General features: G+C 59.3%; 44 protein-coding genes and 5 pseudogenes. 31 read left to right on the top strand and 18 right to left on the bottom strand.

Annotated elements, in window-relative coordinates; all coding sequences use genetic code 11:
- The 6 genes and pseudogenes from EOA28_RS01725 to terL all read left to right on the top strand — a co-directional run.
- Nucleotides 1-935 (top strand): ATP-binding cassette domain-containing protein (locus EOA28_RS01725; RefSeq protein ID WP_128314470.1); only part of this gene is annotated, 935 nt, incomplete at its 5' end.
- Complete coding sequence (locus EOA28_RS01720) at nt 922-2,346, top strand: HlyD family type I secretion periplasmic adaptor subunit (RefSeq protein ID WP_126079495.1); 1,425 nt, start codon at nt 922-924, stop codon at nt 2,344-2,346. The genes EOA28_RS01725 and EOA28_RS01720, both read left to right, overlap by 14 nt.
- Nucleotides 2,347-2,663: 317 nt before the next feature.
- Nucleotides 2,664-2,924 (top strand): annotated as a pseudogene (locus EOA28_RS39905) (phosphomannomutase/phosphoglucomutase); the annotation flags it as partial.
- Nucleotides 2,925-2,982: 58 nt separating this feature from the next.
- Nucleotides 2,983-5,282, top strand: a pseudogene (locus EOA28_RS01710) (mannose-1-phosphate guanylyltransferase/mannose-6-phosphate isomerase).
- An 806-nt stretch (nt 5,283-6,088) separates the two neighbouring features.
- On the top strand, nt 6,089-6,703 hold the full coding sequence (locus tag EOA28_RS01705) for a hypothetical protein (protein WP_189341888.1): 615 nt from the start codon (nt 6,089-6,091) through the stop codon (nt 6,701-6,703).
- A gap of 336 nt (nt 6,704-7,039) precedes the next feature.
- Nucleotides 7,040-7,705, top strand: a complete 666-nt coding sequence (terL, locus tag EOA28_RS01700; protein WP_189341887.1) for a phage terminase large subunit — start codon at nt 7,040-7,042, stop codon at nt 7,703-7,705.
- A gap of 269 nt (nt 7,706-7,974) precedes the next feature.
- Here the strand turns inward: terL and EOA28_RS01695 are convergent, their stop codons facing one another.
- Entirely contained in the window at nt 7,975-8,427 is a 453-nt protein-coding gene (locus EOA28_RS01695) for a YidB family protein (RefSeq protein ID WP_126079498.1), read from the bottom strand.
- Nucleotides 8,428-8,695: 268 nt separating this feature from the next.
- Between EOA28_RS01695 and EOA28_RS01690 the strand changes: the two genes are divergently transcribed.
- The 3 genes from EOA28_RS01690 to EOA28_RS01680 all read left to right on the top strand — a co-directional run bounded on the left by EOA28_RS01690 (nt 8,696) and on the right by EOA28_RS01680 (nt 9,881).
- Nucleotides 8,696-8,899, top strand: a complete 204-nt coding sequence (locus EOA28_RS01690) for a hypothetical protein (RefSeq protein WP_126079499.1) — start codon at nt 8,696-8,698, stop codon at nt 8,897-8,899.
- A gap of 259 nt (nt 8,900-9,158) precedes the next feature.
- Nucleotides 9,159-9,395: a hypothetical protein gene (locus EOA28_RS01685; RefSeq protein ID WP_127249884.1), complete on the top strand. Its 237-nt coding sequence runs from the start codon at nt 9,159-9,161 to the stop codon at nt 9,393-9,395.
- 264 nt (nt 9,396-9,659) lie between these two features.
- Nucleotides 9,660-9,881, top strand: coding sequence for a hypothetical protein (locus EOA28_RS01680; protein ID WP_127249885.1), 222 nt, complete (start codon nt 9,660-9,662; stop codon nt 9,879-9,881).
- A 509-nt stretch (nt 9,882-10,390) separates the two neighbouring features.
- Here the strand turns inward: EOA28_RS01680 and EOA28_RS01675 are convergent.
- The 3 genes from EOA28_RS01675 to EOA28_RS01665 form a co-directional block, all read right to left on the bottom strand.
- The gene (locus EOA28_RS01675; RefSeq protein WP_127249886.1) at nt 10,391-10,522 is read right to left on the bottom strand and encodes a DUF768 domain-containing protein; all 132 of its coding nucleotides are present in this window, start codon (nt 10,520-10,522) and stop codon (nt 10,391-10,393) included.
- Between the two features lie 224 nt (nt 10,523-10,746).
- A complete protein-coding gene (locus tag EOA28_RS41075; protein ID WP_189341886.1) occupies nt 10,747-11,037 on the bottom strand; it encodes a hypothetical protein in 291 nt (96 codons plus the stop codon).
- A 395-nt stretch (nt 11,038-11,432) separates the two neighbouring features.
- Nucleotides 11,433-11,741 carry a hypothetical protein gene (locus EOA28_RS01665; protein ID WP_126079503.1) on the bottom strand — a complete coding sequence of 103 codons (309 nt, stop codon included), beginning with the start codon at nt 11,739-11,741 and terminating at the stop codon, nt 11,433-11,435.
- A gap of 322 nt (nt 11,742-12,063) precedes the next feature.
- Here EOA28_RS01665 and EOA28_RS01660 point away from each other — a divergent pair, with 322 nt between their 5' ends.
- The 6 genes from EOA28_RS01660 to EOA28_RS01630 all read left to right on the top strand — a co-directional run bounded on the left by EOA28_RS01660 (nt 12,064) and on the right by EOA28_RS01630 (nt 14,557).
- Nucleotides 12,064-12,366, top strand: a complete 303-nt coding sequence (locus tag EOA28_RS01660; protein ID WP_127249887.1) for a hypothetical protein — start codon at nt 12,064-12,066, stop codon at nt 12,364-12,366.
- 114 nt (nt 12,367-12,480) lie between these two features.
- Nucleotides 12,481-12,675 carry a hypothetical protein gene (locus EOA28_RS01655; RefSeq protein ID WP_127249888.1) on the top strand — a complete coding sequence of 65 codons (195 nt, stop codon included), beginning with the start codon at nt 12,481-12,483 and terminating at the stop codon, nt 12,673-12,675.
- A 51-nt stretch (nt 12,676-12,726) separates the two neighbouring features.
- Nucleotides 12,727-12,969 (top strand): hypothetical protein, encoded by a 243-nt coding sequence (locus EOA28_RS01650; protein WP_126079506.1) that lies wholly within the window; start codon nt 12,727-12,729, stop codon nt 12,967-12,969.
- Between the two features lie 148 nt (nt 12,970-13,117).
- Nucleotides 13,118-13,405: a hypothetical protein gene (locus EOA28_RS01645; protein ID WP_126079507.1), complete on the top strand. Its 288-nt coding sequence runs from the start codon at nt 13,118-13,120 to the stop codon at nt 13,403-13,405.
- 757 nt (nt 13,406-14,162) lie between these two features.
- Nucleotides 14,163-14,378: a hypothetical protein gene (locus EOA28_RS01635; RefSeq protein ID WP_127386116.1), complete on the top strand. Its 216-nt coding sequence runs from the start codon at nt 14,163-14,165 to the stop codon at nt 14,376-14,378.
- Nucleotides 14,375-14,557, top strand: coding sequence for a hypothetical protein (locus EOA28_RS01630; RefSeq protein ID WP_127386115.1), 183 nt, complete (start codon nt 14,375-14,377; stop codon nt 14,555-14,557). Before EOA28_RS01635 ends, EOA28_RS01630 begins: the two co-directional genes overlap by 4 nt.
- Nucleotides 14,558-14,626: 69 nt before the next feature.
- Here the strand turns inward: EOA28_RS01630 and EOA28_RS38595 are convergent, their stop codons facing one another.
- On the bottom strand, nt 14,627-14,779 hold the full coding sequence (locus tag EOA28_RS38595; protein ID WP_189341885.1) for a hypothetical protein: 153 nt from the start codon (nt 14,777-14,779) through the stop codon (nt 14,627-14,629).
- Nucleotides 14,780-14,905: 126 nt separating this feature from the next.
- Here EOA28_RS38595 and EOA28_RS01625 point away from each other — a divergent pair, with 126 nt between their 5' ends.
- The 4 genes from EOA28_RS01625 (at nt 14,906) to EOA28_RS01590 (ending at nt 20,030) form a co-directional block, all read left to right on the top strand.
- On the top strand, nt 14,906-15,247 hold the full coding sequence (locus EOA28_RS01625; RefSeq protein ID WP_245463173.1) for a hypothetical protein: 342 nt from the start codon (nt 14,906-14,908) through the stop codon (nt 15,245-15,247).
- Nucleotides 15,248-16,574: 1,327 nt separating this feature from the next.
- Nucleotides 16,575-17,675, top strand: coding sequence for an NAD(P)/FAD-dependent oxidoreductase (locus EOA28_RS01605; protein WP_245501450.1), 1,101 nt, complete (start codon nt 16,575-16,577; stop codon nt 17,673-17,675).
- A gap of 304 nt (nt 17,676-17,979) precedes the next feature.
- A complete protein-coding gene (gene xth, locus EOA28_RS01595; protein WP_127249891.1) occupies nt 17,980-18,822 on the top strand; it encodes an exodeoxyribonuclease III in 843 nt (280 codons plus the stop codon).
- Nucleotides 18,823-19,067: 245 nt separating this feature from the next.
- Nucleotides 19,068-20,030 (top strand): manganese catalase family protein, encoded by a 963-nt coding sequence (locus EOA28_RS01590; protein ID WP_126079512.1) that lies wholly within the window; start codon nt 19,068-19,070, stop codon nt 20,028-20,030.
- A gap of 145 nt (nt 20,031-20,175) precedes the next feature.
- On the opposite strand, the gene EOA28_RS01585 is transcribed toward EOA28_RS01590, so the two are convergent.
- From EOA28_RS01585 to EOA28_RS01565, 4 genes and pseudogenes are all read right to left on the bottom strand, one after another.
- Nucleotides 20,176-20,652, bottom strand: coding sequence for a DUF2269 family protein (locus tag EOA28_RS01585; RefSeq protein WP_126079513.1), 477 nt, complete (start codon nt 20,650-20,652; stop codon nt 20,176-20,178).
- Nucleotides 20,652-21,938, bottom strand: a complete 1,287-nt coding sequence (locus EOA28_RS01580) for an SDR family oxidoreductase (protein ID WP_126079514.1) — start codon at nt 21,936-21,938, stop codon at nt 20,652-20,654. Before EOA28_RS01580 ends, EOA28_RS01585 begins: the two co-directional genes overlap by 1 nt.
- 245 nt (nt 21,939-22,183) lie before the next feature.
- Entirely contained in the window at nt 22,184-23,047 is an 864-nt protein-coding gene (locus EOA28_RS01575) for an SIR2 family protein (RefSeq protein WP_127249892.1), read from the bottom strand.
- Nucleotides 23,048-24,109: 1,062 nt separating this feature from the next.
- Nucleotides 24,110-24,654 (bottom strand): annotated as a pseudogene (locus EOA28_RS01565) (NADH-quinone oxidoreductase subunit D); the annotation flags it as partial.
- Between EOA28_RS01565 and EOA28_RS01560 the strand changes: the two are divergent.
- Nucleotides 24,594-25,406 (top strand): MBL fold metallo-hydrolase, encoded by an 813-nt coding sequence (locus EOA28_RS01560; RefSeq protein ID WP_245463171.1) that lies wholly within the window; start codon nt 24,594-24,596, stop codon nt 25,404-25,406. The pseudogene EOA28_RS01565 and the gene EOA28_RS01560 sit on opposite strands and share 61 nt — an antisense overlap.
- Nucleotides 25,407-25,751: 345 nt before the next feature.
- On the opposite strand, the gene EOA28_RS01555 is transcribed toward EOA28_RS01560, so the two are convergent.
- Nucleotides 25,752-26,618: a DUF2243 domain-containing protein gene (locus tag EOA28_RS01555; protein WP_245463170.1), complete on the bottom strand. Its 867-nt coding sequence runs from the start codon at nt 26,616-26,618 to the stop codon at nt 25,752-25,754.
- Between the two features lie 247 nt (nt 26,619-26,865).
- Between EOA28_RS01555 and ctaD the strand changes: the two genes are divergently transcribed.
- Nucleotides 26,866-28,524 carry a cytochrome c oxidase subunit I gene (gene ctaD, locus EOA28_RS01550; RefSeq protein ID WP_127249894.1) on the top strand — a complete coding sequence of 553 codons (1,659 nt, stop codon included), beginning with the start codon at nt 26,866-26,868 and terminating at the stop codon, nt 28,522-28,524.
- A 759-nt stretch (nt 28,525-29,283) separates the two neighbouring features.
- Here the strand turns inward: ctaD and ligD are convergent.
- The gene (gene ligD, locus EOA28_RS01545) at nt 29,284-31,053 is read right to left on the bottom strand and encodes a DNA ligase D (protein WP_127249895.1); all 1,770 of its coding nucleotides are present in this window, start codon (nt 31,051-31,053) and stop codon (nt 29,284-29,286) included.
- A 128-nt stretch (nt 31,054-31,181) separates the two neighbouring features.
- On the opposite strand from ligD, the gene EOA28_RS01540 reads away from it, so the two are divergent.
- Together EOA28_RS01540 and EOA28_RS01535 are read left to right on the top strand one after the other, a co-directional pair.
- Nucleotides 31,182-31,370 carry a DUF3606 domain-containing protein gene (locus EOA28_RS01540; protein WP_126079520.1) on the top strand — a complete coding sequence of 63 codons (189 nt, stop codon included), beginning with the start codon at nt 31,182-31,184 and terminating at the stop codon, nt 31,368-31,370.
- Entirely contained in the window at nt 31,370-31,585 is a 216-nt protein-coding gene (locus EOA28_RS01535) for a hypothetical protein (protein ID WP_127249896.1), read from the top strand. Before EOA28_RS01540 ends, EOA28_RS01535 begins: the two co-directional genes overlap by 1 nt.
- Before the next feature lie 678 nt (nt 31,586-32,263).
- Here the strand turns inward: EOA28_RS01535 and EOA28_RS01530 are convergent.
- The 6 genes from EOA28_RS01530 to EOA28_RS01505 form a co-directional block, all read right to left on the bottom strand.
- Nucleotides 32,264-33,838, bottom strand: a complete 1,575-nt coding sequence (locus EOA28_RS01530) for a response regulator (RefSeq protein ID WP_127249897.1) — start codon at nt 33,836-33,838, stop codon at nt 32,264-32,266.
- A complete protein-coding gene (locus EOA28_RS01525; RefSeq protein ID WP_126079523.1) occupies nt 33,822-34,211 on the bottom strand; it encodes an Hpt domain-containing protein in 390 nt (129 codons plus the stop codon). The genes EOA28_RS01530 and EOA28_RS01525 overlap by 17 nt, the downstream gene beginning before the upstream one ends.
- Before the next feature lie 96 nt (nt 34,212-34,307).
- On the bottom strand, nt 34,308-35,168 hold the full coding sequence (locus tag EOA28_RS01520) for a transporter substrate-binding domain-containing protein (protein WP_189341884.1): 861 nt from the start codon (nt 35,166-35,168) through the stop codon (nt 34,308-34,310).
- Nucleotides 35,169-35,209: 41 nt separating this feature from the next.
- Nucleotides 35,210-36,049, bottom strand: a complete 840-nt coding sequence (locus EOA28_RS01515; protein WP_189341883.1) for a transporter substrate-binding domain-containing protein — start codon at nt 36,047-36,049, stop codon at nt 35,210-35,212.
- Between the two features lie 260 nt (nt 36,050-36,309).
- Nucleotides 36,310-37,134 (bottom strand): transporter substrate-binding domain-containing protein, encoded by an 825-nt coding sequence (locus EOA28_RS01510; RefSeq protein WP_245463481.1) that lies wholly within the window; start codon nt 37,132-37,134, stop codon nt 36,310-36,312.
- A 40-nt stretch (nt 37,135-37,174) separates the two neighbouring features.
- Nucleotides 37,175-41,479, bottom strand: coding sequence for a GAF domain-containing protein (locus EOA28_RS01505; RefSeq protein ID WP_128314468.1), 4,305 nt, complete (start codon nt 41,477-41,479; stop codon nt 37,175-37,177).
- Nucleotides 41,480-41,782: 303 nt separating this feature from the next.
- Here EOA28_RS01505 and EOA28_RS01500 point away from each other — a divergent pair, with 303 nt between their 5' ends.
- From EOA28_RS01500 to EOA28_RS39890, 6 genes and pseudogenes are all read left to right on the top strand, one after another.
- Nucleotides 41,783-41,905 carry a hypothetical protein gene (locus tag EOA28_RS01500; RefSeq protein ID WP_127249902.1) on the top strand — a complete coding sequence of 41 codons (123 nt, stop codon included), beginning with the start codon at nt 41,783-41,785 and terminating at the stop codon, nt 41,903-41,905.
- Nucleotides 41,905-42,240: pseudogene (locus EOA28_RS01495) on the top strand (DUF2924 domain-containing protein); the annotation flags it as partial. The gene EOA28_RS01500 and the pseudogene EOA28_RS01495, both read left to right, overlap by 1 nt.
- A gap of 80 nt (nt 42,241-42,320) precedes the next feature.
- A complete protein-coding gene (locus EOA28_RS41070) occupies nt 42,321-42,377 on the top strand; it encodes a hypothetical protein (protein WP_348628714.1) in 57 nt (18 codons plus the stop codon).
- A pseudogene (locus tag EOA28_RS41065) lies at nt 42,374-42,805 on the top strand (recombinase family protein); the annotation flags it as partial. The gene EOA28_RS41070 and the pseudogene EOA28_RS41065, both read left to right, overlap by 4 nt.
- A gap of 259 nt (nt 42,806-43,064) precedes the next feature.
- Entirely contained in the window at nt 43,065-43,520 is a 456-nt protein-coding gene (locus tag EOA28_RS41060) for a hypothetical protein (protein WP_348527540.1), read from the top strand.
- Nucleotides 43,517-44,068, top strand: coding sequence for a hypothetical protein (locus EOA28_RS39890; RefSeq protein ID WP_245463168.1), 552 nt, complete (start codon nt 43,517-43,519; stop codon nt 44,066-44,068). Before EOA28_RS41060 ends, EOA28_RS39890 begins: the two co-directional genes overlap by 4 nt.
- Before the next feature lie 1,041 nt (nt 44,069-45,109).
- Here EOA28_RS39890 and EOA28_RS01485 read toward each other — a convergent pair.
- Entirely contained in the window at nt 45,110-46,027 is a 918-nt protein-coding gene (locus tag EOA28_RS01485; RefSeq protein ID WP_245463167.1) for an MBL fold metallo-hydrolase, read from the bottom strand.
- Nucleotides 46,028-46,447: 420 nt separating this feature from the next.
- Here EOA28_RS01485 and EOA28_RS01480 point away from each other — a divergent pair, with 420 nt between their 5' ends.
- Nucleotides 46,448-50,248: a PAS domain-containing protein gene (locus EOA28_RS01480; RefSeq protein WP_128314466.1), complete on the top strand. Its 3,801-nt coding sequence runs from the start codon at nt 46,448-46,450 to the stop codon at nt 50,246-50,248.
- A complete protein-coding gene (locus tag EOA28_RS01475; protein WP_128314465.1) occupies nt 50,245-50,886 on the top strand; it encodes a response regulator in 642 nt (213 codons plus the stop codon). Before EOA28_RS01480 ends, EOA28_RS01475 begins: the two co-directional genes overlap by 4 nt.
- The last annotated feature ends 82 nt before the right edge of the window (nt 50,887-50,968 follow it).

Below are 50,968 nucleotides of genomic sequence, written 5' to 3'. Positions count from 1 at the left end.
GCGACCTGACCGTCGGCGAGCTCGTCGCATTCAATATGCTGGCCGGGCGCGTGAGCATGCCGGTGCTGCGGCTCGCGCAGATCTGGCAGGATTTCCATCAGGCCCGCCTGTCGATCGATCGCCTTGGCGATATCCTCAACACCATTCCCGAGCCAAGCTTCAATCCTGGCCGCGCCGCATTGCCGGCAATCCGCGGGCAGGTGACATTCGAGCATGCGACTTTCCGCTACCGGGTCGACGGCCCCGAGGTGCTGCACGATGTCTCGTTCAGCGTCGAGCCCGGTCAGGTTATCGGCATCGTGGGCTCCTCGGGGTCAGGCAAGAGCACCGTCGCCAAGCTGATACAGCGGCTCTATGTGCCGGAGAGCGGACGCGTGCTGGTCGATGGCGTCGATCTGGCGATGGTCGACCTAACCTGGCTTCGACGCCAGATAGGTGTCGTCTTGCAAGAGAACGTGCTCTTCAACCGATCCATTCGCGAGAACATCGCGCTCGCTGATCCGGCTATGCCGATGGACCGCGTCATTGCAGCGGCATCGCTGGCCGGCGCTCACGACTTCATCCTCGAGCTGCCGGAGGGATATGACACCATCGTGGGCGAACGCGGCAGCAGTCTTTCCGGCGGGCAGCGCCAGCGTGTCGCAATCGCTCGGGCACTCATTGCCGATCCGCGCATCCTTATCCTCGATGAGGCGACCAGCGCCCTGGACTACGAAAGCGAGCGCGCCATTCAGCAGAACATGAAACGAATCTCTGCAGGCCGAACCGTCTTCGTCATCGCTCATCGGCTCTCGACCGTGCGCCACGCGAACCGGATCATCACGATAGAGCATGGCCGTATCGTCGAGGATGGTACCCATGATGACCTGATCCGCTCGAACGGGCGTTACGCAAACCTCCACTATCTGCAGGCTGGCATCCATGAAGTCCGCTAGCCGAAACATCGTCCCATTTCCGAGAGCCCAAGTTCGCCGCCACGAGCACGAAGTAGCGTTCCTGCCGGCAGCGCTCGAAATCACCGAAACGCCACCGTCGCCGATCGGTCGCGCGATCGCGGCGAGTATCGTCGCAGTCTTCTGCGTCACGCTGATTTGGGCGTCGTTAGGCAGCATCGATATCGTCGCAACGGCGACGGGCAAGATCGTGCCAGACGGGCGCACCAAGCTGATTCAGCCGTTCGAGACGGGCATTGTCCGCGCCATCAATATACGCGATGGACAGAACGTGAAAGCCGGTGACGTGCTGATCGAGCTCGACCCGACCATGACGGAAGCCGACCAGCAGCGCCAGAGAAGTGATCTCCTTTCGGCCGAACTCGACGTCGCCCGGCTGCGCGCCGCGCTCGCCGAGGATCCACTTGCGGCCTTCCGGCCGCCGCAGGGCGCGAGCGCAGTGGACATCGAGATGCATCGTCAGTTTCTGATCAGTCAGGTCGCCGAACAGAACGCCAAGCTCGCGGAGATCGAGCGCCAGCAGAATCAGAGAGAAGCGGAACGATCAACGACCTTGGCGAGCGTCGCGAAGCTCCAGGCGACGACACCGGTGCTGCAGGAGCGAGTCGATATTCGCAAAAAGCTCGTCGACAACGCGCTTGCTTCGAAGGTCGACTATCTCTCCGAGTATCAGGAGTTGGTCGGCCTTCAGCAGGATCTCAACCTGCAGCAGAGCCGGCTGCGCGAAGCCGATGCAGCCATCGCGGTGCTAAGGGAAACGAGAGAAAAGACCGTCGCGGAGTATCGGCGCGCGACCTATGACGCACTCGCGAAAGCCGACCAAAGGGTTGAGAGTGCCGAGCAGGAGGAGACCAAGGCAGAGCAGCGCACGAAGTTCCAACGATTGACCGCGCCGGTCGACGGCGTCGTACAACAACTCGCCGTTCACACGATAGGAGGCGTGGTCACGCCTGCTCAGCCGCTGGCCGTGGTGGTTCCGAGCGAGAGCCATCTCGAAATCGAGGCCATGCTCTCCAACCGAGATATCGGATTCGTCCACCCGGGACAGAAGACGGAAATCAAGGTCGACACATTCAACTTCACCCGCTACGGGCTTCTTCATGGAGAAGTGCTCAGCGTGTCACCGGACGCCATACCTCGCGAGAGGCAGAGCGGTTCGAACGACCGCGCATCGGGCGCAGAGCAGAGCGACAGTGAGCCGAGGGGTCAGGAACTGGAATATGCCGCGCGCGTTTCGCTTGACCGTGCGTACATGCAGGTGGACGACAAGCTCGTCAAGCTCAGTCCGGGCATGGCGGTGACGATCGAGATCAAGACTGGCGCGCGCAGTATCATTGGCTACTTTCTCTCGCCGCTGGCGAAATACAAACACGAAGCGCTGCGAGACCGTTAAGAAAGCGCACGAGACATCCTTGCGGCCGTCGCAGGGGTGCTTCAATAGGATGGGGGCAGACCGGGGCATTCGGACTACCCCAATTCATGAAGAGAGCTTAGGCTACACAGCGTGCTAGGATCGTTCCGTGCGCAATTGCGGATGGAAACGTGACGCTCAACCTAGTCGGTCAAGCCAAGTCGAACATATTCGCCTTCGAAACCAGCGCTCTCGTCAAGGCCACTGGCTTCCGGGAATGCGACACGTGTTGGTGGTTGGGGCATCCAGGCTCCGAGAAAGAGCCCGAGTTCAATTTGATGGTGGTACAGGCGCTCGGCATGGGGCTCGGCTTCGATGACGACGGCGACCGCGATTGCGACGTCGATGGAGGCCGCGAGATTTTCGCAGACAAGTTTGGCGTCATGCTGGCGCGGAACATCTCCGCGCTGGATCCGAAATCTACGTTCGTCATGGACGTGACGCCGACGGGGCTGTTCATGACGGACCCGGCTCTCGCGCAAAATAATTCCATGAGCGACTACTGGAGGACCGGGCACTCCTGCATCAAAAGGCGTGCTGCCGAGCTCCATGCCATGGCCCTGCGCCGCAATCCAGAAGTCGGCGCCTACAGCCAAACATTCTGAGAGGAACTGGACCATGCCGGGCCGGATCGTGTGTTTTGTCATGAGCGGGGGCGTTGGTTCACGGCTATGGCCGCTCTCGCGCGAAGACAATCCCAAGCAATTCCACGACATTTCCGGCGACGGATCCATGCTTGCGAAGACCGTTCGGCGTCTCAAGGCCCGGTCCGAAGGTGAGACCCCAATCTACCTGATAGCGTCCGAGCGGCATGCCGATCGCGTCATCTCCGACATCAGTCCACTCGGATAGGACGGCGGCAGACCGATTTTCGAGCCAGTTGGCCGCAACACCGCCGCGGCAGTCGCCATAGCAACCCTGCAGACGATCTTCGAGCATGGCTCCGACGCGCTTGTGCTCGTGGTCCCCTCCGATCATGAGATATCAACCGAGGCGCAATTCTGGGAAACCGTCGAGATGGGCCGGCCTGTGGCCGAGTCAGGACGCCTTGTCAATTCGGCATCAAGCCGACACATCCGGAAACCGGGTACGGCTACATCGAGGTTGCGGCAAATGCTGACGGCGTGGCCGCCGTTGCGCGCTTTGTCGAGAAGCCCGATGCCGAGACAGCTCGCCAATATGCGTCTTCGGGGAGGTTCTATTGGAACGCCGGCCTGTTCCTGTTTCGAGCGGACACGATGCGGCAGGCATTTCTTGAGTTCCGGCCAGATATCTGGGACAGCGCCGAACGGGCCTATAAGACCGCACGGACCGACGTTTCAGGCATCTACCTACCACAGAGCTTCTACTCAGCTGTCCCGTCGAGTTCGATCGACTACGCCGTCATGGAGCGTGCCCACGACATCGCGATGGTTACGGCCTCCTTCCGCTGGAATGATCTTGGATCGTGGCAATCGCTGCTCGAAGCCAGCCCTGTCGACAGCGACGGCAACGTTGTGAGGGGAGATGTCGTCGCGATGGACTGCAGCAGGTCCTACCTTCGAAGCCAGGGCAGGCTGCTGACCGTCGTCGGAATGAAGGATGTGGCGGTGGTGGCAACACCGGACGCGGTATTTGTTGCCCCCGTCAGCCACAGCCAGAACGTCAAGAAGGTTGTCGAGCAGTTGGAGAAGAGCGGACGACTCGAAACCAAGTTCACGGCGTCGGAAGACCGGGTCATCGTCAGTGGGTCATGGCGCAAGCGCGTCGAGCACTGGCTTTTCGACGAAACACTGCCGGTATGGTCCACTGCAGGGGTCGACGATGTGTATGGCGGATTTCATGAGTCGCTCGGTTTTGATGCGAGGCCGCTACGCAAGCCCAAACGCATGCGGACAATGGCACGTCAGATCTACGCTTTCGCGGTGGCCAAGGAACGCGGTTGGCCTGGGCCCGCCGACAAACTTCTCAACCACGGGATCGACTTCATCGCGAAATGCGGTCGTACCGACCGTGGCGGCTGGGTACGCACCCTAAAATGCGACGGCGGCGTGGCTGATCCGGCGGAGGATGCCTACGACCAAGCCTGTGTGCTGCTGGCGCTTGCCCATGCTCATCGATGCGGCCACCAGGATGCCCTACGGCTTGCACAAGAGACATTTCATTTCATCGACACGCATCTCGAGGACGCCAGCCTGAACGGCTTCCTCGAGAGCCCCGTCTGGAGCGGGGTGCGGCTCTCGAACCCTCACATGCACATGCTGGAATCCTTCCTTGCCTGGCATGGCGTCACGGGCGACCGCGCATACCTGCGTCGCGCGGCACGCGTCATCGATCTCTTTCGATGCCATTTCTTCGACCAGGAGAGCTGGACACTTGGAGAACGCTTCGACGTCGATTGGCTGCCGTTGCCGGGAGACGAGGGACAGTGGACCGAACCAGGCCACCATTTCGAATGGGCCTCCCTCCTCGTCGATTTCGCGCGGGCGAGCGGCCAGAAGGACTTAGTTGCGTTTGCGAGAAAGCTCTATTCGTCGGCGGTTGCCAGCGGTTTGAACCGGGCCACGGGTCTGGCCTATGCAGCCGTCTCGCGCCACGGACTGCCCCTCGACCGTCTTTCGCGAAGCTGGCCGCAGTGCGAGGCGATCAAGGCGGCAGTTGCGCTTGATGGTATTGGCGGGCCTGACTTGAAACCCGAGATCGAAGCGCGCGTTGCCCGGCTCTTCAGATGGCATATCGATCCCGCACCACTTGGCTTATGGATCGACAGGATTGATGAGCGCGGAAGGTCAGTAGCGACGGAGGTCCCCGCGAGCATCTTCTACCATCTGGTCACAGCTTTGATGCAGTACCTGGACAAGACCGGGGGACAGGTCGAGGCTTTCCCGCTGCCAGTTTCGGAAACCGGTAAGTCCTCTCTTAGGCAGGTCTACGCCTGACTTGACGGTCCCTCGTCAGGCGGAATGCAGTGCAAGCTCGCTGGGCTGCCGAAGGGCTTCACGCTGCTCGGGCTGAAAAGGTCGTTTGGCGCCTATCTTCGTCGAAGTCGAGCCTTCGACCAGCGGCTCATGTATGTATTAGACAGATTGGCAGGCGTAGGCTTCTGCCTCCAGCGCTCAAGCTTTTCGTGCCGGGTCGCCCCTGCTGAGATCCTTCGGGCGCTCATTTTCCGGCGTCACCCCGACGCCATGCGTTGTAAACATTAGCAAATGCTGATACATGGCTGACGGAGCCGGCTGGCTCACAACGGCAGGCTCAAGGCCCGGCAGTCATACCCGCACACCCAAACGGCAAGATTGTCGGGCCGCTTACGGACAAGTCATCCAACGCTTGCGCTGCTCCGGCGTCATAGCGCGGTTTGTAAGCTGAAGATTCCGATCGTCACAGCCGGTCGGTCTGACATTCGCTGCAAAGGATGATCTTGAGCAAGTCCCATGAAGGCATGGCTGGTCTGGCCCGAACCGGCGCACTGGCTCGCCTGCGCGTTGGGTCAGACAGGAATGACGCTCCGATGCTGCAGCGAATTTCATCGCCGACCATTGGTACCCTCCTCTCCGCCCCTATCGAACTCGCCGGCGACTGGGGCCGCATGATCCCTCGTTCCGCCGATTAGATCCTTGAGCGCATGCGCCATGCATGTCTTGACGGTGTCCGCCTCGTCTCCGATCGTCAACCGACAAAGCTCCGCGTCGAGGAGCATACCGCCGGTCCGCCCTCCATATGGCTGCATCCTGATGGGAACAGCATGGCATGGATCATCGTCGACATCGGCGAGCGGGACTGGTCGAAGCTTGCCTACCAGTTCGGCCATGAACTCAGCCATGTGACATCCAACAACTGGCAGGCGGACGCCAAGCCGGCACCTCCTTGCCAGTGGCTCAAGGAGGCGATGGTGGAGGCCTTCTCGCCGCGTGGTCTGGGACTTTTTGCAAAAAGCTGGAAGACGGACCTGCCCTTTGCCGGCGACAACGCTTTCGGCGACGCCATTGCCGGATATCGCGAGGATATCATCATACGCTATAGCAGGCTCGCCGACAGCCAGGGGCTCGCCCGCGATTCTGCAGCATGGTTCTCCGACAACCGCAGCGCCGTTCGCCCAAGCCAGTCCCTGACCATTCTTGCCCAGTACCATCAGGCTCCGGACAGTGTCGAGGCGCTTGGCGCATTCAACTGCTGGCCAGAGCGCACAGCTGTTCCAGCCAGCCAATATCTCCAACGCTGGAAAGCGAGCTGTGCCGAGTTGCGCGCCTCGACGCAACGGCGGTCAGCTGACTGGCCGCGGCGGCGACATCATCATCATCGACGATCCCCTGAAGGCGGAGGATGCACATTCCGAAACGACGCGCAACAAGTGCGCTGAATGGGTCTGAACGACTTTGATGTCGCGCTTCGACAACCCGGCCACCGGCGCCGTTATCCATGTCATGCAGCGTCTCCATGTCGACGATCTGGCGGGTGTCCTTTTGGAGGCGGGCGGCTGGGATCACCTCAATCTCTCCGCAATTGCCGACGAGGACGCCCGAATTCCAATGAGCGCAAGTCGCTGGCAGGAGCGCAAGATCGGTGACCTGCTCCATCCCGCTCGGCTCGGAATGCCTGAGCTTGACAGGCTTAAGCGCGATCTCGGGTCGTTCACCTTTTCCGCCCAATACCAGCAGTCCCCTGCCCCGGCGGATGGCAACCTCGTCAAACGCGCTTGGTTTCGCTACTACGACCTGGCTCAGTTCGATCGTCGTTCAATGACGATCGTGCAGAGCTGGGATACCGCTCTGAAGGGCGACCGAGTTGCGACTATTCGGTCGGCTCGACCTGGGCGAAAGACGATACCAAGTACTACCTCCTTGACCTCGTCCGTATTCGAGCGTCTTACCCCGACCTCGTCAAGGTCGTCCGCCAATCCATCGATGAGCACAACCCGGACATCGTCCTGATCGAAGATGCAGGCTCAGGTTCGAGCCTGATCGCGGATCTGGATAGCCAAGCCATCGCCACCACCCCGGTAAAAGCTCGGATCGACAAAGAGTCCCGTTTGATCCGCGCAGCAGCGATGATTGAAAATGGCAGCGTCTACCTGCCGAAAGACGCGCACTGGAAGGACGACTTTATCCTTGAGGTGCTTGCCTTTCCGAACGGCAGGCACGACGACCAGGTCGACTCCATGTCCCAGGCCTTGATCTGGATGAAACGACAAGCCGACGGGTGGGTTCTACATCGGGAAGTGCTAGCCGGCCCGTCGAGCGATCGATGTCTGCAAAGGGGCCGAAAGCGGATGGTCAGCTTATGGCGTCGCCCGTCGAATGCAGACAAAAGTGGCCCTTTTTGTAATGAAAAGCCCACCACCGGAGCACAGTGGTGGGCCTGACATGGCACTAGGAATGGAGAGCCGATCTGAGGGACGTTGGATCGGCCGCCCGACACCGAACTACGAGATGCGCCTCGTGTTCCAGCCTAATCGCCCTCAGGCTGCTACGGCGCTGTCGATTTCCTTCTTGACACGTTGTTCTGGTTTGAATACCGGGCGACCCCTAGTACATGGCCATCGCCCTTCTGGTGAGCACTGCTTGGCGCCTGGCGGGCGGCTGTGCGCTGTGGCGGAGGCAGTTCGGACGACACACCTCGACTAATGGCCGACTAGGCCCCGGTACGTGGCGGCACCCGATCAAGAAGAGTAATGTCCTCCGAGCCTGCAGCGGGCATTTCGCCATTCGGAGTCAACTTGTTGATCGCCTCAGGCAAATCACGCGTTATCCTGGCGATCAGTTCATCCCGGGACAAGCCCGTCTGCATTGAAAGCGAAGTCAGCGTTTCATCGTCGATCGCCGTCTCGACCTCTTTCGGCTCGATGGGTTGGTTCGGGCCGGGGCTGACCCAGGAATCCACCTTAGACCCGGCTCCCGCATTCCTGAATCGCTCGACGATATCGCCAAGCGCTGTACCGGAAACGCCTTTGGATAGTTGGTCCAGTATGCCGCCCTGCGGATTGTTCGGATCGCGACTCCCGCGCAGCAATTCGCCGATTTTGTCGCGATTTTGGTAGGCGAGCACGCCTAATATGGCCACAGCCAATCTGCCCAGATTTGCCATTGATCATCCTCCCAGCAATCACAGGGAAGCAGTTGTGGGCGGAAAGGTTCCGTAGCGGACGAAAAGTAGCCGGCAGCGTGTTGGAGCAAGATCGGCGGCATATCAGCTTCATTGGCTACGCAGCCAATTGCCTATGATTGAGCCGCTGCCCCGGATATATCGTTCTACACAATCCTCAATTGGTGGACTCCCGCGATATATCGGCAGCTAGTGTGTTCCGCCGTCAGGCCAGAAGGAGGGCAATGCCTGCGGAATCCGGGAGGAAACGATGACTGCAAAAAAAGAAGACTACCGCACGAACAGAGCTGACTATCTGCTTGCCGCGAAGAAAGGTCGAGCGACCGCTGATGATGATCGCAATGAGTCACTGGCAAGGGAGATGTGCCAAAAGGACTGGCGCTTAGCCGCGTTGGCCGCAAATCCCTGTAACAGCCTGCCGGAACCGAGGAAGCCAAGCCGCCCGCTTCTGTAAGAGCGGAAAGTCGCCTATTTGGGTAAGGCGTCCAGCCCTTCCGCCGCTCCGGCGTCAGAGCATTTTTGTGAACTGCAAGTTCCGATCATCGCGGCCAGCGGCGCGGCATTCGCTGCAATAGATGATCTTGAGCAGTTCCCAATGAAGGCAGGGCTGGCCCGGCCCGAACCGCCTGGCCAATGAGGCGACGTCAGTACCGCCCCATGGAACAATTTCTGGGCGCTCGGCATTGTTTGTCGAATTCAACGGAGGCCAGCCAATGTCCATCATTGAAAGCATCACCGGCATCTTCTCATCGAAGGAAGAGCCGAAAAAGGGGCGTGCAAGAAAGGCCGCTGCGCCGAAGAATGCAGCTCCGAAGAAAGCCGCTGTTAAAGCGTCCGCTGCCAAGAAAGCCGGTGCCGCACCGGCGATGTCAGCCCACTCGAAAGACTCTGCCTCAAAGGGTAAGTCAGGGCAGCGCAAGGCGGCCGCCAAAAAGAAGGCAGTCCACTGACGAAAGAACCCCGCGAAAGCGGGGTTTCTTTTACAGAACCGCCACCGGTTAACTCCCCAGGATCTCGGCCCGGCGCCTGCTTTCAGGCAATTCACCCTACGAAGGCGCCGGCCGTTCTTAGCGGAGACGGCCAGAGGTCGGAAACGGCAGCTGCGTAGATAGCTCTAAGGCAGGACGTTGCGGATTATTTCATGAGCGAAAAAGCCCGTTGCCAATGCCAAGGAGACGGGACAAGCCACCGAGCTCCAACAAGGGAGGGACCACGTGTCCAAAAGCTTTTTCGTCGAAGAGATGGCCGGCGATTTGCCGACCACAAGCGGCGAGATTACTGCGGAGACGCCTGAAGAGGCCGTCGCCCGCGTGATCAGCGACGCTGTTGTAACGGAAAATTGGGAAGCCGGCGCCGACGAGAAATGGGTCAGAGTGACAGACAACGAGCGCGGTATAATCTATCGATTTCAAATCCCGCCTAAGACGGCTGACTAGCCGGCCTGTTCCTACAATCTGGGTTGCAGAGAGGCCGGGCTACTGGGGAACTTATCGCATCCCTGCAATCTCTTCAGGTATCCGTAAGCCGGAGGCCTCCCGACACAAAGTCGTTCGCGCCGCTTCTTTGGAGGCGCAGCGTCCGTCTCCTCCCCGAATGCAAGGACTTCGCTCCTGCCGTTGAACCTCCACGTCCCACGAACGTTGAGCGCGACTAAGACCTATCGCCAGGGAGTGCAAATGACCAAACCGATCGAGAGCTGGAACGATACGTACAAACCAGTTGAGCTTGCCCAGAAATACGGTCTAACAATCGGGCAGGCTAAGATCGTCATCAGCTCCAACGGCCCTTCGAGACATGGCTGCGAAGTGGGAGCGGAGGCTTTCCGGAATGCCTTGAAGATGCGGACCGGGCGGAAACCTTCACGTCATCGTTCCGCCGGTCCAAATCCCCAGGCAGGTTGACCCAAACTCCATCAATCTGTGCGGCCGCCTTGTTGGTGGATGCTTCAAGCACGGCCTGATACGCCGGTATCTTCCTCGATTTCGTTGCTGTTGATGCGGAGCGACCTTGCATCGGCGAACCGGTTTTGCACCATCTCGGCGACAGAGATGACGTCATGATGCGCTTGCTCGGGCATATACTGGCAATCCATGATGCAGGAAATCGGTGCCGCGCGTTCATTAAAACAGAATGGCCGAAAGAACGGCCAAGCCGATTGACACAGGCACCGCTACCAGCAAACTCACTTCAACAATCAGGGTTTCTTTGTCGCTAAACAATGCACTTTTACTGGGGTTTAGGTTCCGAGCTACGAAGAGCCCGCTGGAGCTTGGTCAGCGGGCAGGTGGCCCGCTCGCGAACTCAACGTCTCGCGAAGAGAGCTTCTTCATCATCCCGCTGACGGCCTCCAAGGGCGGCTGCCGCACTTGCGATGAACGCTCCAATCACCAGCGCCAATGCGCCAATCAATGCTGATGTTGCGCTCGCCTTGCGTGCCTCGTCGGCGGCGGCCTTGGCTTTGTTTTTCGCGTCCTCGATGTTCCCCAAGACCGCATCAACACGCTTCGTGGCGTCAGCCTGTGACAGCCCCGTCCGCGCGGCTACCAGGCGCGCGAGGTAGGCTTTGTCGTCGGCGGAGACTTGGCCACTCACCGCGCTCACAGTGAGTATACGTGTTGCTTGCCCTACCGCGGCACCATTATCCTCGCCATTGGGGTTTGCTACTGTGCCTGCATCCGTGGGGCGGAAAAGAGAGTCCACAAAATAACCAAGTGCGTTGCCGGCCTGAGGGCTTGAGTTCGCCGCGGCTGCGGTGGCCCCTGTGGCGGCACCAAATGCGACATTGGAGGCTGCTTGGACCCCTGCGCCGAGAACCGAGGAAGAGCAGAACTCAGGACGCCCGCGACAAGGGGCACACCAGCGGCGGGCTAACGGCGAATGAACATGTTGCGCTGCCCCGAGTCCGATTGGGCTTCGCTGGTTCGCGAAGCTAAGGTGCTATTGGGCGACCTGGATCCCAAGTCAGTGGAAGAGAAACCGGCCGGCGACTAGATCCGCGTCACCTTGTCGAGATGCAGTCGCAGCCTTTGGCCTTCAGCATAGTTCAGAGCATATTGCTCGCTCACAAAGGTGCGGGCGCTTTCTTTCCCGTCCTCCTGGACGAGGACGTGCCATTCCCCACAAACCTCGGTTATCGAGACGGAATTCACGGTGCAATGCTCTGCGCTATAGGGATTGAGCAACGGTCTCGTCTCAATCAGTAATTCGCGCGACCGCTCGATCGCTTCCTTCGAGCTTGCGATGAGTACGACGTCGAGCGCTGTTTGGTTTGGGCAAGTGGAGACTGGATCGGCCAACGAATTGCTCCCGGTCTGGGTTCAGACAAGAGCGCGGTCGGTGTGTCTCTCAGCCGCCGATGTCCACAAGGTCGTTACCGGCGATAGGTCACTTATGCGCCCGTGCCGCATCGCCACCAACCACATTTGATATGGCAGTAGTCGCACGTTCCATCACAAGAGCCCGTTCGCCTGGGGAGGGTCGAACGGGCTCCGGGGTCTGGGCCCCCGGCTGCGCTGGGACCTCGGCACGAGCTGCGCAGCGAAACACAACAAGGCGGCTGGCGGATTGTTCCATTAGCTGGCGCTTGCTAACTATCTGCCGCTCCGGCATTGTAATGGCATGGCCAAGGGCAGCATAAAGGTCGGCGACGAGGTCGCCATAACGGCAACCGTGCGCAAGCGCGTGACAGAGGACAGGATCAGCGTTTTGATCCCGTCGTACCATCAACCACATTCGATCGTGGACACCACGCCTCACATCAGCAGCGGGCAGCAGATCGAGATTGTGGGAGAGGTCACACGCGTCGACGAGGACACGGTGACGGTCGGCGGCAAGGATCTCGGGATAACGGTCAAGACGAACACTGTGCGGCTGGTGACGAGCCACGTTCCACCTATGAGGAAGGCACCCTCCGCTAACTAGGCAACTTAGTCGCCTGTGGAGCGCCGTTCGCCTAGGTCGGCTCGCGCGCTCGCACCTCTGAGCCGGAACAAGGCCTGGCGATCATCGTTGGAGCGGTGACCGAAACGGGGCGCTATGCATGAAACCTACCAAGTCGAGGAGATGGCCGGCGAGACGCCGGTTTCCCGTAACACAGTCACCGCCAAGTCGCCGTGGGAGGCTGCGACCCTCAGTAACAAGAAAGAGGTCCAGGCGCGCAGAGAAGAACGGCTATGGGTTCGCGTTACCGAAGAAAGCGGCCGCGCGGTATACAAATACGCGTTCAAATAGCTGCCCTCGCCGGACCGGCGGAACGAGCAAAGGACAGGTGCGTTCCTCTTCATGGTTCTCGCCGACGAGATCGAAATGGTGAAAGGCCATGTGAGGCTGGGTGAGCAGCATCTGCTTCGTCAACACGAACTCATTGCCCAACTGGAGCGGGACAACCTGCCGACACGTCTAGCCATCGAATTGCTCCACCAATTAGAGGACATGCAAGCTCTGCACCGCCTGCATTTATCGCGGCTGCTGCGCATGGCTGTGGATAGTAAGCCCTCGTTCACCATATCAGGGCATCCAAATTAAAGGCGCAAACAGCGCGCCTAATCTGGACCTGCGTCAATTGAGACGCGCCCCACCCAAACGGCGGCCCGACGCTTTCAATCCGGGACCCCAACCAAAGTATGCGTCGGCCGCCAGATTTTTAGGCCTGGGATTTCGCGGGGGCGAGATCATGCAATGGCTGGAGCGAATGAAGGCGGCCATGTCCGCCAGAGAATTTCTGGTAGTGCCGCCCCGGGAAGCCCGCTACGAAAGCGCAGCCTATCGGGCTCAGATGGCGGCTGCTCTATCGGCCGCGATGCCCGACTCTACGTTTACCGTGACGCTTGAGCATCCGCAGCAGCAGGACGAGGAAGATACCTTTGTCGAGCCGAACGGCGTAGTGCTCAATCTGGAGCCGTTTCTACAGCGCGTTGCCGAAGCCCTGGCACCCTTCGTTGCCGACAAGACGCTCAACTAGACTAGCTGGCACCCCAGACACACGATGCCCGGCCTGCGGGGAGTCGGGGGGACTTCGGGCGGACAGGCCGGGCCCTTACCCCGATGAAGTGCGGGGCAGACTCGCATTATGCGCCAGCGTTGATCCCTCGACATTAACAATTTTAGGTATCGCTCACGAAAAGCCCGTCGCAGCTAATAAGCGTGAGCGACGGGCTTTCTGAATTCGTGGCTAACACCCCCGAGGGACCGACCACTGCCTGTAGAACTCGGTGTGATCGCATGTTGTTCCATTTTGCTACGCCATGCGCCCTCGGCGTGCTCCATCGCCTCAAAGATCAGCTCGGCAACGCTATCGACTTCTTCGTTAAATTTCCCTGGGTGAAATGCCTCCGCGTTCGGCCCCCTTCATCAATCAAGCCAGATCGCTCAATGCCACCGGATCATCCGAAATCGGTAGGTGTTCAGCCATCCATCGATATATGAATCGAGCCCCTCGCGTGCTCATCCGGCTATAAGCGAAATAAGCCTATCAGGTTCCGCTTTAGCGATGAGCCCGCATCGAGGGGAACGATGCGGGCTCTATGTCGGGTGATGCAAGCCCGACCGCGACGCCAGCACAGCCTAACCAAAAGATGCGTCGCCGTTATCCGAACCGCCGCCTGGCTGGAATGTTCCAGCAACAAAAAGCCCGCTGGCTGGGAGCTAGCGGGCTGTGCAATCTCCGTGGGTGGGCTGTCAGTCGGACAAGGACCGGCGGCCCCGATGGTCCAGCAACAATGGCTGTGAGCTTCGCCTTGCAACGAGCACAGGCGATCGCTGCGAAACAAAGCGATGGAGCGAGCGTTGTTCTGCTGTTCAACAAGGCTAGCGGCATGCCCACTTTTCATTTTTCCACGTCGACAACGGCGAATTCAACCCCGATGATGAAGGCGTCGATCTTCCCGATCTGGATGCCGCGCGCCTGGAAGCAGTGCGCGCGGCCGGCGAGATGATCAACGACAGCAAGCAGTCTTTTTGGGAGCATATGACCCCCTGGATCATGAACGTAACGGATGACCAAAATCGGCTTCTGTTCACTCTCCAGTTCGCTGCAAAGGTGCCATCTGGACAGGCCCTTTACATTCCGCGAGAGGGCGAAGCAAAAAACCCGCTGGCCGAAGCCAGCGGGTGAGAGGTGGTTGGTCTCGGACCCACCAGGACCGAGCGACCAATCATGTGCACGGGCCGCGCCTACAAATTTTTAGGGAAGGGCTTGCTTCAGGCGCAGCTCGTCGATCTCCCGCTTCAGGTCCTGGATGACGTCACGACGCGCGCCGAAGTCCTGACAGTTCGTCAATGCGGCAATTTGAAGTCCGCCGGTCGCCCGATTCCGCCGCATCCACTCGTTGTGCATCACGCCGGTCGGAAAGTAGCGCCTTCCGCCCCGTCTGCCGGGTTTCCGTGGCGTGCCACGTTCCGTGCCGGACCTGGAACCAATCGCGCGCGCCCAAGTTAGGAAGAGCTTATCGGGGACTTCGCTATGCTCCTTGCCTTGGACGATGCGATCTCGTCGGCTGTTTTGGCCGGCCGAGGGGCAGATGTGGAAATCTTCGGCGTGGTCGACCTCACCAGCAAAATTGAAACGCGGATCAGCGCTTTAAGCGTGGGGCACGCCATCCAGTTCGTCGCCAACGCGTCGGTGCTCGGTTACGATGTTCGCGGTGCCATGGTCCATACGGGTTACCGGGCACGCCAAGCCTCAGGAAATGGGGCTGCGACCGCCTGTGGTCGCAATACGGTGGCGCCTTGCTCCAGCCTTGAATGCCGGACGCGGGCGCGCTGCAGTAAACTGGGATTGCCGATCCCACCGGCTAAACGCTAATCCTCGTACCTCCGTGCTGACGGCCGGCGCTCGTAGTCTACTGGGGCATTGCCAATATTCGAGCCTCTCCACGCCCGACCTCGCGTCCAAGCTTGAAAGCGGCATAGACTGCGCCGAGAGTTATCAGCAATCTGAGCATGATTGTTCTCCGTTCAGGGCAGAGGAGCCGGAGCAACTCCTGTTGGTTCCGGCAATCGTCCTCGAGTGGAACCCGCGCCCCTCGGCAAGGACGCGGGCCGGTGTCTCCACCAATCTGCGGTCGCTTGAGGGGACGATCGCAGACCTCTTTTCAACAAGCTGAATTACCGCTTGTTCCTTCATCAAAAGAAGAACCGCGACTGAAGCCCTCTCGTGAAGGTTCGAATTAGAGCGCCGGCTTCAGAGGGGTGAACAAGCTAGCGACCGGTGACGCCCTCGGCAGAGAGCGAAAACCAATCCCGCAGTCTTCGAGGTGTTTCGGTCCGGCTGCCGAGGAAGAGAACATACCTTTCCAAATCCAGAGCTTGGGTAGTTCCAGTCCGACGGACGCGCGTGCAATTCAAGAGACTCGTGGTGGCGTCGCGAGCGGCGTGCTTTCAGTGCCAGTGCGCTACATGCACACGCCGCCGGAAGTTCTTTGCCTCGACGACGTGCAAGCTACCGTCGATCTGGTTTGCGCCTACTGTCGACGATTGACGCCTGAGCTGGACTTCACGCCAGAATGAGGGGGTTCCCTTCCGGCATAGGCATGACCAGAAGGTCCCTTCACCTTTCAACAGTTCACTGGTCCCGATTGGCGCCGAGCTTGCTTCTGGAACAGATGACCGTTGACGGAGTTCGGTAGTGGGCAGCAGGCTCCAATCTGCCCAAGCGGCCCGCTGCTACTTCTCTTGGCTGAGGCATCACTAGCAGCGGCCACTCCGGCTAAACGCGACATGATTGATATGGGGAAGAAGGAAAAGCTTAGGGCCAAACATAGAGCTGAAAAGCCTTTAGAAAGCGCGCTCATCGCGGAAGCAGCCTACTACGCCCGCAGGTGCGGTATCACCATCCACGAAGCCGCTAAGATCATTCGACAAGCCACACACCGAACCAGATAGTTTCGCCGACCAGACGTCATGCTCAGACTAACCACCTCGAGTTACCGCCATCGTGCCACTGGCGACAACCATCCAGTTCACTTCGGCCTTCTTCATCTGCCCTCGAAGCTCCGGTTTCAGGCCCTTGTCGAGCATTGTGACAATCGAGCCTGGATCCTCGAGATGGCTGAGTCTCTTCGGTCGTTACGTCGAGCAACATGTTCTTGCGGCCGAGATCGTCTTCGCCCCGGCCTTGGGTGAAATAGCGCATGCAGCAAGCTCGCCAACCGCGCCGCCGAACTGCTCCATTTTTAACCTCCCGCCAGCAGCAACTTGACTGGATGCTGCACAAGCACGCTAGCGGAACAACAAGGGCCTGTGCTTGTTCGGCGGCGATGATCAATCCGGGCATCAATCGCTTTTGCGATGTCGCTGTTGTGGGGGGCGGTCCTGCCGGTCTTGCCGCGGCCGTCTATCTGTCTCGCTTCTTGCGATCCGTGCTGCTCTTCGACGCCGGCGACGGACGGGCGGAACTCATTCCCAAGACCCACAATTGCCCAGGCTTTCCCGATGGCGTTTCAGGCAAGGATCTGCTGGCCCGCTTGAGAGCGCAAGCGATGGCATACGGAACCGAAATAGTCGCGGCGGGCGTAAAGTCTCTGACAGCAAGACCCGGTGCTTTCGTTCTGGCAACGACTACCGGTCATGTTCATGCGTCCCGCGTTGTGCTCGCGACGGGCGTCGTCGATCGGGCCCCCGCTATGCATGGCCTGCGCAAGGCGATTGCGGCAGGGATTGTTCGGCTGTGTCCTGTTTGCGATGCCTATGAGGTTCAGGGACAGCGCATCGCGGTTGTTGGCCCCGAACGCTCGGCTCTTAAAGAGGCTCTGTACCTGCGGCACTACAGTCGGGACATTTGCATCATATGCAACTATCCCGAAGACGTTTCAGGGTCTACCCGTGCGAAGGCTGGCGCCGCCGGCATTGCGGTCCGGGACTTCGTGGACGATCTTGTTCCACGGAACTCCGGCCTCGATCTCGTCATGGCGGATGGATCGACGGAGCGGATCGACGTGCTTTATGCCGCCATGGGGTGCGACGTTCGATCGGAACTCGCCATGGAAGTTGGCGCGCACTGTGATGAGGACGGCTACATTCTCATTGGACCACACGCGCAAACCTCGATCGAGGGGGTCTACGCCGTCGGAGACGTGGCCAAAGCACTGAACCAGATAGCGGTGGGATTTGGTCAGGCGGCTTTGGCATCCACTCATATCCACAATGCCATGCTAGCGGAGCGAGCCGGCTCACGATGCGAGAAAGAGCCAGAAGCGCATCATCAGTCCCCAAATCCACGACCTGGCGGATGATAATAATCCACAGGTCAATTACCGGCTTTGATGCCTATCAGCCTTCGGTCACGCCCTCATCGCGGCCACCGACGTTTCACAACGCGGAAACCGTACCTGCCACCGTTGATGCCATGCACCTTGTTCAAATTCTGCTCCCATGCATGGACAACCAAGGGCAGCCTTTCGGGCAGGAAGAATTCGAGAGGGTAAAGGAAGAGCTGGCTGGCCGTTTCGACGGCGTTACCGCTTTCCTCCAGGCTCCTGCGGATGGGCTGTGGAGAATGGGGGCCGAGGGTGTTCGAAATACCCCTGGGATATAGCGATGACGCGGATCGCGACGTTCAACGTCAATGGCGTCAATGGCCGCTTGCCGGTGCTGCTGAAGTGGCTTGGCGAGACTGCCTATGACGTGGTCTGCCTCCAGGAACTGAAAACGTCGGACGACAAATTTCCGATCGAGGCAATTCGAGATGCCGGCTTCGGCGCGATCTGGCACGGCCAGAAATCCTACAATGGCGTGGCAATCCTCGCGCGTGGAACGGACCCGGTCGAGCGCCGCCGCGGCTTGCCGGGCGATCCCGATGATACGCATAGCCGCTATTTAGAGGCGGAGATCGACGACCTTGTCGTCGGCTGCATCTATCTCCCCAATGGCAATCCGGCGCCAGGCCCCAAGTTCGATTACAAGCTCCGCTGGTTCGAACGTCTCCTGACCTACATCAAATCCCTACTAGACGAGCACGCCGTTCTCTGTGGCGACTACAATGTCGTCCCCACCGAGATGGACGCTGTAGTGCCTGCGCGCTGGTTGGGCGATGCCGTCTTCTTCCTGGAAAGCCGGAGCGCCTACGCTCGCATGCTGGACCTGGGCTGGGTGGATGCGATTCGCCGGATCCACCCAGGCAAGGGCATATACACCTATTGGAACTTCTCCTGTCGCGGCGGCTACGATCGCAGCTCCGGCCTGCGCATGGATCACTTGCTTGTAAGCCCATCGCTTGCGCAGACGATCCAAGCTGCAGGTGTCGATGTCGAGACCCGTGGGTGGGAAAAGCCCAGCGATCACGCACGCCTGGATCGACGTCGACCGATGAAACCGCCGCGCTTGCCCCCCCTTCCGGCCTGGACCTTTGTGCTTGTTCAGCCCGCGCCGATAGATCACTGACCCGTCGTCCCGAGGTGCGTCGATTGACCGGTCAGACGCGCTCCCGATCGCCGGCACGATATTGTCGCGCTAGTCGAGCGTGCCGCGGGCGCGGCGTGATCGCCCTCAAGGCTCATCAAAGCAAAAATTCCACCAGAAGGTTCTTTCGCCCTGAGCCAAGAGCGGGTGACCATCCGCCATTCTATTTCCGCGAGGAACAATCACCGCGCCGCGATGTTAGGGAGCCTCAACCCTGGAGGCCCCCCATGTTCATGCACAACAAGCGACTGCAGTACACCGTCCGTGTCTCGGAACCCAATCCGCGTCTCGCCTGTATGATCATGGAACAGTTCGGAGGCGCCGATGGCGAGCTTGCCGCCGCCATGCGCTACTTCACCCAAGGGCTGGGCGAAGACGATGTCGGCCGCAAAGACATGTTGCTCGACATCGCAACCGAGGAATTGAGCCACCTGGAGGTCGTCGGCTCGATTGTCACCATGCTCAACAAAGGCCTGAAAGCACAGCTTGCCGAAGGGCAGATGAAGGAGGCAGAGCTCTACTTGATGGTTGGCGCCAGCGGCACGACGGCCAAGGAGTCCATCCTGTTCGGCGGCGCACCTGCGCTGTGCGACTCCGCTGGGGTGCCGTGGACTGCCGCCTATATCGATTCCCGCGGCGAGCCCACCGTCGACCTGCGGTCCAACATTGCGGCGGAGGCAAGGGCCAAGATCGTCTATGAGCGGCTGATCAACATCACCGATGATCCCGGCGTCAAGGACGCGCTAGGGTTCCTCATGACGCGCGAAATCGCGCATCAGAAATCGTTCGAGAAAGCGCTGTACGCGATCGAGAACAACTTCCCCACTGGCAAGCTCCCCGGCATCGAGAGATTTGCCAGCATGTACGTCAACACGTCGCAGGGCGAAGGGGACATAAACGGGCCGTGGAACTCGGGCGATGAATGGGACCGCGTGGACGACCTTGAGGAAGTCATGCCGGCGGACGATGGCGATGGGACGGCAACAGTCAAGCTGGCGGCCAAGGACATGAAGATCGTAGCCAAGATGGGCGAGCGCACGCTTTCTGACCCCTCCTCCGCTCCGACCACGGGCGCGGATCTAGGTGCCGGACCGGGGGCCGGACGAACCAAGAATGGCGACATGGGCGGCGCGGCGAGCATCAAAGAGGCGCCTGCGCGGGCAGAGGCCACCCCTCGCAAGAAAAGATGAAGTGGGCTGATTGGGCCCTGCCAATTTGACGAGGCCCGGTGCGTCCTTACGGGGTACACGAGATGCCAAAGGCGGGAGAGACAGCCCTCGCTGGCCGCAAGACACTGTCGTTGCGTGTCCGTATCGCGCAGAGTTCGGGAGCTCGTCAGAACAGCTCGATTGCGGGCCGTGTGATCATGAGCCAATAGATCGCGGCCACGCATGCGAATGCTGGAAACCCGAAAGCGAACCAAAGCCGAAAGAGCTGTTTGTAGCGCTCGGGCGGCGGGATGCCAGCGGATGCGGCTTGCGCAGCGAGATCCCGCATGCGCATCTGCATCCACACCACCGGTAACCAGAACAGCCCGGTGACGACGTAGAGCAGGATCGACAGCACGATCCAGCCCTCGCGGAGCGAGTAGCCAGACTGCCAGGCCAATGCGGCGCCGGTTATCGGTTGCGCGATGACGGCAGTGGCGGTGAACAGGAAATCGGCAATGACGACGATCCGGGCCACGGCGGCGATCGTGGCGGCGCTGCCGGTCCGGTGGGCGAGGAGCATGAAGAACGCAATGCCGGCACCGGTGCCGAGCAGCACGGCAGCGCCGATGAGGTGCAAATATTTCAGCGCAAAGTAGAGCATCAGCGTTCCTCCAGGATCGCCAGCGCGCAGAAGTGCAAGACGAGTATCGGCAGGATTTTCATCAGGGGGCCGAGGGGCTCGTTCCACAGGTCCGGGCGAAGAATTGTTCCAGCAATCGCATAGAAGGATGAAATCGAGATCGCCCCCCAGAGCCCTACCCGGCTGGCCGGACGCCATGCGATCATCGCGCCGACGACCATATCGGCCAACGCGCCTGCGACAACAGCCGGGCCGGCCAAGGGCTCGAAGGCGGTGTTGAGCAGAAGCTCCACTCCGCTGCGCCAACCGGTGGTGAGGGAGATGATACCGGTCGCGATCCAGAAGAACGGCAGAACCACGAAGATTGCCGGCTTCACGAAGTAGAGCCTGGCAAACCAGCGCTCTTGCACGGTGGGAGGGCTGGCGGCCAAGGCGGACGCGAGACTGGACGGCTGGAGCCCGGTTGCAAGCTTCCACGGCTCCAAAGCGCCGGTCGCACCGCGCGCGATTTCCTTGGCGGCGTTGGTGCGTATTGGAGGCCGCCAGCCGAGGAGGCCCGCCACGTCGCCGAGCCGGTAAAGCGTTGCGGCCATCCATCCGGGCAGGACAAACTCCTTCGCTCTGCCCCACCCAAACCATTGGCGGTACCGGGCGACGACTTCGCTCATCGTCAGTGCCTCGGGTCCTGCCAGTTCGAGCGTCAGGCGGAACGGGCCTTGCCTACCGAGCAGGATCGAAACAGTGGAGACCACATCGTCAAGTTGGACCACCTGCAGAAGCCCCGTGCCGGGCATTGCTGGAGCCAGCGGCAGGGCCGCGAGGCCTCGAAAAAGGGCGCTTGCGCCGAAGGCGGGCCGACCGAGCACCACCGAGGGCCGCAGGATCAACCAGTTGAGATCACGCTCCATCAACGCATGGTCCCCAGCCAGCTTGCTGGCCGAGAAAGCTGAAGGCTGTTCCCGGTCGACACCGACTGCAGAGAAATGGATAACCCTTCGCACGCCTGCGCGTTCGCAGGCAGCAAAGAGAGCCGAGGCGCCGGTAGCATGAACGTTGCGCGTATTCTCCCGAGCACTGTCCTGAAGCACGCCCGCGCAGTTCACGACAGCGTCGACCCCACGAAGGTGGGGGAGCCAGTCTTCCGCCTCCAATGCCCTCGCCATATCGATGACGACGCTCCGCCCCTGAAAAAGGCCATTTGGTGTGCGGCCACGGACAGCCCGGACGACTTCGTGCCCCTCCGCCGCAAGGCGCGCGCACAATGTCGAGCCAATCAGACCTGAAGCGCCAGTGATCAGAACGATCATCCTTGCTTGATCCATCGCGCTCTCTCCCGTCTCGACCACGTCGCATTCTCCCGGATCTCAGGCGGCGCGGCGATCGCCACTTCGCGAACCGCACTTTCTCAATCCTTCAACTTCGCCTTTCCAACCTGGGGCCTGTCCGTACGCAAAAGCAATCAGAACGTAGGGTTTCGTACGCTGAACCAGCGCACCCGAACTTGCGAACGCGACAAGCTGTTCCACTCGGCGGGTGGGCCACTGTGAACCGGTCAGGGTAGTTCGCCTCCTGACTCCAGCGTCGGTGGGTCGCTTGGGTTCGCCTCGACGAGGGCAGCAAGGCGAGAGAGGAAACCGAGTAGCCCTTTTTCAGGATCATCGTCGTCGCCCGTGACCACTGTGATGCCCCAACGCGCCAGCACCGCCTCCTCGACCGGATCACGGTGCGCCATGAAAATGAAGGAGGGAGGCCGATCCGCCTCGTAGCCCGATCGGCTCCAAGTTTGCCAGAGCCGGTGCAGGAGCAACCGGATGTTCAGGTCGGAAAGGCTGTAGCCAATGAACAAGACCGTGCTGCCCAAGGCGTCCGAACGGAACCTCACGTCGAGCGGCGAGTCGAATGACAGCCGGTCGAGGTAGTCAGTCTCTGTGAGAACCAGGGAGGAATCGTCATCGAAGTCGCCGTGGAATTTCACAATGTAGGGGACATCCCTGCGCGCCTTCGACACGTCCCGCGCATTGGCCACTTTGACGTATTCGACGCCATGTATCTCAAAGGCAACTTCGAGGTTCCGATCGTAGTTCGTGGTATAGATCACCGGGAAGTTCAGCGCGACGATGAGACGGTGCAATTCGGATGTTTCGATCTTGTCGCGGCTAACGGTCCAGTGCCGGTCCATCCAACTGCGAAGCGGTCCGATGCTGCCATGCTTGATGCGGTAATACTCGGCAAGGGTCTGAAAGCGATCACGCTGCCTGCCAAGGTCCACCTCAAGGCCAAGCTCATCCGCCATTCGCTGGATCAGTTCCTCCCAGGAAGGCAGTCCGACACTCATGGAGACGCCCGCCCCGACGAACAGGACGGCGTCCCGTTCTCGAACGGATTTTGCGAGCGGCACAAGAGGATCGCTGGTCATTGCAGACCGAGGAGAGACGAGCGCTGCCCATCACCGAATCGGTGGCCGCCGCAGCAGCGGCGTCGACACCCTGCGCATGCTCCGCAATCATGTCCTGCCATCATCCCTCTTCTCGTTCGATACAAGTTTATCTGCCAAGCGGCCACGCGAGAGCTTCCCCCGACGCCGCTCATCGCTTGTTCCGGTGCTGTAATTGGCGATCGGCGGTAATGCGCTTTATCATCCTAGCTCTCGGAGCTTCCGAGCTTCCTTGACGAGCACGGCAAGGTTGTCCCCATGCCTTTGAATCAGGTCCCGCGCCTGTTGCTCTGTGATGCCGTTCACTGCGGCGAAATAGGCGAGTTGGTCTACATCGCTTGTCGAAATGCGATTTGCATGTCGGACATCGTTGTCAGCGCTGTCACTTCCGCAATTAAATATATTCATACGGGGGCGCATGACGTCCTCGCATAGGCTTGGCGTCCGGGGCTGCTAGAGAATCGGGCTGCACACACAACAAACATGATCCCGGTTCGCCATCTGGGCTTGGGCCGCGAAATTCTGTTTGTCTGCCGCAAGCTCATAGCTGGCAGCTCTCCACTGCAACGCGACCGAACAACGGCCGAGAGACATTGTTCCAGTCGACGATCTTGTTTGATTGCCCGGCCTTGCCGAAACAGGCCCGCGAGCTTGTTAAGAGCCGGTCAGTCCACTTCGGAAGCACGCATACGCCGAAACTTGCCAAGCCATGGCGCCAACTGGCATCGCCTGGCTTACCTAATGAAGCCCAGAACACTCGTGAGCGCTTCACTCAATTGAGATGTCGCAACATGGATCCTGTGCAGCCATCTAACGCTAATTCTGGCGGGGCGGGTTGCTTTCTCCGCAATCGCAGCCTGGAGTGTTAGGACAACTAGATCGTCGACGGCCGCTTCCGAACCCCCTCGGTATAGAGCAGCCTGTTTGGGCAAGGAGCCAAGCAAACGAACAACGTTCAAGCGGGAAATTTCACAGGGTGCCATGCTGGTGATCTTACCAGCTCAGGGAGAGGCCGCGATTGGCCTCGCCCTGTCGGACTGGAGACTATCTATCGACATCTCCCAGCACGATATCGATAGATCCCAGGACAGCCGTAACGTCGGCAAGCAAGTGACCGCGGCACAGCAGATCCATCGCCTGCAGGTGCGCGAAGCTCGGCGCTCGCAGCTTGCAGCGGTAAGGCTTGTTGGTGCCGTCCGCCACCAGATAGACCCCGAACTCGCCTTTGGGTCCTTCGACCGCTGCATAGACCTCCCCCGCGGGCACGCGAAAACCTTCCGTGAAGAGTTTGCAATGATGGATCAGCGCTTCCATCGAACGCTTCATCGCAGCACGCTTGGGCGGCACGATCTTTCGGTCCGGATTGGAGATGGGGCCAGGCCCCTCCTTCACCAGCAGTTCGATACACTGGCGCATTATTTCGCCGACTGGCGCATCTCTTCCATGCGCACGAGATACCGGTCGTAGCAGTCGCCGTTCTTGCCCACCGGAATGTCGAAGTTCATTTCGGAGTAGCATTCATAGGGTTGTGCTTTGCGCAAATCCCACGCTGCGCCCGAGCCGCGCACCATCACGCCTGAGAAGCCCCATCCCAGGCATCCTTTCAGAGAAATACGGGATTGCCAACGTCGAGGAGCAGCATCGTCAGCGTTGCGCAGTCACGTTTCGGCCCAGACCACCGTCTGCGATCATTCTGACGCATGGCCATTTCGATCATGTCGGCACCGTGCTGGAATTGGCCAAGATGTGGGACGTGCCGGTCTATGCCCACCCGGATGAGCATCCATACCTGGACGGGACCGCATCCTATCCTCCACCCGATCCTTGGGTTGGTGGCGGCCTGATGGCGTTGCTTTCGCCACTTTTCCCGTGTGGCCCGATCGATCTCGATACCCGGCTTAGACCCTTGCCTAAGGGTGCGTCGGTGCCAGGCATGCCGGGTTGGCAGTGGCTGCACACGCCCGGGCACGCCCCAGGTCACATCTCACTGTGGCGCGAAGCCGACCGTGCACTGATTGCCGGCGACGCCTTCATAACAACAGGCCAGGAATCGGCCTACGAAGTCGCCGTGCAGCAGCTCGAAATGCACGGCCCGCCACGCTATTTCACGCCCGACTGGGAAGCCGCCGAGGGCTCGGTCCGCGAACTGGCCGCTTTGAAACCGGAACTGGTGATCAGTGGCCATGGAGGCGCGGCGGCTGGCGCGGGAATGCGCCAGGGTCTCGATCGGCTCGCGAAGCGGTTCGACCAATTCGCGGTGCCCGCAGGTTCGAAATATGTCCGCAAGCCAGCGACGGTTAGAAACGGCCGCGCCTACCAGATGCCGCACAGGACTGGCTGACGAAACCAGCATTGATACTCAGGGTTGCCCTCCAAAAGCCCGAACACAGCCGAGGAACCTTTCAGAGACCGCCGGGTTCTGCGCATCTCAGGGATCAGGTTTTGCCGGAATACCATGCAGCGAAGCAAGCGCTCGGAACAGGTTGCAAGCGTTGTGAGACAGCAATTCACAAACGATGGCGGCGCCACTTGCGCGCGCTCCCGGTTTTTCGCTCGGAGGGATGGCTACCCGACCACTTGCGTACAGTCATGGATCGGCTCAAGGCAAGCGAGATGAAGAACCCTAGACGCTGATCATTCGCTTTCCTTGCGAATTGAAGTAGCGGACCTTGGCCCTCCACCCCGTTCAGACCTTGAAACTTGACCAGGCCAAGCAGCCGCCGACCAACGGCGATGTGCTGACGACAAGGGCCCCGTTGGCATGCAGACTGAAGAGTCCTCCCCATGAGACCGGCCCAACGACCCATATAGATCCGTCAGAGCTGTTCCATCTTGTGCTCGTACCCGCTCTGAGAATCGCCTGCATCATGGAAGCCGGGTTCATCCCGTTCTGGAATACTACTATCACTTCGGAGTTCCGAGTGAAGCTTGGTCCCACCGCTGCCGCCAGCCCTGACAGTAAGACAATGCTCATCAAGGCGGCGCCCATGCCTCCACTGGCTGCTCCGCTCCGGCTCGGGAATGCCCAGGCGAGCAGCAAAGGCAAGAGGCCAAAGATAACGAGCCACCCGATGTCCCAGGCAAGCGGAGCATCACTATTCATCTTAATCCGATGCAGCCCGAGCAGCCAGTGGAATACAACCGCGTCGGCAACGTGCCACATGCCAAACCCGACCAGCGAAAGCCGCAGAATCTCACTCGTCGTGACGACGCGTGAATTCGTTGCTCGAGCCGCCACCAGCAAGATGGTGGCCAATACAAGCAACAGGTACATCACCAGATGAAAAAGGCCGTCGCTCATTACCTGGAACCGCAGGTCGGATCCGGGGGAGAAGGCTGAAAGCAAGTGATGCCACTGCAAGATCTGGTGCAGCACAATGCCATCGAAAAAACCCGCCAGCGCGAAGCCGACCAGCAGCCAACCGCAAAGCGCTTGGCGATTCACATCATGACGCGAGCGATTAACGGCATCATGGACTGACATCAGGTCCTCGCACGTCCGTGCCGCGGATCGGCACATATGGTCCCTTCTCAGCAGGGCCATGAAGGCCATGACGGGCCTCCAGCCAGAACACGAAAATCAATCCCCCGGCGATGGCCAAAAGCACCAGTAGGGCTGCAAACATCTCCAACATAGGCGTCGCTCCAGTCGGAACCGAACAGACCGTTCGTTCGGTTGTTCCAGCGGCCGAAAAATTTACCTTCCGTCAGCCGGGAACAATGCTCCGATTGCCCGGTTCGGTGCGCCTGGCGCGTGCACAACTCGCTGCCAGTCATCCGGCTGAAGATCGAGAGTTGCCATGTCCCCCACCGAGACAAGTGCAGAACTTCATTCTGGAGTCCGCCATCCCACCGGAGCCGCGCGCTGGCTGTTCTCGACCAATCACAAAGACATCGGAACGATGTATCTTGTCTTTGCGATCATCGCGGGCATCGTTGGAATGCTCCTATCGGTGGCGATGCGAATGGAGCTACAGGAGCCCGGAATTCAGATTTTCCCAGGCTTGGCTTCATTCATCTACGGTTATCAGGGCGATTCGGCGATCGACGGCGCCAAGCAACTCTACAACGTGTTCACCACTGCCCATGCGCTGATCATGATCTTTTTCGCCGTCATGCCAGGGCTGATCGGGGGCTTCGGAAACTGGATGATCCCGTTGATGATCGGCGCGCCCGATATGGCGTTCCCGCGGATGAACAACGTTTCGTTCTGGCTTCTTCCACCGGCCTTCCTCCTGCTCCTGTTCTCCATTTTCATGCCCAGTGTGCCTGGCGGCTTCGGCGCTGGAACCGGCTGGTTTCTCTACCCGACCCTGTCAACGTCGGGGCACCCGGGGCCTGCCGTCGACCTTGTTATATTGGCCCTGCACATCGCTGGCGCGTCCTCGATTCTAGGCGCCATCAACTTCATCACCACGATTTTCAATATGCGCGCTCCTGGCATGACGCTGCACAAGATGCCCCTGTTTGCCTGGTCGGTTTTGATTACCGGCTTCCTGCTGCTACTCGCTCTACCAGTGTTGGCCGGCGCGCTGACGATGCTGCTGACCGATCGCAATTTCGGCACCGCCTTCTTCGTGCCGGACCAAGGCGGGGACCTAATCCTCTACCAACATCTCTTCTGGTTCTTCGGCCACCCGGAAGTCTACATCATGATCCTTCCGGCCTTTGGCATCGTCAGCCAGGTCATCTCTACTTTTTCCCGCAAGCCGATCTTCGGGTATTTGGGGATGGTTTATGCAATCGTCGCCATAGGTGCGATCGGCTTTGTCGTGTGGGCGCACCATATGTACACGAGCGGGATCGGCCTCGATACCCAGCGCTACTTCACCTTTGCCACGATGGTAATCGCCGTTCCGACGGGCATCAAGGTCTTCTCCTGGATCGCCACCATGTGGGGCGGATCAATACGCTTACAGACGCCGATGCTCTGGGCTCTCGGCTTCATCTTCCTTTTCACGATTGGTGGCGTAACCGGCGTCCAGCTGGCCAATGCGGGGCTCGATCGCGAGCTGCACGACACCTACTTCGTTGTCGCCCATTTCCATTACATCCTATCGCTCGGCGCGCTCTTCGGTATCTTCGCAGGATGGTACTACTGGTTCCCCAAGATGACCGGATATATGTATAACTCCGTTCTTGCCGGGGTACATTTTTGGACAACGTTCGTTGGCGTCAATCTGGTGTTCTTCCCGCATCACTTCCTCGGCCTAGCAGGGATGCCACGGCGCTACATCGACTACCCTGACGCATTTGCCGGCTGGAACATGGTGTCCTCTTACGGCTCGTACATCTCTGGCGCGAGCGTGCTCTTCTTCCTGGCCTGTGTGATAGAAGCTTTCTCCAGGAGACGCCAAGTTGGCAGCAATCCTTGGGGTCCAGGAGCCACAACGTTGGAATGGATGCTGCCCTCACCCCCTCCGTTCCATCAGTGGGATAGCCTGCCGGTGATCAAATAACCGGCGCCTTTTTCGAAGCCTGAGGACGCCACGGCACTCGCTGCAGAAGATGATCTTGAGCAAATCCCACTGAAGGCAGGGCTGGTTTAGCCCGCACCGCCTGGCCAATGCGGCGACGTCGAGTACCGCCCTGCGCTTGCATTTGAGGCAGTGGACGCATAGGCCTGTGCCGCCGCAACTTGCCGCCGAGCGTGGCTTCTGTGAATGGATATTCTTTGCCCATGGCGATCTCCACAAAGGTCGCACCCACCCACCTTCTGATAAGGATCAGTCGCCAAGAAGGAAACCGGATCGATTGACCGTCTTCGACCGCTTCTCTTGCTATTTGTGCCCGCGCTTCTTTGCGTCCGTTTTGGTCCGGTTTTGAGTCTCCCGGGCTAAACGCGCTTCCCTCAATCGCGCTGTTTTCTCCGCGCGTTCCTGCCGCTCAACCCGCATGATTTCGTCAGCCGCCCGCCTTGCGCGTTCATCCCGGTCATTATCAACCTGACGGATCATCTCACTCTTCCGGCTCTAAAGATCTGAGGAACAACGCTCCGCGAAGCGGGACGTTCCTGTCTTGGGATGATCAACTTGGATCTCCTCGAACGCTCGCTGGAATACGATAGCTAACTCTAGATCTTATTGTTCGAGGTGTTCGCTTTGAGGAATGCAACGAAGAACTCACTCTCCTCACACGAGCAAGAGTCTCTCAACGTTGACCGGAGGCAACAAAGTGAACTCCCCCAAACGCGCCGTGTGTACCGACCCCATCATAGTCTAAGCTGCTATCCAACAACCGGCTCTAAACGGCCTCGCGACACTGAAAGTGTCCGGCCGGACACCTGCCTCAACCTGCTTCCACGTCACGGGATGCGCGATCGGGTAGCCGAGGCGGGCTCGCGGAGAAAATGCGCCTACGGCAGTGTTGCCTCGGCCGTTGCGGAGGTAATCAAGGAAGATGCGTCCTGCGCGTGCTGATGGATCAGCTGATAGAAGGTACCGCTCGGGGTCGGCGTCCACAAGGCACTGAGCCAGCGATCTGGCTAGTTTCCGCGCGCAATCGTGAGTCATGTTTGGCGGCAGCGGGGCCGTAAGATGGACGCCTTTGCCGCCGGTCACCTTCGGCCAGCTCTCCAAGCCAGCGGCTTCAAAAATCATACGGAGCGACAGCGCGGCCTCCATGACCACATCCCACGGCACGCCTTCGCCGGGATCAAGGTCCAATACGAGCTGGTCAGCGTGTTCGATGTCGTCGATGGTCGCGTTCCATGGATGAAGCTCGACGGCGTCCATTTCGACCAAGCCAAGCAAACCATCGAGGTCATCTACCCAGACCCGGACACCTTCGCCGCCTTCGCGCTTTTTGACTTTTAGCTGGTGCACCGACCGTGGAATCGGGGGCAACGGCCCTTTATGGTAGAACGTGGCACCGTAGGCGTGGCGGACGAGCTTCAGTGGTCGTCGGCCTAGATGAATCAGCGCCCGGTCGGCTACTCGCCGCCAGTATCCCGTCAGCTCGTCCTTGGATGGCGCGACCGCGTCCGGTAGCAACTGAAGAATGTTCTTTCGCGGGACGCCGTGCTTGCTTTCCACCCGGCGCTTGGAAGGAGCCGGAGGCTTGGCCGTAATTGGCTGAAGGTCCTCGCGCAATCCCTTGAACACCGCCTCGCGCAAGATGCCGCGGTCCGTCACACCGCTGAATTGCACCTCTGCCAGCACCTCTGGTCTGACCCACGTTGCCTTGGGTTTCTTGATGGGTGCCGACAACGGCGACTTCTCGATGATCAGCGGGTCCAGCCGCTCCCGAACCCGTTGGGCTGCTTGCAAGGTATAGCCGCTTTGCGCCTTCCCGGCATATAGCAGGCGGTCGCCGTCTCGCCTGCCTATGTAAAGCGAGGCGATGCGGCGCGGCTGAGCCCCGAGCTTCTCAACGAAGGCGACAATCGAGAACGTGTCGCTCTTGATGCACTTCACCTTGAGCCAGCTTGTTTGAACGCCGGAACGGTAGGGAGAGTCGGCTCGCTTCGATACAATGCCCTCCAAGCCCATCCGGCAGGCATGGTCGAACACGTCGCTACCGCCCGCCTCCAAATGCTCGGCATAGGTCAGCGTCGGAGCCGTTTCTTTCAGCCAGCCATGCAGAGCAGCCTTGCGCTCTATGAGAGGCATCTGTCGCAGATCTCGACCGTTGAGGTGCAAAAGGTCGAATGCAAAGAACATGAGCTTTAGCGAGTTCGGGTTTCCCAGCTCCCGTTCGAGGGCTTGAAAGTCCGGCAGCCCGGTGGTGCCGAGGACCACCACCTCGCCATCTAGGATTGCCGACTTGACCGGCAGGTTGGCAGCCGTCTGAATTATGCGCTTGTAGCGGTGAGACCAGTCGTAGCCCCGTCGGGTGAATGCTCGTGCCTCACCGCGCTCGATGACGATCTCTGTTCGATAACCGTCATACTTGATCTCGTGCAGCCAGTCGGAATCGGCGGGAGCTCTCTCGACCAGCGTCGGCGATTGGAACTCGATGAAGGTGAGTTGGCCTTTCCGCTTACTCATGCACTCGGAACTCCCTGAGCTGAGGAAATGGCCGGGAGCTGGTTGCGTTCCTTAGCAGTCGCTGAAGCATCGAGGTGGAACATTTTGCCTATGTCCGCTTTCTCTTTTCGCGAGCGGAGGACAGACACATGGCAGACGACAAAAGCAAAACGGATTTCCGTGACCGGGACCGTGTCTCGGGTGATGAAGAATACGAAGTTGGCTATTTCGCCAGCAAGTTTGGGCTTTCGATCCCTCAAGTGCGCGAGTTGATCGCCAAGCATGGCAACGACCGCGAGACCCTTGAGGCAGAGGCGAAGCGCCTTGGGGTACGATGATGGCTCGCTACCGCGTAGACGAACTCTTCGGCGAAGATGTCGTCTCTACAAATGAGGCTGATGCTGACAACGCACTACAGGCAGTGGAAGATGTAACCGGCAAAGTCATCTCGCCGCGCGCGCTGCAGGAGCACTGGTTCCGCGTAACAGACGAGAGCGGCACAATCCATGAGTTCAGTGTCGATGCCGATCCAGCCAAGGTGTTCAGCAAGTAACCCGCCGCCGCCGGACCTAAACACCGGCCGACCTAACGAGTCATGGTGCATTGCGGCTCCTCGCAAATCGACCGCGCCGGTCGACGTTCTGAAAGGAGAAGCAACCTTCGACGTCTCCGGTCGTGTGACCACGGGATCGGGGCCGCGGCAGGCTTCCAAGCGCAATCAACGGTCTTGGCATTGCTATGATCACCTCTAACTGGTCCGGCTCTGGCGGGGCTATTCGCTGGATCCGGTAGGAGCGCTCGCGGTGCTCCCGGCTGGACCTCGCCCCGCAGAAGGTGCGTTCCTCGAGTTTCGTGAGAATGAACTCAGGGGACCTCGTGGTACTCACGTGTAACGAATTAGCTCAAAACGGAGTTCATCCCGGCATGAATAAACCGTCTGCTTTCGGGAAACGACCAGGAAGGCCTAAACGTCTGAAATCGGGGCGCAAAGCTGCCATTCGCTCAATGTCATCAGACTGAATGTCTGAAACGCGCCCCATGTGGGACGTTGAAGTCACGCTTGCCACCGCCTTATAGCGGACACTGCCGGCGACCACCCTGGAGGTCGCGGTCGCGCCACTTCCCGACTTTTCGCTGGCCCCAGTGATGGTCGCAAGCCGCCTTAGCCGCTCTCGAGAAAAGGCGAGAACACATCTCGGTGGCGTGGTGCCACCCTGCGCCGCTCGCTGGACTATACCGGCATCGGCCGCGATTGTTCCGTGGCTGCCGGTAGTGGGTCAAGGCGCGGGACCAGATCCTCTATTGTATCGTCCAGTAGCGGCGGTTCTTCTTCGGCTTCCTGCTTCGGCTCCACCATGATCAGTCCGACAATGATCAGCGCCAAGGACGCCCAGGTCAGTATTGGTATTGCTTCACCGAGCAACAGCATGCTCCAGCCGATGCCCGCCGCTGTTACGGCATAAGCGCTCTGGCTGGCGAAAACTGCACCTGTTGTCGAGATAAGGACCATAAAGAGCAGCATTGCCAGATTGGCAGCCACGGCCATCAGAACCACGATGACGCCGAGGCGTCCCGTTAACAGATCAAGCGGGATGAAATCATCGTAATAGGCCGCAATCGGGATGAGCAGCGCCACGGAAACGACAAGGGTGATCCCGAACAAAGCGACGCTGTCGATCGCAGCAGGCCTCCGCTCAGCCAAAAATATATCTTCGGTCGCGTAGGTGACGGGGATGACCATCGCAATCGCAATCCAGAGCCAGCTGGCGGTCATGTCCGCCGGCTGACCATAAATCAGAATGATGACGATACCGGCGAGGCCAAGGCCCAATCCGAGGAAACGCTTAACATTTGGCGCCTCGGTCCGCATAACCGCCGCGAACAGAAAAACGACGAAACCCTCAAGGACAATGACGATAGAGACAATGAAGGCGGGAAGCCTGCTGGCCATCCAGTAAACCAGCACCTGATTTATCACGGAGCTGATAAGCGAGAGGAGCAGGATGAAGATCCAGTCAGTGCGTGTGAGGCCCTTCAAATTCGGCATGGTCTTGCGGTTCACGCTGATGCCGATGCAGACGGCAGCGCCGATAGTATCGATGAGCAAGGCCAATCCCACTGGATGCGCCTCAATGATCGAGGCCATCTTCGAGAGCGGCACGACTAGGCCCCACAGGCCGCCGCACGCCAACAGCAGCAGGCCCCCACGGAAGGTGCGGATGTTCTGTCGCAACTTGCGTTCGCGCTCGTAAACCTTCTGGGCCATCGTCGAAAACACAGTGGCGAGCTTGCCCAGACCATCCGTCCGGCTTGCCACGTCCTGGATGCCCAGCTTTGAGGGGTTGAACCGCCCTGACTCCAGGGTCGCAGCTGCCCTTGTCAACTTGGTGACTTGGCGCAGATACTCCTTCTCGATGTCGCGAAGCCTCTTCTTTTCGATGCAGGTAGCAACCCGCGCCTTGAGAAGGGCGAGTTCGAAGTCCTTGGGCAAGAAGTCCTCGGCGCCGAGCTCGATGGCATGGACGACGCTGTTCATCTCCTCGTCGAGCGCGGAAATGACGATGACCGGCAGGTCCCGTGTCTTAGCTGACGACTTCAGCCTTTTGAGCACCTCGAAGCCGTCCATTTCCGGCATCATGATATCAAGCAGTACGAGGTCGAACGGAGCGCCAGCGGTCTGATCGAGAGCGGCCGCACCGCTCTCCACTGCCACCGCTTCGTGACCGAGGGTCTCGACCGCTTTCTTCAGCTTGATCCTCACCATCGCGGAGTCGTCGACAACGAGAATCCTACCGAAGCTGCTCATAACTATCCCCAAGGTGAAAAATGTCTTGAAGCTCCGCCACCGCCGAGTTGAAAGCGCGTCTCGCGTTCTCGATATCTACCACGTCGGGCGGCTCACCCTTCGCGCATCGGGCTTCGATACCGGCGCAGACTTCGGCTAGCTCGGTTGCTCCCATGTCTCTTGCATTGGATTTCATGGAGTGCGCGGCCCGGCGCGTCGCGGGCAAATCGGAGGTCGACCCGGATTTTGCCAGGGTCTCCATGATCGACGGTCCCTCGTCGAGGAACGAGCTGACGAGTTCGACCACGTCGGATTCTTCGCCACCGACGAGTTCCCGCAGCTTGTCCAGTGCTCGCCTGTCGATTGCCAAAACATCCCCGAAGCGCAGCGCCACTTGTAAAGTTGATGCGGGCGCTTGCGGGGTGAGTCTGGTATGACCCTCGCCCGATTGTCAACGGGCCCGTACTGCCTCGCAATCACCCCAACTCCACTATTCGTGGGAAGTGAGATCGAAATCGTACCACTTCATGGAGATTGTTTTCAGGGTTCCATCGGCATGCATTTCGTCAACGGTCTTCTTGATGAGTGCCGCGAACTCATTGTCGCCCGGCAAGATCGCCACGCCATGGGGCACGCGATAGAGCGGCTGGCCGACTATCTTGAACGGCTTGCCCTCCTTGATAAGCGCCATGACTGCCGGGAGGAGATTAACCAACCCGTCGATCTCGGCTCCGTCGCCCTTCTCCAAGGCGGCGTACACGTCCTCTTCATGTTCATATGAAACGATCACCGGATCGTCGATTTTGTAGATGAAATCAGGGACTCCAACGATCCCAGGCGGCACCTTCTTCAGGTAGTTCTCGTATTGCGAACCGGCCAGCGCCCCTATCCGCTTGCGGCTTGCATCGGCCGGCGTACGGATCGTCGTATTATCCCGATGAACGGCCAGCACGCCGATGCCATAATGATATGTTGCCGGGAAAGCGATGTGCTCGGCGCGTTTCTTGGTCGGTGTCATCCCGCCAACGACAATGTCGTATTTCCCCTGCCAATTCCCCGAGACCTGTTCATCCCACGTTATGATGGAACCATCCGGGTTGGTCACGTATTCGACCTTGACTCCCATCCGCCGTGCGACCTCACGCAATACCTCGACGTCGAACCCGTCATATTCGCCCTTCTCGTTCTTGATGACCTGTGGCGGCCAGATGTCCGGGGCTGGAGAACGCAGGATTCCGGTCGACCGGATGTGGTCGAGCACCTCACCTGCCAGGCTGTGGTCCGCAAGTGGAACCGATAAGGCCGCCCAGGCAATTGCGATGGCAATAAGAAGGCGCTTCACAGGATGCATTCTCACCTCCATCGTAGAAGTATTCGGCAAACCCTAGCCGTTCAGGGAGTTATCATATCGTATTGATACCACTTCAGTGAAAGTTCCATCAGAGTACCGTCGGAGCGCATTTCATCGATAGTCTTCTTCACCAGCGTGCCAAATTCCTCGTCGCCCGGCACAATGGCGATACATGAGGGTGCTCTATACAACGGTTGGCCGACAATTTTTATGGGCCTTCCCTGCTTGATTAACTCAAGAATGACTGGAAGGGTGTTTATCGTACCATCTATCTTCCCGTCCGAGACAGCGTCATACGCGCCTTCCTCGTGATCAAACTCGACGATTACAGGATCGCCTATTGGGTACGTGATCGGCGGCATTCCAAGAATACCGAAGTCTTCTCTCTCCAAGTACTTTTCGTGAACCGAAGCCTTCAGCACGCCAATCCGCTTTCCACTGGCATCGGCCGGGGTCTTGATTTGGCTGTTGCTCTGATTGACAGCAAGGACACCCATTCCATACCGGTAAATGGCAGGAAACGAGAGATGTTCGGCTCGCTCTGCAGTAGGCGACATGCCACCTACGACTATGTCGTACTTGCCCTGCCACTGGCCGGAGGTTTGCTCCTTCCACGTGATGACGGAGCCGTCTGAGTTTTTGACGTATTCGACTTTGGCACCTATGCGGCGGCCGATCTCTCGCAATACCTCCACATCATACCCGTCGATTTCACCATTTGGCTGCTGGATGACGGCCGGAGGCCAGATGTCTGGAAACGGAGCGCGGAGAATCCCCGTTGCTCGGATGCGGTCAAGTGCCTCACCCGCCACGCTGAACCCTGCGAGTGGAACCGACAAAACCGCCCAAGCAATGGCGACTGCAACGAGAAACCGTGTCACTGGGTTCACCCCCCCCCTGGAGTATTTATGCACCGGGTCTGCGAGGTAGGTCGGCCTCGGCTACCGCCCCGGTCAAGGCAATCACCTTTTGGAATCCTCTAGCAATCGTATCGCATCGGCCGTAATTTAGCGATAGCGCATATTCGCTCGGCACGCATGTCGAGCATCCACGGGGCAGGCCAACACGGCCCTCGGCCTCTTGAGCAAATGTCGAGAATGTCTGACGAGCAATCGCCGTCGGCGGCGCTGATGAGCGCGGCTCATCGCGCCGTCGTGTCAATTCCGAACCACTTCAGAGAAATGGACTCAAGCATTCCATCCTCCCGAAGTCGATCGATGGCTCCCTTCAGTTCGGCAGCGAACTCTGGATCGCCCTTCTCAATGGCGATTGCGGTCGGCGTATAGAGCAGCGGCTGACCGATAATCTTGATCGGACGACCCCTGCCGATCTCACTCATGAGTGTGGACAGCGAGTCCACAATGCCATCCAGTTCTACACCATTGCCCTTTGCGAGCGACTCGTAGCCACCTTCGCTTGTCTCGAACGGCACGACGACAGGCCGGTCAATCTGATATTTGATCGGCGGAATATCAAGGATATCGAATGGCTCGCGGGTCAGATATTTTTCATATTCGGAGGACCTCACCGCTCCGATTCTCTTCCCGCTCGCGTCGGCAGGCGTTCGAATTGTCGTGTTGTCACGATGTACCGCCAGCGAACCAAGGCCGAAGGCATAAACGGCAGGAAAGTCCAGTTTTTCCGCGCGCTGTTTCGTTGGGGTTACGCTCGGAGAGACGTCCCATGCGCCCTGCCACCTTCCAGATATAACGGCGGAAAATTCCGCCACCTCAAAACGGACTTCGACGCCAAGCCGCCGTGCAACTCCCGTCAGGACGTCGACATCAAATCCATCGAAGCTGCCGTCATCCTTGCGCCAGGAGAAGGGTGGCCACGCCGGATCTACCGCTACCACCAGAACCGCTTTTTGCCTGACTCGATCGAGGACGGGGCCAGCAGAGCCGGGCATTGACAATGCACATAAGAGAAGCAACGAAACCGTTGCAATTGACATCCGCGACAGCATCGACACGATCTCGTTCCTTTTTGATTGGTCTTCCGGGGATTCACCCGGTTTCGCCAGGTCCATTAGACAAGTTGTTGGAGCGTTGTCCGCTGACCAATACCGCTCTTTTGAGTGATGCCACGAGCTCCTCGACGCGCAATGGCTTGCTGAGGTAATCATCCATCCCTGCATCCAGATATCGCTCGCGGTCGCCCGCCATCGCATTGGCAGTGAGAGCTACGATGTAAGGTTGGCGTTGCTCGCGGGAACCGGATGCACGGATCAGCCTTGTCGCCTCGACGCCATCCATATCCGGCATCTCGATGTCCATCAGAATGATGTCATGCCGCCCTTCGGCATATGAGGAAATTGCCGACTGTCCGTCTCCCGCCAGCTCCGCCCTGTAACCTAGTCGCTCGAGCACCTTGAAGCCCAGCTTTCGATTGGTGGCGTTGTCATCAACCAGCAGGATGCGAAGCGGAAACTTGGCTGCCATCGCGCTGTCAAGAACAGGACTCTTCGGCTGATCGGGTTTGGCGAAGCGCGTGGGAGCCCCGGCAAAGACCGCCATGAAAGCATTAAGAAGAGGCGATGGCTTGATCGGCTTGGAAAGCATCGCCGCGAAGTTGACTCCTTCCATCTCCATCTTCTTCTGTTCGGAGATGGGTACCATTGAGCTCAGCAACACCAGCGGAATGCTGCCTTTGTCACCGAGTGCGCGTATTCCCCTCGCCAGTTCAATGCCGTCCATATCGGGCATGTTCATATCGAGCACGATGACATCAAAGGTTTCGCCGTCTGCAATCATGCGAATGGCGTCAGAAGGGGACCCGGTTGCATACGGAATCATGCCCCAGGCCTGCGCCTGCAGGGACATTATGCGGCGGTTCGTTGCATTATCGTCGACAAACAGCAGTCTCCGGCCGGTCAGTTCAACCTTGGCCAGCGACATCTGAGCCCGTTTGGGAGCCGGGGCAGTTGGAGCGCGGATCGTGAAGAAGAAGGTTGTGCCCGTGCCCTCGACGCTTTCCACCCACACCTCGCCTCCCATGAGTTCTACGAGGCGCTTGCTGATCGCGAGGCCAAGTCCGGTCCCGCCGTAGCGCCGGGTCGTCGATGCATCGACCTGGCTGAACGACTTGAACAAGCGGTCCATTCGATCCTTGGGTATGCCGATCCCCGTGTCCCGCACCGCGAACTGCAACATGCACGGGGCCGCCTGATCTTGGCTTTGTGACCCACCCGTCTCTGCGGCTCCGAGTGAAACCTTCATTGCTGAAAGTACAATTTCTCCCCGGTCGGTGAACTTGACGGCATTGTTGAGGAGATTGATTAGAACTTGCCGCAACCTGGTATTGTCCGCGACAATTCCTTCGGGGGTTCCGGGTTCCACCACATACCCCAAGTCCAGCCCCTTCTCCGCTGTTTTTGGGGCGATCAGGTCAATCGCACTCTCAAGGCATTCGCGCAGTTCAAACGGCTTGGGATCAAGCTCCAGCTTGCCGGCTTCAACCTTTGAGAAGTCCAGTATGTCATTGATGATCGTCAGAAGTGCCTCTGCGCTGCTGTTGATCGTCTCGCCGATTTCCCGTTGCTCCTGGTCGAGCTTGGTGGAGAGCAGCAAGTTGCTCATGCCGATAACGCCGTTCATGGGCGTGCGGATTTCGTGGCTCATGGTAGCTAGGAAGGTGCTCTTGGCCTCATTGGCGGCCTCGGCGGCTTCCTTGGCCTGCTGTAGCGCTAGCGACAGCTGCTTGAGCTCGGTGAACAGCTGTGCGTTATGAAGCGCAGCACCTGCATTGGCGGCGATAGTCGAAAGCAAGCGAAGCGAGTTGTCGTTGAACATGCCCTCCCGCGCTGTGCTTTGCACGCTGATCACACCCATGGTGCCAAGCCCTGTCTTGATCGGAACGCCCAGATAGGAAAGGGCATCCCTGCCGACGGGAGTCGCTCCGATTTCGACGCTGCGCTCGTTTACGTCCTGGTTGATGAGCAGCGGCTCGCCGGTCTCGATGATCTTGCTTGTCAGACCTTCGCCGAGGGTGAGAGTGGTGAAAGACTCGCCGAATTGGTAAGGAAAATGAATGAGGTTGGTTTTCGGGTCGAGCAGCGCCACATACACGATGTCGGCCTGAAAAATATCGCGCATCTGGTTGCCGATCAGCCGGATGGTGCTATCGAATTCGGCTTCCGCGATGAGCGCCTCGCTGACCTTGCTGATCGCACCCAGCTCGGCTGCCCGATCCTCGGTTTCCTTGAGCAAGCGCTGAGTTTCGTCGAACAGGCGGGCATTGGCGATGGCCACGCCCATATTGGACGCCAGCGTCTGCAACAGGCGCAAATGACCATTATTGAAGGCGCTGGCCTGATAACTCTGTACGCTGAGGACGCCTATAGTCTTGTTACCGGCGCTGATTGGCACGCCAATATAAGAGGCAGTTCTGTCTTCTTCTTTTGGGAAATATGCGCCTAACTCCCTTCCCTCCGCTGAGGTACGAAAAACCAAGGGTTTGCCTGTTATTATTACCTTAGAAGTTACTCCTATGCCCATCGGAAATGGATCAATAGACACATATTTATCTCTATAGTATGCGAATGGAACACGTATTAGGTTCGACGCATCATCATGCAATAGTATTTCTGCCACCTCAGTTCCGAAGATTTCACGAACCTTGTCTCCCACGAGGCGAACGATAGTCTCAACATTCAACGATTTCGCCATCGATTCACTTACGCTATTTAGAATAGCCAGTTCCGCGGCCCGATCCTCTGTCTCCTTGAGAAGGCGTTGGGTCTCATCGAAAAGGCGCGCGTTGGCAATCGCAACGCCCATGCTGGTTGAGAGCCCCTGCAGCAAATGCATTTGAGCTTCATTGAAGGCGTTCTTCTCGTAACTTTGCACGCTGACGACGCCCAGAGTCTTGTCGGCTGCGATGATCGGAACGCCCAGATAGGATTCCGTTTCGTCCTCTTCCGTCGGCGCAAGAGCGCCCAACTCATCGGCGCGATCGTTTGAGCCGATAACGAGCGGTTCGCCGGACAGGATGATTTTCGAGGTCAGACCCTCGCCCATCGCAAATGGCTCAGGCTGTCGATACCCATTGTAATAAGCATAGGGGACGGTGATCAGATCGGACTTGTCATCGTGTAAAAGGATTTCTGCGACTTCAACGCTGAATATTTCGCGCAGCTTGTCTCCCACAATGCGGGTTACTGTCTCCACATTGAGCGTCTTCGCCATCGCCTCGCCGACGGAATTGAGAATAGCGAGCTCCTTCACGCGCCGATTGATTTCCTGCGCATAATAGACAAAGGCCCGAGCTAGATCCGATATCTCGTCGTTGCCTTTTGTTAGCGTCTCCAATTTCGCAGGAGGGCTCGTTTCCAGCATGGCGAGGCTCAACTTGCGAATGCGGCCGACGACCGACGCCTGCAAGTAACCAGCAATGAGTATGGCTCCAACCACCGCCAGGACGGCAATCAACGAGAGGACCCGGGCACGCGCCGTCAGCCGGCCGTCAAGTGCGCTGCGTTGATGGTCAACATCTTGAGCAATCTCTTGAGAAATGACGTCGGCGGCCGCAACCAGCTTGCCGGAGAAAAGCTCGTTGTCAGCCAACTGGCCGCGAATATCATCGAACAAGCGGAATAGTCTGCCCTTCAGTTCCACCACGCCCCGGGGGCCCAGCAAGGCCTCTTCAAACTGCCTTGCCAAATTGGGGTCTGCCGTAGCCAGCAAGGAAATCCTTGGCCGCAGTTCATTCGCCATAGTCTGCAGCTCTTCAGGTTTGCCCGCCGTAGCAAGCCCAAGGGCCGTCGCAGTCACCTCATTCGTGAGGGCACCATGCAGGGCTAGGACGCCGTCGGCCTTTCCAGATACGGCGATGCGAAAGATACGCTGGAGCAACCCCTCCAACGCATCTTCGGTTGCAGCACGGTCGTAGAGTGTGGTGGCAAGCGTATCGAGATTCCGGAACAGTCCCGCCGTCGTCTCTTCAATCTCCGAGAGGTCCTTGCTTGTCTGCGACTTGAGTTTGCCGGTCAGCTCCTGAAGTTTTGACTGCTCCTTGAAACTGAGGAGCGAGAAGTTGAGCAAGGCATCCTGCTCCAGCCCTTTTGCGTACAGCGATGGCGCCAGGCGTGTGATTGCTTGGGCGCGCTGCCGCAGCTCGGCGGCGGTCTGGATGGCCTCGACTTGGACGTCGGCCACCGAGTCGAAGCTTTGCCGCAATTCGTTGAAGGATTGGACAGCGATGACGCTGATCGCACCGACCATTAGAGCGAGAGCGACAAGACCTATCATCGCCCGGGCGGCAAGACCATGCCAGGGACGATGGGGCCGCTTGCCGTCGCTCGCTTCGCTCATATATCCCGCCCACGCCGCTATCGTGCGTCCCAGCGGCACACCTTGTATCCCAATCTGGAGCCGCCGGGGGAATTCGTCAATCAGGCCGTGCTTCGGGCCCACTGGCGGAGTACGCGGGCGATAGGCTCGCCACGCGTCACTCGCCGAATTGCTTTGGACGCAAAGCGCCTACGATGGTCAGCAACGGTCACACCGCGACGATGCGCACGCCCAATCTAACTGTCCGCTCGTGAAGTGTCGTAGACCGAAGCTGCCGGTCTGTTCTCGGCCCCGAAGCGGCGTCGCCCTTAGGAGGCACACTCGGTGCGGGGCTTCTTGTCGGCGGTGGTCAAGAAGAAGCTTGGCCTGAACCTCATCAGCGATGTCGGCAAAGATGGCGTTCGCCGCTACCGCATCGATGACAGCGCGAAGGGCGCCCGAGCGTGATGCGGGCAAAGCTCAACATCGAAACAGAGGTCGCCGCCTTGGGCGACCTCTCCCGCGAGGATCTCGCAGCCCAATGGGAGAAGATCTACAGATGCTCGCCACCGAAAGGTGTCAGGCGTGAGCTTCTGATCAGGGCAGCAGCCTGGCATCTTCAGGCAAAACGTCTCGGTGGATTTTCCACCGAGACGCGTCGCATGCTCAGGTCCGCCATAGACCGGGTCGAGAAGAAGGTCGCCGACCGTGACAGGCAACCTAGCGTTGGCACTGACGACATCAAGGTGACTGCCGCTCCAAAGCGCAAACAAGTTTTGCCAGGCGCACGGTTGGTCCGTGACTGGAAAGGCAAGACCCACATCGTCGACGTGCTCGAGGATGGCTTCGTCTTTGAGGCCAAGGTTATCCCTCGCTATCGTCGATCGCGCGCAAGATCACCGGCGCGCATTGGTCCGGTCCGAGGTTCTTTGGCTTATGAGCAGCAACGCGACACGTCGCCTGCGCTGCGCGGTCTACACTCGTAAATCGAGCGAGGAAGGCCTCGATCAGGAATTCAACTCGCTCGACGCCCAGCGCGAGGCCTGTGTGGCGTTCATTACCTCACAGGTCGGCCTTGGCTGGAAGCTCGTCCCTGATCGTTATGACGATGGTGGCATCTCAGGTGGAACGATGGAGCGCCCCGCTCTGCAGCGGCTGCTTCAAGACATTCGCGACAAAAAGATTGATGTAGTGGTCGTCTATAAGATCGACCGCCTCACCCGCTCGCTGATGGACTTTTCGAAGATCGTCGAGATCTTCGATGCCAGCTCGGCGTCATTCGTCTCTGTGACCCAGCAGTTCAACACCACCACATCGATGGGCAGGCTGACGCTAAACGTGCTTCTGTCCTTTGCGCAGTTCGAGCGCGAGGTCACAGCCGAGCGCATCCGCGACAAAATCGCGGCATCGAAGAAGAAGGGCATGTGGATGGGCGGTGTCGTGCCGCTCGGCTATCGCGTGGAGCATCGCAAGCTAGTCATCGACGACGGCGAGGCGAAGATCGTTCGGCATCTCTTCAAGCGCTACCTTGTGCTGAAGTCAGTGCGCGACCTTGCTGACGAAAGCGGCGCGGGACAGTCTCACGACGCGCACCCGCGAGCGCCAGGATGGGACCCTTGCTGTGACGATGCCGTTCGGCCGCGGCAATCTTTATCACCTGCTCTCGAATCCCATCTACATAGGCAAGATCAAGCACAAGGACCAGGTCCACGACGGCGAGCACGAGCCGATCATCGCAGGCCCGGTGTTCGAAGAGGCGCTGGCGCTCCTGGCGTCTCAAGCACCACGCCGGAGGAGCAAATCGAACGTCACTCAGCCGCACCTTCTCACCGGACTTCTCTTTGACGAACATGGCGAGAAACTTCGATCGGTGCATGCCAACAAGCGAGTCGTTCGCTATCGCTACTATGTCTCAAAACAGTTTGTTGATCAGCGGCGCCGCAGCTCCGACGGATGGCGTCTTCCTGCCGATGCAGTTGAATCAGTCGTTGAGCTTCAGCTGAATCGTATTCTCAGCGATCACAGCCAAATCGCTGATTTGATTCGGCGTTGGGGAGGTCCCGGCGAGATCAATACGCGATGAGCCGCGCGGCTGAAGTCAGGACTGCCTGGAGCTTCGAGACTGCCGACGCTAAGCGATCGCTTTTTCAGAAACTCGCTCGCCGCATCGCACTTGGTCAGAAGGCATTGACCGTCGACATTGATTGCCGGGCACTATCCGAACATCTGCTCGATAGGGCTTTGCCATCCGACGGCGGCGCTGAAACGCTGTCGATCACATGCCCATTTGAAATCAAGCGACGCGGCGTAGAGATGCGCATCGTACTAACCGATCCCTCGTCCAACGGCTCGGAGCCGGATGCAGCGTTGATCGACGTGGTCTATCGCTCTCAGCTTTATCTCCATCAACTCACCGATGGCTCGGGTCGAAGCCTGACGGAGATCGCCAGCTTGAACGCGACCACCGTCTCTGAGGTGAGCAGGCTGCTGCCGCTGGCGTTTCTCTCGCCGAAGATCGTGTCGAAGATTATCGCCGGCATCCAGCCAGTCGAACTCACAGCCCATGGGCTGTCGCGCCTGTCCCGCCTTCCCCTCGCATGGTCCGATCAATCTGCCCTCCTCGGCTTCTGATTCCGACCATCGCCCGAGCATCGCTTTTCCAAACAGTTGGCTACGCAAATGGGGCTGCAGAGACGAAGGTCCGAAATCGAGGCATTCTAGGCCCAGACGGGGTTGTCTCAGCCAAGCGTTGCCGCAAGTGCGCCGGTAACCTACGGAAATGTCGACACTATTCTGAGATGGTCGAAAACGCGCCAGAACTGGCAGACTGAATGGTGGGCCCGGAGGGTCATCGTTTTCGACGGGAAAACAATACGTTAGCGGCTGGTTCGCCAACCCATTTCCTTCGTATGCTCTCTTATGCTCTGGCGAACCCACGGATCAGGAGGACTAGTTTCAATGCGACCGGTATCTTCCCTTAAGCCACAAGAAAGCGGCGATGATTGCTTGTTGACCAAAGGGGCCGCAAACGGACTGTCGGCTTTCGGGCTATTTGGTTGAGAAGCTGACCTTGCATCACGACCGCGAACCTGGTGACGCAACTCAAGGCCGGCGGCGACACATATAGCAACAGCCCGTTCGTGTTGGTGTTTGCCGGCATGGGGTCGGTCGCTGTACGGCGATGGACGTTTAGCGTTGCAAGTAGGATGGTTGCGGGGACAGGATTTTTGAGCCTGTGAGCCTGCTTGCGAAGTCCGGTCAACAGACGAACTCGGTTGCAAGGAGTATTGGCGGTAGTCCTCTGACGACCCATCCCCAGAATGGAACTTCGATCACGTTTGCACCATTGCGGATCGAGACGCCCGGCGTCCTTGTTGTGCACGCACAATTCGAGCGGAGGCCGCAATGCAGAAGGTACGAAAAATTACGAGAACCCCAGTCGGCCTCTGATTGTGGAATGGTCTGGTGACGGCGTTGGGCCGCAAGCGGATTGGCGAGTTCTGGCGTAGAAGGCAAAAAGCAGACGTTCAGATCGCAAGCGTCATGGCGGAAGCCGACGCAAGGACGGGAGCTGCAAAAGGTGATGCGAATGCCCGAGGTTGCGGAAAAACCAGGCGCGAACCCACCAATGCTGTGAGTACGCGCCCTGGTTAGGCCTACCCCAACAAACGGTCAGTAATCCCAGAAGACCGGCACCCAACGAAAGACGTCGCCGTCGACCGCCACATGGCCTACCGAGGGGAACGGCATGTGAGTGGCCACCAGCAGCTCTCCGGTCTCCGCCAGCTCCCGCAAAAGTCGCGCCCGAACCCGAGCTGCCTCCTCGGGGTCGTGCTCGAAGCCGTTGTACCAGTCGGGATGTTCGAAACCGACCGCGAACACGGCGTCGCCAGCAAACATCAGTCGGTCTTTGCCGGACGCGACGCGCACTATGCTATGCCCAGGAGTGTGACCGCCCGTTCGAGAGACGACCACGCCCGGCGCCACCTCGTATTCCTCATCGAACAGGTGCAGCTTGCTCTCGTACTCTTTCCTGAACCGCTTGGCGGTTGCACGAAGCGCGTCCGGGAACCCTGGCGGCATGGAGACGTGGGAGAAATCGGGCGACTCCCAGAACTTGACCTCGGCGGCCGCCACGTGGATCCGCAGGTCCGGACGCAGCCGCTCTTTCACCCCATCCACGAGCAGGCCGCCAACGTGGTCCATGTGCATGTGGGTAAGCACCATGTCGGTCACGGATCCAAGATCGATGCCGGCTGCCTCCAGTCGCTTGATCAACTGCCCGGCCCGCGGCAAGTTCAACTCCGGGTCCAATCCTAGCCCAGCATCGATGAGTATGGTCTGCCCGCCGCTGCGCACCACGACCGCGTTCAACGCCCAGTCGAAAGCGTCCGGCGGCAGGAACATGTCCTTCAGCCAGGCCGCATGCACGGCAGGGTCGGCGTTGTATCCCAACATGTTGGTTGGAAGCGGTAGCACCCCATCGCTGACCACCAGCACTTCGATCTCGCCGACTCGCACCGCATAGCGAGACGGAACCAGCTCTTCTGATCCCGTTTTTTGGGGGTGTGAGGTTTTGTCTAGCATCATGTTTATCTCCTGCTGACCGCCGCTTACACGCGGCATCGACGACGTACATCCAGGCGTGTTTGCGGTCGATTGTGTCGAGGGAGAGGGCAAGCCACACCACGGGATAGGTTGCGGGGCATCGAAATAAAGGACCGACGTGTCCTGAACGGCATCTTTTGCCGGCGAGTGGCGACCCGCTAAGACAAGGCTCGCTACTTACTGTCAGCGTCTCTTCACCCTGACTGCTTGAACCCTCACTCGGGCGGTCTAACAGCCTTATCCACAACGCAGGGTCGGCCACAGCTTATGGATTTCCATGAGGTGCGGCCGAGGGCATAGCCGGTTAAGCTGGCAAGCCAAATCGCCACCCAGATCCAAGGATGAGTGCTACACAAGGCGCTGACGGTCTCCGGCTTTCTTTTATCCCGGGAGGAGAAGACAATGACGACAGCGTTTAGGTCCATTGGCGAAATCGACTCCGAAGCATTGCGAGCCGCTCGGATCATCGAAGGCGTGGTCGGCAACGCGTGGGCGACGGACGCCTCGGGCAATTTCACCTACGTGACGTCAAGCGCGCTGACGCTTCTCGGCACAACGCTAGAGGAACTCAATTCGCCTTCGGACGACGGCACGGTCGGTTGGAAGCGCCTAATCCATCCCGACGATTACGACGCCGCCGTCACAATGTGGCGTCGATGCCTGCAAACAGGTGACCATTACAATATGGGGCATCGCATATTGCGCGCTAGCGGTGCTTACGGTTGGAGCAGGAGCTCGGGGCAGCCGCTGCGCGACAGCACAGGTCGCATCGTTGCATGGTATGGTGCGCTGATTGACGGTGATGTCCCGTCCGCGGCCAAGGAACAATTCGCGGACGTCATCAGTGACGCGCTCGAAAGCAAAGCCGTTTCCGATGCTCCGCATTCGCTGAGCCTTGTCCATCCGGATGACCGGACTGCCGCAGCTCACGCTGCCGCCCGCGCCTTCTGGACGGGCGTTCCACAGGTGACGAGACATCGGCAACTCCAGGCCGACGGTAGTTATCGCTGGAACGAGACGCGGTCAGAACCAGGCTACAGTGTGAGTGTCGACATCGACGATCTGGTGACGGATAGGGAGCCACTCGCCCCGGCAGGATTGGACCCGTCGGTAGAAGGCGAGGCTGAACCAATTCGATCGGCGAAGGTCGTCGAGAGCATATTCGGGAACGGATGGGCATTCGACGTGGCCGGCAGATGGATTTACCTGCACCCGTTTGCACAGAATTCTCTTGGGGTGACGTTGGAGGAACTGAACGCGTCTTTGGACGAGGGGCATACCGCCTGGAAGCGGCTGCTTCATCCGGACGACTATGAGCAGATCGCAGCCACATGGCGCCACTGCCTGGAGACAGGCGATCACTTCAATGTCGAGTTTCGCTTTCGGCGCGCGAGCGGCATCTATGTCTGGGCTCGAGCAGCCGCGCGGCCAGCACACGACAGCCGCGGTCGTGTCGTGGGATGGTATGGCATTGCACTCGACAATGACGTCTACAAAAAGACCGTGGCGGCGCTGCGTGGCCGGGAGCGGGAACTTTCTCAGCTCGTCGACATGGTCCCGGTCCAGATCAGGCGTCTGACACCCCAAGGTGAGCCGATCTTCTTCAATAAACGCTTGCTCGACTTCTTCGGACTGAACGACGTGGCGCAGTTGGACCGGCCGGGAATGAGCCGGATGGCGGCAGCCATACAGTCTCTCGTCCATCCGGAAGATGGCGCCCGCCTTTTGGAAAGGCTCCATCATTCCTTGGCTACCGGCGAGCCCCACTCGATGAAGTATCGCATGCGTCGAGCGGACGGCGCCTACCGCTGGGTGGATGGTCGCTGGGAGCCGCTTCGTGACCATAGCGGCGCGATCGTACAATGGTATGCAATTTCCATCGATATCGACGATGAGATGCGCGCCCAGGAAGCGCTGCGTCTCCGCGAACGCGAGCTCTCGCAACTTGTCGATATGGTGCCGAGCTTCCTCTGGCGCCTGTCTGCGTCGGGCGAGCCGGTCTTCTTCAGCAAGCGAATGGTCGAGTTTCTCGGTCTCGACGTGGGAGAATACCGGAGTGCGGGAGGAAATGGTCGGACAGCTGCCATAGCGGCTGTCGCACATCCCGAAGATACGGCCAAGCTGGAAGCAGCGCTTAATCACTCCTTGATCACCGGCGAGAGCTTCTCGCTGAACTATCGCCTGCGTCGCGCGGATGGCGTCTATCGCTGGATGTCGAGCCGTGCGGAGCCGATGCGGAACGAGGAGGGATCCGTCGTACAGTGGTACGGGTTGTCACACGACATCGATGATCAGGTGCGGGCCGAGGAAGCGCTGCGGAGCAGCAAACGCCAGCTGGAACAGATGATTGACGCCGTGCCCCTGAATATCCTGAGCTTCGGCCCTTCAGGTAAGATCACCTACACCAGCAAGCGATATCTGGAGAAGGTCGGTTCGCCACCCACGCACATCGAGGACTTCGACGCCCTGGCTCGGGACCTGGCCCACCCTGAAGACTTTCCGACAATGTTCCGGAGGGCATCGAATGGCTTTGCGACCGGCCAGCCTTTCGTGAACCGGTTTCGTCGTCGCGAGAAGGATGGCGCCTACCGCTGGATAGAAGCGCGCGCGCAACCGTTACGGGATGCCGATGGCACGATCGTGCAATGGTATATGGCTTCAATCGACATCGAAGACGAGATGCGCGCGCACGAGGCGCTGCGCGACCGGGAGCGGGAGCTGCGGCAGTTAATCGACGCCGTGCCCGCTCTCATCTGGAGCACAACGCCCGAAGGAACGCCGTCCTACATTAACAAGCCGCTCATGGATACGGTTGGCATCACCCTGGAAGACTTGACCGCGCCGGACGGGTCGCGATCCCTGGCGGATGTACATCCGGATGACAGGCCGGTGGTAGAGCAGGCGCTCGCGCGCTCGTTCGAGACTGGTACCGCCTTCGCAAGGACCTATCGACAGCGGCGGTCAGATGGTGGCTACCGGTGGACCGACGCACGCGCGGAGCCGCTTCGCGACGAGTTCGGCGGCATCGTCCAGTGGTACGGCGCTTGTGTCGACATCCACGATTTGGTTACCGCGCAGGTGGCGCTGCGCGAGAGAGAACGTTCGCTGTGGCAGCTGGTTGAAACGCTGCCGGTAATGATCGATTGCGCCGCGCCGAACGGCGAACCGATATATCGCAGCCGTCAGCTCCGCGAATTCCTCGGATATGAGTTGGAGTCATTGGACGGCAAGGGAAAATCCCGCCTGGCCGGCACACTCGACGACGGTGTTCATCCTGACGACCTGGCGGGCGTCAAAGCGAACTATGCCCATTCTTTGGCCACTGGCGAACCGTATGCGCGGAGGCACCGTCTGCGGCGCTTCGATGGCGAATATTGCTGGGTCGATACGCGCGCGGCACCGATGCGCAACGCTGAAGGTGCGATTGTTCAGTGGAACGTCGTCTGTCTGGACATCGATGGTGAAGTTCGAGCGCATGAAGAGCTGCGTCTGGCGCAAGAGAGACTTGCACGTGCGAGCCAGGCGGCGAGTCTTGCCGAGCTTTCGGCCTCAATCGCCCATGAGGTGAACCAGCCTCTGGCGGCTGTTGTCGCCAACTCGTACGCCTGCCAGCGCTGGCTCACGGCCAAACCGCCAAATATCGAGCGGGCGCAGAAGACGGTGGAGCGCATTATCCGGGATGCCAACTCGGCGGCGGATGTCGTCAGCCGCATCCGCGCCTTGTTCAAGCGGTCTGCGGACGCGATGGCCTACACAACGCTCGGCAGCGTTATCGCGGAGGCGCGCGACCTCATCGCTGAAGAGGCGGTGCGGCGTCGAGTTCGTATGGACATCGATGTCGAAAGCGACCTTCCCATTGTCGCGCTCGATCGGGTGCAGATCCAGCAGGTTTTGGTGAACCTCATCCGCAATGGCATGGATACGATGGACTCTGTTGCGGGCGACAGGGTTCTTGCACTTCGCGCGCGCCGGATAGGGGACGCGATCCAGATCGAAATCAGCGATTGCGGCCCGGGCATAGAATTTCCTGACCGAATATTCGAGCCGTTCTTTACGACGAAAGAGCACGGCATGGGCATGGGGCTCGCGATCTGCCGTTCCATCGTCGAGTCGCACGGCGGACGGTTGTGGGTGGAGAAGAACGAGCCGCACGGAACGACGTTCGTCTTCACGATGCCGGTCGAAATGAAGGCGGCAGCATGACGACCCACAATCACATCGTCTTCATCGTCGATGACGACGTCCGTATCCGTGAAGCGCTTGGTGAGCTTCTGGAGTCGCATGGTATGCGCGCCATCGCGTTCGGATCGGCCGGCGACTATGTCCTGGCGGACAAGCCGGACGTCCCCGCCTGTCTCATCCTCGATGTGGAATTGCCGGACATCAACGGCCTCGATCTGCAGAGGCAGATCGCCGAAGGAGATCATCCGCCGATCGTCTTCATAACAGGGCACGGCGACATCCCATCCTCGGTGCGCGCGATCAAGCATGGTGCCGTGGACTTCCTGACAAAGCCTTTTCGCGACGCGGACCTCATGGCCGCAATCCAGACGGCGATCGCCCAGGATCGGGAAAAGCGATCAGAGCGGGCCGAACTCACCATGTTGAGGCAACGCTATCTAGAGCTCACGCCACGCGAGCGCGAGGTGCTGCCGCTCGTCGTGAGTGGCCTACTCAACAAACAGGCCGCGGCTGAGTTGGGGATCAGCGAAGTCACGCTGCAGATCCATAGAAGGAACGTGATGCAGAAAATGATGGCGGCGTCCCTCGCCGATCTCGTGCGCATAGCGGAACGACTGGAGATACCGATTACCCACTCTCGACGAACGGGAGGGAACTGAGTGTGAGCACGGTGCGACCTGTCGTGGCGGTTGTCGACGACGATCCGAGAGTCCTCGAGTCTCTGGAGGACCTGCTGGAATC

The organism is Mesorhizobium sp. M2A.F.Ca.ET.067.02.1.1 (assembly GCF_004023285.1).
In the GTDB taxonomy this organism is placed as follows: domain Bacteria; phylum Pseudomonadota; class Alphaproteobacteria; order Rhizobiales; family Rhizobiaceae; genus Mesorhizobium.
Note: the sequence above shows the minus strand (reverse complement) of the source record. Positions and strands in the feature narration are given on the sequence as shown.

Coding starts and splice junctions, on each gene's coding strand:
- EOA28_RS01720 (WP_126079495.1), top strand. CDS start 922: ATGAAGTCCGCTAGCCGAAACATCGTCCCATTTCCGAGAGCCCAAGTT.
- EOA28_RS01705 (WP_189341888.1), top strand. CDS start 6,089: ATGGCATGGATCATCGTCGACATCGGCGAGCGGGACTGGTCGAAGCTT.
- EOA28_RS01695 (WP_126079498.1), bottom strand. CDS start 8,427: ATGGCAAATCTGGGCAGATTGGCTGTGGCCATATTAGGCGTGCTCGCC.
- EOA28_RS01690 (WP_126079499.1), top strand. CDS start 8,696: ATGACTGCAAAAAAAGAAGACTACCGCACGAACAGAGCTGACTATCTG.
- EOA28_RS01685 (WP_127249884.1), top strand. CDS start 9,159: ATGTCCATCATTGAAAGCATCACCGGCATCTTCTCATCGAAGGAAGAG.
- EOA28_RS01675 (WP_127249886.1), bottom strand. CDS start 10,522: ATGCCCGAGCAAGCGCATCATGACGTCATCTCTGTCGCCGAGATGGTG.
- EOA28_RS01660 (WP_127249887.1), top strand. CDS start 12,064: ATGGCCAAGGGCAGCATAAAGGTCGGCGACGAGGTCGCCATAACGGCA.
- EOA28_RS01655 (WP_127249888.1), top strand. CDS start 12,481: ATGCATGAAACCTACCAAGTCGAGGAGATGGCCGGCGAGACGCCGGTT.
- EOA28_RS01650 (WP_126079506.1), top strand. CDS start 12,727: ATGGTTCTCGCCGACGAGATCGAAATGGTGAAAGGCCATGTGAGGCTG.
- EOA28_RS01645 (WP_126079507.1), top strand. CDS start 13,118: ATGCAATGGCTGGAGCGAATGAAGGCGGCCATGTCCGCCAGAGAATTT.
- EOA28_RS01635 (WP_127386116.1), top strand. CDS start 14,163: ATGGCTGTGAGCTTCGCCTTGCAACGAGCACAGGCGATCGCTGCGAAA.
- EOA28_RS01630 (WP_127386115.1), top strand. CDS start 14,375: ATGATCAACGACAGCAAGCAGTCTTTTTGGGAGCATATGACCCCCTGG.
- EOA28_RS38595 (WP_189341885.1), bottom strand. CDS start 14,779: ATGCACAACGAGTGGATGCGGCGGAATCGGGCGACCGGCGGACTTCAA.
- EOA28_RS01625 (WP_245463173.1), top strand. CDS start 14,906: ATGCTCCTTGCCTTGGACGATGCGATCTCGTCGGCTGTTTTGGCCGGC.
- EOA28_RS01605 (WP_245501450.1), top strand. CDS start 16,575: ATGCAGCAAGCTCGCCAACCGCGCCGCCGAACTGCTCCATTTTTAACC.
- xth (WP_127249891.1), top strand. CDS start 17,980: ATGACGCGGATCGCGACGTTCAACGTCAATGGCGTCAATGGCCGCTTG.
- EOA28_RS01590 (WP_126079512.1), top strand. CDS start 19,068: ATGTTCATGCACAACAAGCGACTGCAGTACACCGTCCGTGTCTCGGAA.
- EOA28_RS01585 (WP_126079513.1), bottom strand. CDS start 20,652: ATGCTCTACTTTGCGCTGAAATATTTGCACCTCATCGGCGCTGCCGTG.
- EOA28_RS01580 (WP_126079514.1), bottom strand. CDS start 21,938: ATGATCGTTCTGATCACTGGCGCTTCAGGTCTGATTGGCTCGACATTG.
- EOA28_RS01575 (WP_127249892.1), bottom strand. CDS start 23,047: ATGACCAGCGATCCTCTTGTGCCGCTCGCAAAATCCGTTCGAGAACGG.
- EOA28_RS01555 (WP_245463170.1), bottom strand. CDS start 26,618: ATGGCCTTCATGGCCCTGCTGAGAAGGGACCATATGTGCCGATCCGCG.
- ctaD (WP_127249894.1), top strand. CDS start 26,866: ATGTCCCCCACCGAGACAAGTGCAGAACTTCATTCTGGAGTCCGCCAT.
- ligD (WP_127249895.1), bottom strand. CDS start 31,053: ATGAGTAAGCGGAAAGGCCAACTCACCTTCATCGAGTTCCAATCGCCG.
- EOA28_RS01540 (WP_126079520.1), top strand. CDS start 31,182: ATGGCAGACGACAAAAGCAAAACGGATTTCCGTGACCGGGACCGTGTC.
- EOA28_RS01535 (WP_127249896.1), top strand. CDS start 31,370: ATGGCTCGCTACCGCGTAGACGAACTCTTCGGCGAAGATGTCGTCTCT.
- EOA28_RS01530 (WP_127249897.1), bottom strand. CDS start 33,838: ATGAGCAGCTTCGGTAGGATTCTCGTTGTCGACGACTCCGCGATGGTG.
- EOA28_RS01520 (WP_189341884.1), bottom strand. CDS start 35,168: ATGCATCCTGTGAAGCGCCTTCTTATTGCCATCGCAATTGCCTGGGCG.
- EOA28_RS01510 (WP_245463481.1), bottom strand. CDS start 37,134: ATGCTGTCGCGGATGTCAATTGCAACGGTTTCGTTGCTTCTCTTATGT.
- EOA28_RS01505 (WP_128314468.1), bottom strand. CDS start 41,479: ATGAGCGAAGCGAGCGACGGCAAGCGGCCCCATCGTCCCTGGCATGGT.
- EOA28_RS41060 (WP_348527540.1), top strand. CDS start 43,065: ATGCCGTTCGGCCGCGGCAATCTTTATCACCTGCTCTCGAATCCCATC.
- EOA28_RS39890 (WP_245463168.1), top strand. CDS start 43,517: ATGAGCCGCGCGGCTGAAGTCAGGACTGCCTGGAGCTTCGAGACTGCC.
- EOA28_RS01485 (WP_245463167.1), bottom strand. CDS start 46,027: ATGATGCTAGACAAAACCTCACACCCCCAAAAAACGGGATCAGAAGAG.
- EOA28_RS01480 (WP_128314466.1), top strand. CDS start 46,448: ATGACGACAGCGTTTAGGTCCATTGGCGAAATCGACTCCGAAGCATTG.
- EOA28_RS01475 (WP_128314465.1), top strand. CDS start 50,245: ATGACGACCCACAATCACATCGTCTTCATCGTCGATGACGACGTCCGT.